The organism is Pelotomaculum schinkii (assembly GCF_004369205.1).
GTDB classification, from domain to species: domain Bacteria; phylum Bacillota; class Desulfotomaculia; order Desulfotomaculales; family Pelotomaculaceae; genus Pelotomaculum_C; species Pelotomaculum_C schinkii.
On sequence record NZ_QFGA01000003.1, the window covers coordinates 461,374 to 519,044 of the forward strand.

At 48.0% G+C, this 57,671-nt stretch carries 52 protein-coding genes and 1 riboswitch (2 of these 53 only partly in view); of the genes, 18 read left to right on the forward strand and 34 right to left on the reverse strand.

Features of this window, described 5'->3' with window-relative positions:
* Positions 1–80, forward strand: the 3' portion of a protein-coding gene (locus Psch_RS18500) for a hypothetical protein (protein ID WP_190259263.1). It extends 202 nt beyond the left edge of the window; 80 of the gene's 282 nt are visible here — the last part of the coding sequence; its start codon lies off the left edge, out of view; the stop codon is at positions 78–80.
* 14 nt (positions 81–94) lie between these two features.
* Here the strand turns inward: Psch_RS18500 and Psch_RS18505 are convergent, their stop codons facing one another.
* Positions 95–541: an MgtC/SapB family protein gene (locus tag Psch_RS18505; RefSeq protein WP_190259264.1), complete on the reverse strand. Its 447-nt coding sequence runs from the start codon at positions 539–541 to the stop codon at positions 95–97.
* Between the two features lie 103 nt (positions 542–644).
* Entirely contained in the window at positions 645–812 is a 168-nt protein-coding gene (locus Psch_RS18510; RefSeq protein WP_134218140.1) for an alpha/beta-type small acid-soluble spore protein, read from the reverse strand.
* A 396-nt stretch (positions 813–1,208) separates the two neighbouring features.
* Here Psch_RS18510 and Psch_RS21490 point away from each other — a divergent pair, with 396 nt between their 5' ends.
* From Psch_RS21490 to Psch_RS18550, 9 genes are all read left to right on the forward strand, one after another.
* Positions 1,209–1,337 carry a hypothetical protein gene (locus tag Psch_RS21490; protein ID WP_282432484.1) on the forward strand — a complete coding sequence of 43 codons (129 nt, stop codon included), beginning with the start codon at positions 1,209–1,211 and terminating at the stop codon, positions 1,335–1,337.
* A gap of 199 nt (positions 1,338–1,536) precedes the next feature.
* A complete protein-coding gene (locus Psch_RS18515; protein ID WP_190259265.1) occupies positions 1,537–3,420 on the forward strand; it encodes a PAS domain S-box protein in 1,884 nt (627 codons plus the stop codon).
* Positions 3,421–3,488: 68 nt separating this feature from the next.
* Positions 3,489–8,546 carry an AAA family ATPase gene (locus Psch_RS18520; RefSeq protein ID WP_190259266.1) on the forward strand — a complete coding sequence of 1,686 codons (5,058 nt, stop codon included), beginning with the start codon at positions 3,489–3,491 and terminating at the stop codon, positions 8,544–8,546.
* A gap of 16 nt (positions 8,547–8,562) precedes the next feature.
* Positions 8,563–9,873, forward strand: coding sequence for a response regulator (locus Psch_RS18525; protein ID WP_190259267.1), 1,311 nt, complete (start codon positions 8,563–8,565; stop codon positions 9,871–9,873).
* Positions 9,874–9,893: 20 nt separating this feature from the next.
* Positions 9,894–10,268, forward strand: coding sequence for an STAS domain-containing protein (locus Psch_RS18530; RefSeq protein ID WP_205079514.1), 375 nt, complete (start codon positions 9,894–9,896; stop codon positions 10,266–10,268).
* 2 nt (positions 10,269–10,270) lie between these two features.
* Positions 10,271–10,684, forward strand: a complete 414-nt coding sequence (locus tag Psch_RS18535; protein ID WP_134218143.1) for an anti-sigma regulatory factor — start codon at positions 10,271–10,273, stop codon at positions 10,682–10,684.
* Complete coding sequence (locus tag Psch_RS18540) at positions 10,684–11,736, forward strand: ATP-binding SpoIIE family protein phosphatase (protein ID WP_190259268.1); 1,053 nt, start codon at positions 10,684–10,686, stop codon at positions 11,734–11,736. Before Psch_RS18535 ends, Psch_RS18540 begins: the two co-directional genes overlap by 1 nt.
* Positions 11,729–12,625 carry a sensor histidine kinase gene (locus Psch_RS18545; RefSeq protein WP_190259269.1) on the forward strand — a complete coding sequence of 299 codons (897 nt, stop codon included), beginning with the start codon at positions 11,729–11,731 and terminating at the stop codon, positions 12,623–12,625. The genes Psch_RS18540 and Psch_RS18545 overlap by 8 nt, the downstream gene beginning before the upstream one ends.
* A 57-nt stretch (positions 12,626–12,682) precedes the next feature.
* Entirely contained in the window at positions 12,683–14,971 is a 2,289-nt protein-coding gene (locus Psch_RS18550; protein WP_190259270.1) for a PAS domain S-box protein, read from the forward strand.
* Positions 14,972–15,013: 42 nt separating this feature from the next.
* Here the strand turns inward: Psch_RS18550 and Psch_RS18555 are convergent, their stop codons facing one another.
* The 4 genes from Psch_RS18555 to Psch_RS18570 all read right to left on the reverse strand — a co-directional run bounded on the left by Psch_RS18555 (position 15,014) and on the right by Psch_RS18570 (position 19,682).
* Positions 15,014–15,889 (reverse strand): YitT family protein, encoded by an 876-nt coding sequence (locus tag Psch_RS18555; RefSeq protein ID WP_190259271.1) that lies wholly within the window; start codon positions 15,887–15,889, stop codon positions 15,014–15,016.
* 24 nt (positions 15,890–15,913) lie between these two features.
* Positions 15,914–16,231: a hypothetical protein gene (locus Psch_RS18560; protein WP_190259272.1), complete on the reverse strand. Its 318-nt coding sequence runs from the start codon at positions 16,229–16,231 to the stop codon at positions 15,914–15,916.
* A complete protein-coding gene (locus tag Psch_RS18565; protein WP_190259273.1) occupies positions 16,185–18,239 on the reverse strand; it encodes a glycoside hydrolase family 15 protein in 2,055 nt (684 codons plus the stop codon). The genes Psch_RS18560 and Psch_RS18565 overlap by 47 nt, the downstream gene beginning before the upstream one ends.
* A gap of 408 nt (positions 18,240–18,647) precedes the next feature.
* Positions 18,648–19,682: a glucosidase family protein gene (locus Psch_RS18570; protein ID WP_190259274.1), complete on the reverse strand. Its 1,035-nt coding sequence runs from the start codon at positions 19,680–19,682 to the stop codon at positions 18,648–18,650.
* Between the two features lie 125 nt (positions 19,683–19,807).
* Here Psch_RS18570 and Psch_RS18575 point away from each other — a divergent pair, with 125 nt between their 5' ends.
* From Psch_RS18575 to Psch_RS18585, 3 genes are all read left to right on the forward strand, one after another.
* Complete coding sequence (locus Psch_RS18575) at positions 19,808–21,184, forward strand: ATP-binding protein (RefSeq protein WP_190259275.1); 1,377 nt, start codon at positions 19,808–19,810, stop codon at positions 21,182–21,184.
* A 194-nt stretch (positions 21,185–21,378) separates the two neighbouring features.
* Positions 21,379–21,681: a hypothetical protein gene (locus Psch_RS18580; RefSeq protein ID WP_134218153.1), complete on the forward strand. Its 303-nt coding sequence runs from the start codon at positions 21,379–21,381 to the stop codon at positions 21,679–21,681.
* Between the two features lie 276 nt (positions 21,682–21,957).
* Complete coding sequence (locus Psch_RS18585; RefSeq protein ID WP_134218154.1) at positions 21,958–22,617, forward strand: spore coat protein; 660 nt, start codon at positions 21,958–21,960, stop codon at positions 22,615–22,617.
* A gap of 111 nt (positions 22,618–22,728) precedes the next feature.
* Here the strand turns inward: Psch_RS18585 and Psch_RS18590 are convergent, their stop codons facing one another.
* From Psch_RS18590 to Psch_RS18605, 4 genes are all read right to left on the reverse strand, one after another.
* The gene (locus tag Psch_RS18590) at positions 22,729–22,995 is read right to left on the reverse strand and encodes a hypothetical protein (RefSeq protein ID WP_190259276.1); all 267 of its coding nucleotides are present in this window, start codon (positions 22,993–22,995) and stop codon (positions 22,729–22,731) included.
* On the reverse strand, positions 22,985–23,284 hold the full coding sequence (locus Psch_RS18595; RefSeq protein ID WP_190259277.1) for a hypothetical protein: 300 nt from the start codon (positions 23,282–23,284) through the stop codon (positions 22,985–22,987). The genes Psch_RS18590 and Psch_RS18595 overlap by 11 nt, the downstream gene beginning before the upstream one ends.
* Positions 23,285–23,304: 20 nt before the next feature.
* Positions 23,305–23,499 (reverse strand): hypothetical protein, encoded by a 195-nt coding sequence (locus Psch_RS18600; RefSeq protein ID WP_190259278.1) that lies wholly within the window; start codon positions 23,497–23,499, stop codon positions 23,305–23,307.
* A 118-nt stretch (positions 23,500–23,617) separates the two neighbouring features.
* Complete coding sequence (locus Psch_RS18605; protein WP_190259279.1) at positions 23,618–25,969, reverse strand: dynamin family protein; 2,352 nt, start codon at positions 25,967–25,969, stop codon at positions 23,618–23,620.
* Between the two features lie 74 nt (positions 25,970–26,043).
* Between Psch_RS18605 and Psch_RS18610 the strand changes: the two genes are divergently transcribed.
* Entirely contained in the window at positions 26,044–26,988 is a 945-nt protein-coding gene (locus Psch_RS18610; RefSeq protein ID WP_190259280.1) for a helix-turn-helix domain-containing protein, read from the forward strand.
* A gap of 1 nt (position 26,989) precedes the next feature.
* On the opposite strand, the gene Psch_RS18615 is transcribed toward Psch_RS18610, so the two are convergent.
* From Psch_RS18615 to Psch_RS18730, 24 genes are all read right to left on the reverse strand, one after another.
* Positions 26,990–27,175: a hypothetical protein gene (locus tag Psch_RS18615; protein ID WP_190259281.1), complete on the reverse strand. Its 186-nt coding sequence runs from the start codon at positions 27,173–27,175 to the stop codon at positions 26,990–26,992.
* A 165-nt stretch (positions 27,176–27,340) separates the two neighbouring features.
* The gene (locus Psch_RS18620) at positions 27,341–28,306 is read right to left on the reverse strand and encodes a polyprenyl synthetase family protein (RefSeq protein ID WP_190259366.1); all 966 of its coding nucleotides are present in this window, start codon (positions 28,304–28,306) and stop codon (positions 27,341–27,343) included.
* 180 nt (positions 28,307–28,486) lie between these two features.
* Positions 28,487–29,272 (reverse strand): twin-arginine translocase subunit TatC, encoded by a 786-nt coding sequence (gene tatC / locus Psch_RS18625; RefSeq protein ID WP_190259282.1) that lies wholly within the window; start codon positions 29,270–29,272, stop codon positions 28,487–28,489.
* Positions 29,273–29,315: 43 nt separating this feature from the next.
* Positions 29,316–29,528, reverse strand: a complete 213-nt coding sequence (locus tag Psch_RS18630; RefSeq protein ID WP_134219626.1) for a twin-arginine translocase TatA/TatE family subunit — start codon at positions 29,526–29,528, stop codon at positions 29,316–29,318.
* Between the two features lie 207 nt (positions 29,529–29,735).
* Entirely contained in the window at positions 29,736–30,905 is a 1,170-nt protein-coding gene (gene nrfD / locus Psch_RS18635) for an NrfD/PsrC family molybdoenzyme membrane anchor subunit (protein ID WP_134219627.1), read from the reverse strand.
* 27 nt (positions 30,906–30,932) lie between these two features.
* Entirely contained in the window at positions 30,933–31,748 is an 816-nt protein-coding gene (locus Psch_RS18640; RefSeq protein WP_134219628.1) for a 4Fe-4S dicluster domain-containing protein, read from the reverse strand.
* A gap of 41 nt (positions 31,749–31,789) precedes the next feature.
* Positions 31,790–33,235 (reverse strand): nickel-dependent hydrogenase large subunit, encoded by a 1,446-nt coding sequence (locus tag Psch_RS18645; RefSeq protein WP_134219629.1) that lies wholly within the window; start codon positions 33,233–33,235, stop codon positions 31,790–31,792.
* 14 nt (positions 33,236–33,249) lie between these two features.
* Entirely contained in the window at positions 33,250–34,254 is a 1,005-nt protein-coding gene (locus Psch_RS18650) for a hydrogenase small subunit (RefSeq protein ID WP_134219630.1), read from the reverse strand.
* Positions 34,255–34,692: 438 nt separating this feature from the next.
* On the reverse strand, positions 34,693–35,184 hold the full coding sequence (gene coaD, locus Psch_RS18655) for a pantetheine-phosphate adenylyltransferase (RefSeq protein ID WP_190259283.1): 492 nt from the start codon (positions 35,182–35,184) through the stop codon (positions 34,693–34,695).
* Positions 35,185–35,550: 366 nt separating this feature from the next.
* Positions 35,551–36,501, reverse strand: coding sequence for a DUF7973 family transport facilitator (locus Psch_RS18660; RefSeq protein WP_190259284.1), 951 nt, complete (start codon positions 36,499–36,501; stop codon positions 35,551–35,553).
* Between the two features lie 163 nt (positions 36,502–36,664).
* Positions 36,665–37,822 (reverse strand): iron-containing alcohol dehydrogenase, encoded by a 1,158-nt coding sequence (locus Psch_RS18665; protein WP_190259285.1) that lies wholly within the window; start codon positions 37,820–37,822, stop codon positions 36,665–36,667.
* A gap of 118 nt (positions 37,823–37,940) precedes the next feature.
* Positions 37,941–38,183: a MoaD/ThiS family protein gene (locus Psch_RS18670; RefSeq protein ID WP_190259286.1), complete on the reverse strand. Its 243-nt coding sequence runs from the start codon at positions 38,181–38,183 to the stop codon at positions 37,941–37,943.
* 15 nt (positions 38,184–38,198) lie between these two features.
* Entirely contained in the window at positions 38,199–40,055 is a 1,857-nt protein-coding gene (locus Psch_RS18675; protein ID WP_190259287.1) for an aldehyde ferredoxin oxidoreductase family protein, read from the reverse strand.
* A 526-nt stretch (positions 40,056–40,581) separates the two neighbouring features.
* A complete protein-coding gene (locus Psch_RS18680) occupies positions 40,582–41,031 on the reverse strand; it encodes a NifB/NifX family molybdenum-iron cluster-binding protein (RefSeq protein WP_190259288.1) in 450 nt (149 codons plus the stop codon).
* A gap of 53 nt (positions 41,032–41,084) precedes the next feature.
* Positions 41,085–41,333: an XdhC family protein gene (locus tag Psch_RS18685; protein ID WP_345789105.1), complete on the reverse strand. Its 249-nt coding sequence runs from the start codon at positions 41,331–41,333 to the stop codon at positions 41,085–41,087.
* Between the two features lie 117 nt (positions 41,334–41,450).
* Positions 41,451–42,221, reverse strand: a complete 771-nt coding sequence (locus Psch_RS18690; RefSeq protein ID WP_190259290.1) for a phenylacetate--CoA ligase family protein — start codon at positions 42,219–42,221, stop codon at positions 41,451–41,453.
* Positions 42,187–42,591, reverse strand: a complete 405-nt coding sequence (locus Psch_RS18695; protein WP_190259291.1) for a C-GCAxxG-C-C family protein — start codon at positions 42,589–42,591, stop codon at positions 42,187–42,189. Before Psch_RS18695 ends, Psch_RS18690 begins: the two co-directional genes overlap by 35 nt.
* A 408-nt stretch (positions 42,592–42,999) precedes the next feature.
* A complete protein-coding gene (locus Psch_RS18700) occupies positions 43,000–43,416 on the reverse strand; it encodes a hypothetical protein (RefSeq protein WP_190259292.1) in 417 nt (138 codons plus the stop codon).
* Positions 43,417–43,655: 239 nt separating this feature from the next.
* Positions 43,656–44,201, reverse strand: coding sequence for a radical SAM protein (locus Psch_RS18705; protein ID WP_190259293.1), 546 nt, complete (start codon positions 44,199–44,201; stop codon positions 43,656–43,658).
* Complete coding sequence (locus Psch_RS18710) at positions 44,201–44,386, reverse strand: DVU_1557 family redox protein (RefSeq protein WP_190259294.1); 186 nt, start codon at positions 44,384–44,386, stop codon at positions 44,201–44,203. The genes Psch_RS18705 and Psch_RS18710 overlap by 1 nt, the downstream gene beginning before the upstream one ends.
* Before the next feature lie 52 nt (positions 44,387–44,438).
* A complete protein-coding gene (locus Psch_RS18715) occupies positions 44,439–46,703 on the reverse strand; it encodes a pyridine nucleotide-disulfide oxidoreductase/dicluster-binding protein (protein ID WP_190259295.1) in 2,265 nt (754 codons plus the stop codon).
* Between the two features lie 93 nt (positions 46,704–46,796).
* Positions 46,797–49,637: a molybdopterin-dependent oxidoreductase gene (locus Psch_RS18720; protein ID WP_190259296.1), complete on the reverse strand. Its 2,841-nt coding sequence runs from the start codon at positions 49,635–49,637 to the stop codon at positions 46,797–46,799.
* Positions 49,638–49,749: 112 nt separating this feature from the next.
* Positions 49,750–49,870: riboswitch (molybdenum cofactor riboswitch) on the reverse strand.
* A gap of 692 nt (positions 49,871–50,562) precedes the next feature.
* Entirely contained in the window at positions 50,563–50,835 is a 273-nt protein-coding gene (locus Psch_RS18725; protein ID WP_190259297.1) for an aldehyde dehydrogenase family protein, read from the reverse strand.
* Positions 50,836–50,858: 23 nt separating this feature from the next.
* Complete coding sequence (locus Psch_RS18730; RefSeq protein WP_190259298.1) at positions 50,859–52,415, reverse strand: acyl CoA:acetate/3-ketoacid CoA transferase; 1,557 nt, start codon at positions 52,413–52,415, stop codon at positions 50,859–50,861.
* 492 nt (positions 52,416–52,907) lie between these two features.
* Between Psch_RS18730 and Psch_RS18735 the strand changes: the two genes are divergently transcribed.
* From Psch_RS18735 to Psch_RS18750, 4 genes are all read left to right on the forward strand, one after another.
* Positions 52,908–54,047: an acyl-CoA dehydrogenase gene (locus tag Psch_RS18735; protein WP_190259299.1), complete on the forward strand. Its 1,140-nt coding sequence runs from the start codon at positions 52,908–52,910 to the stop codon at positions 54,045–54,047.
* Between the two features lie 358 nt (positions 54,048–54,405).
* Positions 54,406–55,944, forward strand: coding sequence for an IS21 family transposase (gene istA / locus Psch_RS18740; protein WP_190259300.1), 1,539 nt, complete (start codon positions 54,406–54,408; stop codon positions 55,942–55,944).
* Positions 55,938–56,684 carry an IS21-like element helper ATPase IstB gene (gene istB / locus Psch_RS18745; protein WP_134220419.1) on the forward strand — a complete coding sequence of 249 codons (747 nt, stop codon included), beginning with the start codon at positions 55,938–55,940 and terminating at the stop codon, positions 56,682–56,684. The genes istA and istB overlap by 7 nt, the downstream gene beginning before the upstream one ends.
* 362 nt (positions 56,685–57,046) lie before the next feature.
* Positions 57,047–57,671, forward strand: the 5' portion of a protein-coding gene (locus tag Psch_RS18750; protein ID WP_190259301.1) for an electron transfer flavoprotein subunit beta/FixA family protein. 143 nt of this gene lie beyond the right edge of the window; 625 of the gene's 768 nt are visible here — the first part of the coding sequence; it begins with the start codon at positions 57,047–57,049; its stop codon lies off the right edge, out of view.

A 57,671-nucleotide genomic window follows, 5' to 3' on the forward strand; every position in this document is an offset into this window, starting at 1 on the left:
ACAGAATAGGTGGAGTGAAAGTTGAATCGCTGTGCCTCATCGATGACGCCGATGAACTAAATACCTGCGAAACCAGGTAGTACTCCAACCGCTTTTAGTTGGATTCTTCACCACCTAGGGACTTCAGATTCAACCGCAGGCCGATAAATCCGAGTACGGCTGCAACTAGAGCTGTCACAAACATCCCCATCCCAAGGGCGGTGCCCAAGCCTGCGGTCAGCCAGACACTGGCTGCCGTGGTTAGACCCTGGACCTTGTTTTCTTCTTTAAAAATGAGACCGCCGCCGATAAAACCAACCCCCACCACAATTTGGGCGGCAATTCTGGCGGGATCCATGTTAGTCCGGTAGTAAGGCGCTCCGCTGAATTCAAAAAAACCATAAACCCCAATGATGGTAAAGAGGGCGGCCCCCAGCCCTACCAGGGCGTGTGTTCGCAATCCGGCAGGCTTGTGCCGGATTTTTCTTTCTGCGCCGATTACGGCGCCCACCAGGAAGGCCAGGACCAGTCTCAACGCAATTTGTTTTTCATCGATAGGCATACCCATCTCTCCCGTTTTGACGATTTTTATGATTCTTCTACATGTATTTATTTTTAATTAAAAGGATGCCCCGGCGGGGCATCCTAATTTTGGCTATCGTTCCCTAAAAAGCTCGCTCGGCACGTTCGATGGCAAGCCGGACCAGGTTGCCACAGTTTCTGGAAGAAACTTCACCAAAGCCCTGCCTGCGCGCCACGTCGCCAACACCGAGTTCGTCGGCTAACTCGAACTTCAGCCTTTCAGACATAACTCCTCCACGCCTTCTGCTCATTTAGCCCAACCCCCTTATTCAGTTAGAACGACAGCCGTTATTATTATTTCTATTTCAATAAGGTTTAGACCTGGGAAATTTACTTATTGTATTAATAAATACATATTGTCAATACCTGAATTTGCTTAAAATAGGCTAATTTCCAGAAATATTATGGTGTATCGATAAAAAACTCCTTATAATAGAGATTATAGTAAGCAACTCTGATCCCTAACTAAGGAGAATAGACATGAATCAGGATACCGTATAGTCCATATTTAATCAAGTCGCATACAGCTTCCCTCCGACGATTTGGTGATAATATGTTGCAAGACTTAAAACTTTATGGTTACAAGAGCCTTTGGTTTTTATGCAACACTAGTGTAGTATGAGCATAAAAAGTGGAGCCTTCTAAAGATGTCAAATTTTGTGACCGGTAATGAAATAATTTTGCTTTCGACAAGCAATGACTTTTTCTCCAAAGGGGATCTGATTGTGTTTGTCAAATGCATGATTAGTTGGAAGAACAACCTGGACCTGACATAGTTATAGGCAGCAATCTAGCCAGTCTTATCTAGTTCTTCTATTGAATTAATATTAGGATATAAACCGTAAACGGATCATTGTTAACAATACTGTAAGCTTAACATTGTAAAAAGGCGCATGTCCTGTCGGGGGCAAGATTAGGGCTCAGTGATAAAACACTCCCTTTGACTGGATAAAAAAATGAAGGAGATTGGGCAGCATGCAAAACGATGAATCGAAGACCAAAGAGGAAATTTTCCAAGAATTAAAAGAATATCGCTCTATCTTTGAAATCTGCGGCTCCGGCATTGCCATAGCAGAAGAAGATGCCACTATAATTCGTGTTAATACGGAGTTTGTGACGCTCTTTGGCTATTCCAAAGAGGAAATAGAAGGCAAAAAAAAGTTGGCTGAACTTTGCGCAGCGGAAGATAGAGACAAGGTCAATAATTATCACCGGCTGAGAAGAATTGATCCTGCCAGCGTACCTCGTGATTATGAGGTGCGCTTTGTCCACAAAGACGGCAGTTTTGTCGATACCTATGTTGCCACTGATCTGATTCCGGGTACCAAAAAATCCGTTCTGGCCGCTGTTGATGTCAGCGAGCACAAGAAGGCTGCGGAGGTATTACGCAGGTCGCATGAAGAACTGGAGTTAAGAGTCAAGGAGCGGACAGCCGAACTGGAAAAACTCAACCGGGTACTGCTGGCGGAAATTGAAGAGCGCAAACGGGCCGAGGCGTCAGTAGTAAACGAACGGAAGCGGTTCAATGATGTCCTGGAGCTGTTGCCTGCTTACCTTGTACTGTTAACTCCGGATTATCATGTGCCTTTTGCCAACCGCTTCTTCCGGGAGCGCTTCGGCGAGTCTCACGGCCGGCGCTGTTTTGAGTATCTGTTTGGACGCAGCGAACCCTGCGAGATCTGCGAAACCTATGAAGTCCTGAAGACCATGACGCCGCATGAGTGGGAGTGGACCGGCCCGGATGGCCGCAATTACCATATTTTCGACTATCCTTTCACTGATGCTGACGGTTCCACTCTCATCATGGAGATGGGCATTGACATCACCGGGCACAAGAAGGCGGAAGAGGCGCTGCAAAGGGCATATGATGTCCTTGAAGCCAGAGTCGCGGAGCGGACTACCGAATTAAATATAGAACTCACGCAACGCAAGCAGGCTGAGGAAGCATTCCGGGAGGCGAACGCTTACCTGGAAAACCTGCTCAACTATGCCAACGCCCCGATTATCGTGTGGGATCCGGATTATAAAATAATTCGTTTCAACCAGGCCTTCGAACGCTTGACCGGGTACAGCGCTGATGAGGTTTTGGGCAAATCTTTGGAGATCCTCTTCCCCGCCGCACAAAAAGATGAATCGATGGCCCTGATCCGCCGCACAACGTCCGGCGAGCGCTGGGAGGTCGTGGAGATCGCCATCGCCCGTGTTGACGGAACGGTGCGGACGGTGCTCTGGAATTCGGCCACCCTGTTTGCGGAGGACGGCACGACAGTAGTCGCCACCATCGCCCAGGGGCAGGATATCACCAGGCGCAAACAGGCGGAGGAAGCCTTGCGAAAGTCGCATGAAGAACTGGATGCAAGAGTAAAAGAGCGGACAGCAGAGCTGGAGAAACTCAACCAGGCGCTGCGGGTGGAAATTGAAGAGCGCAAGCGGGCCGAGGAGATTATCTCCCGCCAGGCCCAGGAAATCCTCGAGGTTTCTACTCCAGTCATACAGATATGGGAAGGCATTGTGTCCGTACCCCTGATCGGCACCCTGGACAGTATGCGGGCGCAGCAACTGATGGAGCAGTTGCTGCAGAAGATCGTGCAAACGAGTTCATCTGTCGCCCTGCTTGATGTTACCGGCGTTCCCGCCATCGATTCGAAAACTGCCCGGCACCTGCTCGAAACCATCAGCGCGGTGCGCCTGCTGGGGGCGGAGGTGGTATTGACCGGAATCCGCCCGGCGATTGCCCGGACACTCGCCCAATTAGGCGTCGATCTGTCCAACGTGAACACCCGCTCCTCCTTTGCCGCAGGTCTGCTCTTTGCCATGACTCTATTGAAGCTGAAGGTGGTCAATCAGGCTTCCAGCTGATTACTGCATTGTCAATAGTGAATAGGCAGTAATTAAGCGCGGGGATATGAAAGGTGATATGAAGTAATATGATTATCCCGAATTATGAGATTATAGAAAAGATCGTCGAAAGCAAAGAGGCTGTTATTTACAAAGCATATCAGAAAAAAAATGCGGAACGGCTGCTGGCGCTCAAGGTTTTGAAAACGGTCTTTTTATCCGAATATAAAATATCGCAATTCAGCCGCAGAATCGAACACCTCAGGATCTTAAACGATCCCCTTGTTATCACGCCCACAGCAATTAACGTAAATGACGGAATCTGCTTTATAACACGGGACTTTTTCGATGGGGTCCCTCTCGATAACCTGACTGCAGCGCATTCCAGGGTTTCTTTAAACAGTTTTTTCACCATAGCCTGCCAGCTGGCTGAAGCTCTGAATAAAATTCACGAAGCAGGTATTGTCCACGGAGGAGTGAAGCCGCACAATATACTTGTCAACCTCAGCACCCTCGATATCAGGTTGATAGACTTCATAGGCACAGTTGATGTAAGAGATGTAAGCCATTTTATTTACGACCGTTCCTTTGTAAAGGACATCCTGTCTTATACCTCACCCGAACAAACCGGCCGCATCAACCATAGAGTGGTTTTTTCTTCGGATCTCTATTCTCTCGGGATCGTATTCTACGAGATGCTGACCGGTAGTCTGCCTTTCTCTTCTGATGATCCCCTTGAATTAATCCATTCACATCTTGCCGAAGAAGCTCCTTTCGTCCATGAATTAAATCCGGATGTCCCAATCGCCTTAAGTAACATAATCGCCAAATTGATGCTTAAAGCGCCCGAGAAACGCTACCAGAGCGCAAACGGGCTCCTTGCCGACCTGGTAAGATGCAGGGATGAATATGCCGCCACCGGTATGATACGCGAGTTCCCTCTGGAAAGCTGCGCTTATACCCACAGAGTTACCTTTATCTCCAAGTTGGTCGGCCGCGAGCATGAAGCTGAGATTATTCTTGAAGAATACGAACAGGTTACCAGGGGCGCATTTCGCTCACTATTCATTTCCGGGCTGTCCGGGATCGGGAAGACACGCCTGATCCAGGAACTGCAAAAGCCGATTGTAAAACACAGAGGTTATTTCACATCGGGAAAATTTGACGTGTACCAAAGGAACATCCCTTACAGCTCTCTAATCCAGGCGCTCAGAAATTTGATGCGGACTTTTCTGACGGAAAGCGACGAAAGGGTTGCGCTCTGGAAAAAAAGCATATTGAAAGCCGTGGGACAAAATGGAAAGATCCTGACAGATGTCATCCCGGAACTGGAGATCCTGATTGGCCTGCAACCCGAGGTCCAACAGCTTCCCCCGGTTGAATCGCTAAACAGGTTCAATGATCTCTTCGACCGGTTTCTGAAGTGTCTGGCGAGCGAGCAGAATCCCCTGACTCTGTTCATAGATGACCTGCAGTGGTGTGACGCGGCATCCTTTGAATTCCTGACAAATATATTCGCTAATTATAAGGACCACCCCTATCTTTTCTTTTTGGGTGCGTACCGCCATAACGAGGTGGAATCAAGCCATCCCTTAACCAAGCTCATCGGGAGCGCCAAAGAGAGCAGCCAGCCATTGCAGGAAATCCGGCTGGGGCCCTTGCAGCCGCAACATTGCCATGAAATGGTCTCATACATTCTTGACGCACCGCTTGTGCAAACAGAGACGTTATCTGATTTTATAAGCATGCTAAGCGAAGGGAACCCGCTGTTCGTCAGTGAGAGCCTGTCATATCTTCACAATGAAAACCTTCTTTACCTTGACGGTGAGGGGCAATGGCGATGGGATATGGAAAAGATCCGTCAGTCCCGCATGCCGAATACCGTAGTCGCTCTTTTTGGCTCAAAGATTCAGAAGCTTCCACCTGACCTGGTAAACCTCCTCGAATTTTGCTCCTGTATGGGAAATACTTTTTCACCTGCCGATATGGCAGCGCTCAAGGAAACAACTCTGGTAGAGATCTTTGAGTTGTTGAAACCTGCTCTTGGACAAGGACTGCTGATGGAAAACAAGGACAAGTTGCAGTTTGTCCATGACAAGGTCCAGGAAGCGACGTTGTCCGCTATTTCGACGGAAAGACGCCGCCGGATTCACTGGCAAATCGGAAATCACCTCCTCGGTACTATGCCGGAGGGCGTTCAAGACATCGAAAAACAAGAGAACTTGTTTGCAATTGTTTCCCACCTCAACATAGGCAGGGAAAGTAATCCGGATGCAAAGACGGCTTATCTTTTATCAGACCTCAACTACCATGCCGGCAACAAGGCACTGGCTTCCCTTGCCGTGGAAGCGGCAAATGAGTATTTCAAACTCAGCAGACAACTATTGCCGGTTGACTGCTGGGGGGATGATCACTACGACCGTACCTTCAGGATATTCCAGAAAGCGGCAAAGACAGAGCTTATGTGCGGTAATTATGATAATTTTGAATTTCTACTCAACCAATTGCTTGATCATGCCAAAACCGATTTGGATAAGGCCGAATGTCTGGCGGAACAAACGACTTCGCTGTCATCCGTCGGTAATTTTATCAAGGCTATTGAAACAGCCAACCGGGGCCTTGCCTATTTTGACAAGGCCATCCCGTTAAGTCCGGATGAAGCGGACAGGCGACGGTATGAGATAATGTCTGAGATTTCCGCAAAGGATATCGATGTCTGGGAAGCCATTCTGAACATGCCTTTCGCCACGGACAGAAAAAGCAAAATTGAGCTTGCGTTTTACAGCGAGCTTATTCCTGACCTGTATATGTCCGGTCTGGTGCCGCAGCTTTATCTCTCGGCTGCGCAATCAACGCAGCATTGCCTGTCTGGCGGCATGGATGAATCCGTGATTTATTCTTTCAGTATCATGGGACTTCAGTTTGGAGAAGAGGAAGACTTTGCACAGGCATTCAAATACGAAGACCTGGCGCGGGACCTGTCTGCAAAATACCCGAACACATTCGGCGCTACCCGCGGGATGAACGGGATCGTCTGGTGCAACATGCATTCAAGGAGTCACCCCAAAGAGATCGTTGATTATTGCCTGAAGTCGATCCAGTGCGGGAAAAACTGCGGTGACCTGTATAACGCCGGACTTTCCTACGGCCCCCTGATGTGGAACCTGCAGGTCCAGGGGGCGGATCTGTCTGCTATCGAAGCCTACGCCAAGGAATGCCTGCAGTTCTCTAACAGATATCATCTGTCTTTTTCCATAGGCCTGGCCGAAGCGGTGCTGGCCGGCTGGAGTGAACCCATGCGGAAAGGCTATTCCCTTATACCCATGGAAGAAAAACTGAGGCAATGGGAGCGGGACAACCATATCGCTGCAGCAGGCAGTTATTACGTCCACATGGCCCTATCGCAGTATTACCTGGGAGAGCATGAAGAGGCCGAGGTATACCTTGCCGGAGTCAGGAAGTATCTGTCGGGTCTTACCGATAACGTGCTGAAGAGACAGTGGCATGTCTTCCGGGTGTTGAACTCGCTTAAGCTGTATGAAAAGGGTATAGGTTTTGCAACTGAACATGAATTAATGGCAGAAATTCAGCCGCTTATCAAGAAGACCGAAACATGGGCCGGTTTAGGGCCTTTGTTGAAGCCATACCTTGCCTTTCTTTATGCCGAACTGGAAAGAGTCACCAGTGGGTTTGAAAAGGCCAGGAGCCTTTACCTCGATGCGATAGACATTGCACATGAACAAAAGTATACGTTTCTGGAAGGCCATCTCAATGAATGCCTCGGTGAACTTCTCCTGCAGGCGGGTCATTGTTCCAAAAGGGTATTTTTTGTCGAGGCGGCACGTTTGTATAAGAAATGCCGTGCAGAGCAAAAAGAAATCAGTCTTATCGAAAAATATCCTGAGTATTTTGAGGAAGAAAAGACCTGCTACGCACATTTAGAAGTGGAATCTTCCTCCTCCCATACCCTTCCTAACCTTGACGTCAATTATCTGATGAAATCATCCATCGCTATTTCTGCCGAGATTGAGCAGGACGCCCTGCTGAAAAAGATTATGAACGTGGTCATCGAAAGTTCGGGGGCGCAGCATGGTTATCTGCTGATTGAGGAAGATGGCGCCTTGTTTATCCGTGCGGAAAGCCATGTCGCCGACAAAGAGGTTGTAAAGACATTTCATATAGAACTTGAAGAAGCCGGCGGCATCTGCAAAGCGATTGTCCGTTATGTGTATCGAACCGGAGAGAGGATGATCCTTGACAGCGCTTTTCAGGAAGGCATGTTCAAAGACAACCCGGAGGTCCAGCAGCTGCAGCTGCGCTCAGTCCTCTGTCTTCCGGTAATCAAGCAATCAAAGATGATCGGGATCCTCTATCTGGAAAACCGTCTTTCCAATGCGGTATTTACCTCCGGCAAGACGCAAATGACGGAACTGTTGACGTCACAGGCGGCCATTTCACTTGAGAATTCCCGGTTGGTGGGGGATATGAAAAAGGCGGAGGAAGAGGTCAAAAAATCGCTAAGAGAAAAAGAGGCGCTTTTAAAGGAAGTACACCACCGTGTTAAAAACAACCTTCAGATCATTTATAGCATGCTAAATCTTCAACTGGCTAAGATCAAAGACGAGCAGGCCATCGCATCGTTCAAAGAGAGCCAGAACCGGGTTTACTCAATGGCCCTTATCCATGAAAAACTATACCAGTCCGATTCGTTGGCAAAAATCGACCTTTCCGAATACATCCGAAGCCTCACAACCAACTTGTTCCTCTCTTACGGAGTGACCAAGAGGGCCATAAAACCGAAGATACTTGTTGAAAACGTTACGCTCGGCGTTGATACGGTCGTTCCCTGCGCTTTGATCATTAATGAGCTCGTCTCCAATTCGTTGAAACATGCCTTTCCCAAACTTTCTGGACCGGCTGGAGAGACAGGTGAAATATGTGTTGACCTGCGCCATGGCGCCGGCAATAAGTTCATATTAAGCGTCAGTGACAATGGTGTCGGTTTGCCGGAAGATTTCGAGATACTGAACTGTGAATCACTGGGACTAAAATTAGTAAGCGCGCTGGTAAAACAGCTGAAGGGCGCCATGCATATCAATAAAAGCAACAGAACCGAATTTGTAATTAAGTTTAAAGCTTTAAAATGAGAAAGGAGCCCGCACAATGGACAATGCCAGGATACTTATTGTTGAGGACGAAGGTATTGAAGCCCTTGACTTACAAAATAGGCTGATTGGTCAGGGATACACCGCACCTGATATTGCAGCTACCGGTGAAGAGGCTGTCAAAAAAACAGAGGAAACAGCTCCTGATCTGGTGCTGATGGACATAATGCTGCATGGAGAAATCGACGGTGTGACGGCCGCCGAGCAGATCCAGGCCCGTTTTGATATTCCGGTAATATATATCACCGCCTTTGCGGATGAAGATACACTGCAGCGCGCCAAGATAACAGAGCCGTACGGCTATTTAGTCAAGCCTTTCAGGGAGAGAGAGCTGTACGTAACTATCGATATGGCCTTGTATAAGCATAAAATGGAAAAGAAGTTAAGAGAGCGCGAAAAATGGTTTGCCACAACGCTTAGGAGTATTGGAGACGCTGTAATTGCCACTGATAATAACGGTCTGGTAACATTTATGAATCCGATGGCTGAGAAACTAACCGGCTGGAAGCTGGAAGAAAGCCAGAATAAAAAATTGACGGAAATATTTAATATAATAAACATGTACTCGCGTAAACCCGCCGAGAACCCGGTAACAAAGGTACTAGTTGAAGGCCTTACCGTAGATCTGGCAAACCATACCATATTGATAGCCAGAGATGGAACAGAAATAGCGATAGATGACAGCGCCGCACCCATCAAAGATGACAAGGGGAACATTACCGGCGTGGTCCTGGCATTCCGCGATATCACCGAGCGCGAACAGGCTGAGGAAGCCTTGCGAAAATCATATGAAGAACTGGATGCAAGAGTAAAAGAGCGGACAGCAGAGCTGGAGAAACTCAACCAGGCACTGCGGGTGGAAATTGAAGAGCGCAAGCAGGCCGAGGAGATCATCTCACGACAGACACAGGAGATTATCGAAGTTTCTACGCCGGTCATACAGATATGGGAAGGCATTGTGTCCGTACCCCTGATCGGCACCCTGGACAGTATGCGGGCGCAGCAACTGATGGAGCAGTTGCTGGAGAAGATCGTGGAAACGGGGTCATCTGTCGCTTTGCTTGACGTTACCGGTGTTCCCGCCATCGATTCGAAAACAGCCCGGCACCTCCTCGAAACCATCAGCGCGGTGCGCCTGCTGGGGGCGGAGGTGGTATTGACCGGAATCCGCCCGGCGATTGCCCGGACACTCGCTCAATTAGGCGTCGATCTGTCCAATGTGAACACCCGCTCCTCCTTCTCCGCAGGGCTGCTCCATGCCTTGACCCTATTGAAGCTGCGGGTGGTTAACCAAGCTTGTGCAGACTAATATCTATTGGGGGGTGTAAGATGATGACCAGCGAAAGCATCTCTGTGATAAGGATACACGACGTGTTGTTGGTAACGATGCCGCCCGATCCTGATGATACTTCTGTCACCATTCTCCAGGAAAAGGTTTTAAACGCCATGGAGCGGTATCGAGTCAAAGGCCTGGTATTGGACATTTCCGCTGTGCAGACAATGGACTCTTTTTTTGCCCGGGTGGTAGCTGAAACTGCCCAAATGGTAGTCCTGATGGGTGGAAAGACGGTTATCGCCGGAATGCAGCCGAGCGTTGCTATTACAGCCACGCAGCTGGGTTTGACGCTGGGAGGCGCCTTGACGGCTTTGAATGCCGACCTTGCTTTAGATATGATTAGCGACATATTTCAACGGGGGCGATAAACATGAGCGGTGATGCTCATGGAGAAATAACTATTGATAAGGAGATCGACATTATCGTTGTACGTAAGACAGTCCGTGATGCAGCAGCTAAGTTGAACTTCGGTATCACGGACGTTACGCGTATCGTTACTGCGGCGTCTGAACTTGCACGCAACGTTTTTTTATACGCCGGCTCGGGTGTTATGAAGTGGCGTGCCCTCAATTCAAGCGTAGCGGTGGGAATGGAGTTGACCTTCATAGATCACGGCCCTGGTATCGCCGACCTGGAACAGGTGATGCATGAGGGCTATTCCACCAGCGGCGGCCTTGGACTGGGCCTCCCGGGTTCCCGCAGGCTGATGGATGAACTGGAGATCACATCCCAGGTAGGTAAAGGCACCACCGTTATCATCAAGAAGTGGCGAAGGAGATACTAATGATGCCGCTTCCATCTTGTTGTAGAGTTTCGGTCTCCCACTTGAGCGATGCGAACGAGGCGCGACGGCTGGTAAAGGCCATGGCAAGCAAGCTGGGCTTCGGTATGCGGGAAAGCGAGGAGTTTGCCATTGTCGTGAGCGAGCTGGCATCCAATCTGGTCAAGCACGCAACAAGCGGTCAGCTGACGCTGACTCCGCTTGAGGAAGGCGGTCGCTTCGGGATTAAAATAGAATCGCAAGATAACGGACCCGGGATTGCCGACGTTGAGCGGGCAATTACCGATGGCTTCTCGACTACAGGCAGTCTGGGCTATGGTTTGGGCTCGGTCAACCGGCTGATGGACGAATTCGAAATCCAGCCTGGCCCTGACGGTAAAACCGGTACCCAAATCACATGCCTACGGTGGAGGCGTGAACATGCCCGGAAAACGGAGGAATGCCCCCTCGCTTTCGGGGTCGCAACCCGTGCTTACCGCAATACGGAATTAAATGGAGACACCTTTGTCGTTAGACGATCGAATAAATTTGCCCTGGTTGCCTTGATTGACGGATTAGGACACGGACAGTATGCCAAAATTGCGGCCCAGGCCGCCAGGGAATATATAGAAAACCACTACGATCAGCCGCTGGAGGCGCTTTTTCGCGGGGCGGGACGAGCCTGCCGCGCCACCCGGGGAGTGGTGATGGCCCTCGCCAGGTTTGATTGGAAAGCGGAGACTATTTCATTAACCTTCGCCAGCGTTGGCAATATTGAGGCGAGGGTGTTTGGCAGCCCGGCCCCGATGAATTTCATCGTGCAGCGTGGGGTGGTGGGGCTTAATGCTCCCGATCCGGTTATAACTGGTAACATATGGGACTCAGACTATATTCTGGTATTACATACTGATGGCGTCCGGACGAAGTGGTGTTGGAATGACTTTCCGGAGCTGGCTGATTTGCCCGCTTCCCCTGCCGCCCGGCGCCTGCTGCAGGCTCTGGCTAAAGATAATGATGACGCCACTGTCATCGTGGTTAGAAAAAGCTTCACAAATCGGGTGATACCATATGACTGAGATAAAAGTAGAGACAATTTCTTTAAGGAACCAATTGGAAGAAACGCTGCAGCGAAACCGGCTGCTCCAGGAGGAACTGGATGCAACAAACATCGGCCTGCTTGCTTTGACCATGGAGCTCGAGGAGAAGAACGAGGAAGTCCAGTCTATAACCCAACAACTCTGGCAAGTGGCTAGAATGGTAACGATGGGCGAACTGGCGGCGAGCATCGCTCACGAACTGAATAACCCGCTGGCGACCGTAAGCCTGCGGGTAGAGTCCCTGGCTAACAAGCTCCCCCCTGAGGACCCAAAGCAGAAAGCTTTGCAAATTATCTCTCAGGAAGTCGAACGTATGGGCGCTCTTGTTAAAAAACTGCTCAATTTCAGCCGCCGCGGCCAGCGAAAGGTTACCACGGTTGATGTCTGCCGGGAGATAGAGCATGCCCTCGAGCTTATTTATTATCAGCTGCGCAAAAACAGGATCACCGTCAGGCGGGATTATCAGGCCGAGTTGCCGCTGATTCATGCCGACAGCCAGGAGTTGCTGCAACTTTTCCTGAACCTTTTCACCAATGCCAGCGATGCCATGCCGCAGGGTGGAACGCTGACGATTCGGGTATACGAGGGACATACGGATACTGATTGTGTTGCCATTGAGATTGCCGATACCGGTATGGGAATTCAGCCCGATGACCTGGCAAAAGTGATGGACCCCTTTTTTACTACCAAGCCAGTGGGTAAAGGCACTGGCTTGGGCTTATCTATTTGCCGGCACATTGTACGGGAACACCAAGGTTTAATTACCATTGCCAGCGAGGTCGGTAAAGGCGCCACTGTATTTATAAAGCTGCCCATGATTAAGGAAAGCGGACACACTTCTTCGCAAGGGGTGTCCCCGCTAAAATAGCAAATATGCTTACTGTATTAAGGTTTCTATTTTATAGTCGCTTGGAGGTGAATTGTAATGGGCATGACAAAATTAGGCCGGGTTTTGGTTGTTGATGATGAAGTAGAACTGATGACTGTCCTTTGTGAAACTCTTAATGAAAGAGAATACGAGGCATTTGGATTTACATCCGGCGCGGATGCCTTAAAAGCTTTACAAGAACAGGATTTCGATCTCATCTTAACCGATCTGATGATGCCCGGTATGAATGGAATTGAGCTATATAGGGAAGCGCTTAAAATTGATCCCAATATGGTTGGGATTATGATGACTGGTCAGGGAACAGTCCAAACAGCAGTGGAGGCGATGAAGGTAGGGGCTTTTGATTTTGTACTAAAACCCTTTAAATTAAACACACTGTTGGCCGTGCTGCTTCGTGCCATGGAAATGAGGCGGCTGAGGAATGAAAACCTGCAGTTATGCGATTCGATGGCGATTTATGATCTTGCCATGGCTGTTTCCTCTTCCCTGGACATTAATGTAATTCTTAATAAGATTGCTGACGCTGTACTTGATCAATGTGAAGCGGATGAGATATCGATCATGCTGCCCACAAGCACAGGGGAAGAACTTTATGTGGCTGTTGCCCGGGGTGATCAGATGGAAATAAAATTGGGGCAGCGTATCCCCATCCATAAAGGGATTGCCGGATGGGTGGCATCCAATCACGAGACCCTGATCATGCAGGGAGCTATCCGCGATCCCCGTTTTGCTCCGATCAAACCCCGCCCGGAGATTAAGTCGTCTATTTCAACACCCTTGCTTGTTGGTGGAAAGTGCGTTGGGGTGTTGAACGTTAATTCAAAAAAAAGAAAATCGTATCTCTTTGGCAAGGTCAAGGCATTGAAAATTTTGGCCGGCACTGCTGCCAGCGCCCTGGAAAACGCCAGGCTTTATGGAGAATTGCAAAGGGCTGAGCAGAAGTACCGCTCCATTTTTGAAAACACCACCGAGGGGATCTTTCAGGTTGCCCCTGATGGGCGTTATCTATTCGTTAATCCATCGATGGCGCGTATCCTGGGATATAATCAACCTGAAGAGATGCTCTCGCTTAAGTCAGGTCTGAATTACGAAAGTTTTTTGGGAAGCGAATCAGAAAGGCAAGGCATAGAGCGCCAAATACGCCGCCAGGATGGCGCCGTGATTTGGGTCTCAGAAAATGTCCGGGTTGTGCGTGATGATCAGGGCGATATGCTATACTTTGAAGGCACTATGGAAGACATTACCAAACGCAAAGAGGCCGAAGAAGCGCTGCGGGAGAGCGAGGCGCGATATCGCCGGATCGTAGAAACAGCCGCTGAAGGAATTTGGGTTATAGATAGGAACTGCAGGACGACTTTTATCAACAAAAAGATGGCAGAGATGCTGGGCTGCGCTGTCGAGGAAATGGTTGGAAAGTCTCTGTATGATTTCATCGACAATGAATGGGCTGCAAAAGTCGAGAGTAATATAAAGTTACACCAACAAGGAATTTCAAAGCAATATGAATTCAAGTTCCGCCGAACAGACGGAAAGGAATTATGGGCAATTATATCAATCAATCCCTTTTTTGAACTAAACGGACAATACTCCGGGGCACTGGCAATGGTTACCGATATCACTGAACGCAAGCAGCTTGAAAAAGAAATGGCGCGACTCGACCGGCTGGACCTGATAGGTGAAATGGCGGCCGGGATAGGCCACGAAATCAGGAACCCGATGACTGCTGTCCGTGGTTTTTTGCAGTTGCTGAAAGGGAAAAAGGAGTTTGTCAAACACGGGGAGTACTTCAACCTGATGATCTCAGAGCTTGACAGGGCTAATACTATAATAACCGAGTTTCTATCTTTAGCAAAAAACAAGGCTGTACAATTGAAACCGTCAATTCTAAACACCATCCTTGAATCCATGCTTCCCTTAATCGAGGCGGACGCCTTAGTGACTGACAAATATATCAATTTGGAAACACAGGAACTGCCGGAACTATTGCTGGATGAGAAAGAGATTCGCCAGCTTATTTTGAACCTTGCCCGGAATGGGCTGGAGTCCATGTCCCCCGGTGGGAAGATGAATTTAAGGACATTTGTGGAAGGCGAAGAGGTAGTTTTATCCGTGCAAGATCAGGGGAAAGGTATTGAACCCGGCATCATCGAAAAGATTGGCACTCCTTTTTATACGACCAAAGAAAATGGCACAGGATTAGGGCTGGCGGTATGTTATAAGGTTGCTGACAGGCACAACGCCAAGATAGATTTTGAAACAGGTCAAGCAGGCACTACATTTTTTGTCCGTTTTAAAACAAGCAAAAAACGGACTATTAACCACTAAGCCCGAAGATCATCTAGTGTTGAAACTGGAGGATTAGCCGGATTATTTTTTGCTCGTGAAACCCCGCCCCATGACTTCACTGGCGTCGGATATATAAACAAAGGCGTTGGGGTCGGATTCCGCCACAATTTTTTTCAACTTGGCCAACTCGAACCTGTTGACCACACAGTTGACAATGGTCTTTTCCTCCCGGGTAAAGGCCCCTTTACCGGAAAAATAGGTGACTCCGCGGTGCATCTCGTTAATTATTCTGCTGCCGATTTGCATGGAATGGTTGGACACAATTATTACCGACTTGCTGGTGTTGAGTCCGGAGATAACGGCATCAGTCACCTTTGACGCTACAAACATGGAAATAATGGTGTAAAGCCCGATGTTGAGAGGGAAAAAAACTAATGACACTGCAATTACCAGCAAGTTGGCCAAAAAACCAACTTCGCCGATCCCCATGTTTTTTCTTTTACGCAGAATGACAGCAATGATGTCGGTTCCTCCGGTGCTGCCGTGGCCCCGGAGCACCAATCCCAACCCGGCGCCGCTCAGCGACCCGCCAAAAATCGCAGCTAAAATCAGGTCAATCTGCGGGGGCCGCGCCAGAGCCTGGGTTGCCGGCTGGAAGAAGGCCAGTGCCAGAGTGCCGGTAAGGCTGTATAGCAGGAATTGCCGGTTAATTTCTTTAAAGCCCCACCAAAAAATGGGAATGTTTAATATGATGATGGTGAGGTAAACCGGTATTTTCAACAGGTAAAAGAACACCAGCGCCAGCCCCGTCACGCCCCCCGCCAGGAAGCTGTTGGGGATTAAAAAGAAGTTGAGGCTCAGCGCTGTCAGCAGGGTTCCGGTAATGATTAACAGCAGATCAAGCAGATCTTCCCTGGCTTTGCGCGATTGCAAATATGCTTTGAGTTTACGGCGCATATTGTTGCTCCAAATTTATCAGTATTATTTTTCAGGCTGGCGCCTTTGGTTGATGTATTGTATTGCCGCCTGAGCAATTTCCCTCTTGATGTTTTTCAGTATTTCCTCCGGGAGCGGACTGCCGTCTGTCTTTTTAATCCAACCGGGTATGGCAATATCGTTATGACTGGCTTCTCTATGGTACTGGACTACTCCATCACCAATGAAACTGCCGTCTTCAAAAAGCTGGTAACGTACGATGTAGCTTGGGTCAAGAGACAGTTTCCGGTCTACTTCTGTTTTCACCTCGATACTATCAGGATTCACCCGCTGATCCAGCCGATGGTTCTTCATGCTGTTCAAGCCTGTACATCCCCTTTTTGGTTATACTTAGTTTCCCCTGCAGCGCCAAATGAGCCAGTATAAACATGGCGTGCGACCAGCTCAAAGGCATTACCCAGGCTGGTCCGCCCTGGTTTTTATCAACCTGCTCCGGGAGCAGCTGGTGCTGGTTAGCATGTTTATAGGCCCATTCGTAGAGGGCTCCGGCGTGTTTGATGTTCCCGGTCATACAGTGGTAGATGGCCAACCAGAGGGTGGTGAGCAGCCAGGGATTGCTGTCCCGGTAACCGTCCCATTCATAGCGGTGCAGACCGCCCACGTGATGGTTCCAAAGCAGCTCTTCCAGCGAGCGGGCTGTCGCTTGCATCCTCTCATCAAGCGGGTCCAGCACCGCAAAGGGAAAAGCCAAACCCAGGAGAGCCGCGTCGGCGCGACCGTCTTCCCCGACCCAAAAAGTCTCGTACAGGCCGGTGGAATCCTTGCCGCTGAAGGCGCGGCCGCCTTTGCGCCGGGCGTCCTCGAAGGACCCCCGGTCTGTCCTGCGGTTTATCCCCCGTATGAAGCGATTGTAATGGGGGGACCACAGGCGCTTGAGGATGCCCTCCTTGACCTTGGCCGCGGCTTGCCCCCAGCGCTCCATTTCTACCAGCTGGTTTTTAATTCCGGCCAGCTCCGAAGCGGCTCTCAACCCTGCATAAACTGACGCGGCCGAATATGTGGCCTGGGCGTGCAGGTCCTCCCAGAGATCATAGCTGGGCGCCGGCAGGCCGTTTTCCTCCAGGTTGCCGGACAGATAAGCCGCCCCGGCAGTCAATGAGGGCCATACCTCTTCGAGAAAGCAGCCGTCGCGGGTCAGCCCGTAGTGGTGCCGGTAACCCCACAAAACGGACCCCACCTGGTCGATTTGTTTGCCCCAGGTAGGAGCCGCACTGCCGTCTGTGAAATAACGCTGCTGCCAGCTGCCGTCTTTTTCCTGCACAGAAGAGGCGAAGTGATAAAACTGTCCCGCCAGATCGTGATATCCCGCCTCGTCCATGGCCGCCGCGATATAAACCGAATCCCTCGGCCAGCAGTAGCCGTAGCCGCCGCTGGCCAGGTAGTAGGGGTCGAATTCCGGGGCAGCGATGGAAGCGCCGGTCTCTTTCGAGGTCAGCAGCTTGATCGCCAGCAGCGACCTTTTATAGGTAGGGTAGCCGGCATAGATCCCGCAGGGCTGCATCCTCGGGCCCAACCAACCCTGCCAGTAGCTTACGGTATTATCCAACCACTCGTTGCCTGGTTTCGCAGTTGCCATTGCCAGGTGCTCCATGACTGAGTCTTTGCCGTGTCCTGCCGCCAGGTAAAGGGAAAAGGTTTTGGACTGTCCTTGCTGCAAGTCCCCCAAATCCCAGGCCAGACTTCCCGAACTTTCCCGGATATTATCGCTATTCCCCCATAGCAATCCCCTGGAGGCGTCCTGGTAAGGATCCGAGCCTGTGCCTCGCCTGCCCAGGTGGTATCCGGCCAGGGGATAACCGGAGCCGGCTAATGCCATGTATATATTTCTCCGGTAAAATATCAAGGAGTTATTAGAAGGTTCAAAGTAAGCGCTGTCATAAAGAGGCGACTCCTCTATTTCAAAATTGCAGTAGAGGAGAAATGACACCTTCTCAGATTTTTCCCCATCATTTCTGATTTCATAAAATCTGACCAGGATATCGCGGTCGGGCAAGACGAAATCCCGCTGGATAACTTTAATATAATGGGATACGCTGGACAGGGTTGTTTCCAGAACGTTAGTGTTTTCCAGGTAGCGTTGTGTGGTATCCCATACGTTTAAATGAAACCACCTGGTAAAACTCTCCCCTTCCGTTGCGGCCATCCTCAGGCCTGGCCAAAAGCGGCCCAGATGCTGGGCATATTCGATGTGGGGCCAGAAAAGCTTGAAGATCTCCCCGTTTTTACGTACGGAGGCCAGCATGCTTGAATTACCTATGATAGCCTCAGGCATTTCAGGCTGGAACCTGGTTGAAATATTTTCCACCACCATTTTCACTGTACTCTTAAAAAGAACTGCCTCAAAAAATGTAGGTGCGAATTCATTCGTACAAATGCAACATTGGCTGCCACAAGTTCGGCGCTAGTGCGCCGTGTGCGATTGAAATGGCGCCTACATCGGCTGGTATTTTTATGATACGTCGCGCCGCTGGCGGCATGTGAAACTATCCAGAATATAGCGTCCAGCTTACAGAGCAATTCCCCAACAAATGTGGCCGCGAATTTATTCGCACCTTTAGTATGCGCTTTTGAACGAGCTTAAATTTATAGGATTTTCTTGCCGATCTGCGAGATTTGGCGGGTACCCGATTATGATAGCGACTGTAGTATTTTCATTATAGTAACATATTTCCCATCAGAAATTTTACCAACAGACTGAAATGATTTATCGGTCAAAAACCTAGCTGCCTGCAAACAGCCACTCGCCGCTTCTTTGCAGCAGCCTGGCGCAGGTTAGCACAAAAAAGGCGGCTTCAGCGCAGAACCAGTTGCCGGATTTGGTGGCGATATACTCCTCACGGACATAGCGAAGTTTTTCGTAAGCCCTTTTATAGTCTCCGTGCAGGGAGGCGCAGTAGCCCAGGATTGCCCAGGGATAATCAGGAGGCTTGATTGTTAACCATTCCGGGTGGTTGCTGTTGAACAGTTCGTACAAATTGGCCGCCCGCTCCGAACCCGGTTCAATTAACCCGTACAGCGCCGGAAAGAGCTGGCAGGTGGCGTCAGGGTAGAATTTTTTTAAATTAACCCCCGGCCGCAGCCACCAGCTGGTTTTACTAGGATAGTAGCAGGTCCTCCGTGCATCCCACAAAGACTTTTCGATACCTGTGGCGACAGCTTTAGCCCTGGCATTAAAAACAGAGGCTTCCTGGTCGCCGAGGTAGTCCAAAAGCCCGGCGAAATCAGCCAACCCCCTGTACACCTCGCAGTTGTCCATCAGGTATTTGACCCGGTACTTGGCCAGAGCAAAGGTCAGGCCGTCCCGGTCAGTCAGGTTGACGATGCAGTTGGCCACTTTTTTCAGGGCCGGTAGGTTTTTTCTCACCCAATTGGTCTTACGGGTACGTTCGTGGTAAGCCGCCACCAGGGAGAGATAGGAGCCGGCGTAAGCGTCCTCGGAATCCGGGCTGGCCTTTTTGGCATTTAAATTTTCGTCATAGTGGTAGTCCTTGATCGTACCGTCATCTTCCAGGTTGGCCAGGTACCAGTTGAGGTAGCGTTCTACCAGTAGGTGGGCGTTAACGTCCTCCAGCAGGGCCATAGCTGCAAAATTGGCAAAATAGGGCATCACCCAACCCTGGTCCGGGTACCTGCCGATAGCTCCGTCGGCGCTGCTGCCGGGGCTCAAAATCTGGCAGCTTTTCAGCCAAGCTACCTGGGACGCCATGTTGTTTTTGAGCGCCCGGATAATTTCCGACATATTACTGTAAGACATCTTTAGACACTCCATGAAGTAATTTTATTACATAGTATGGGTTGGATAATATTTTAGTTTCGGCAACGCGAAGGAAAGTGAGAAATGGTTGCAGAATATTCTTCCCCGGAGGGAAAAATAAAGATATGTTGAATAGACAAATACTCACTCAATTTTCGCATGCCCTGCATGCGGCAAAAGGCCTGACTCTATACCGGGGTATTATGGAAGACCCGGTCTGCCGGGCCATGGTAGTTTTCCTTGAAAAGGTGACCGGCCAGGCCCCGATGGAACAAATCCTGGACTCTTACGGCGAGATATTTCGCCTGCTGTCTGCAAAAGCCGTCTTAGCGGGGGAGAAGCCTGTCGGAGATGCCTGGCAGGACCACTTGCTTAACCTGATCTTGTACCAGGACAACCCTTTTAGTGAAGCAGCGGCCTCAGTTCCTTACGGGCAACTGGGCCATTCCCTCAAACAGGCCGCAATGTGGGATCTCAACAAGCTGCAGGTTTTACACAGGGTTGAAGCCGGAGCTGCTCTAGCGTCACTATTAAAGATGGAGGACGAATCCTTAGCCGGCCAATTGCCGGTGTGGGATGCCCTCCATATCCCTTTTGTCAGCGAAACAGGCAGGGACGGCAGGCCAAAAGCAAGGGAATTGAAAGAACTGCTTAGCGGAAGGGGTGACTGGAGCGCTTGTCTCGAGGCTCTGTCGGACTATTACATTTGCGCAGGGTCAGGTATTTTCGGCAGGTATGGGGCATTTCGTTGGGTAAGCCGGTATGAACACCTGGAAGGTATTGATGAGCCCGATCCGGTGCGTCTGGAGAAACTGATTGGGTACCGGTCTCAACGTCAGGAAGTGGTGGATAACACCGAAAAATTTCTTGCAGGACTTCCGGCGAATAATATTTTACTTTACGGCGATCGTGGTACCGGTAAATCTTCCACGGTAAAGGCTTTGCTGAACCGTTACCAGGCAAGGGGCCTTCGTCTCATTGAGGTTCCCAAAAGCGCCCTGGGCGATTACCCGTTAATCATAAGAAAACTTAGAGGGAAGCCCCAGCGCTTCATCCTTTTCGTTGACGACCTTTCTTTTGAGGATTCAGAGGTCGAGTACAAGGAGCTTAAAGCGGTTTTGGAGGGCGGGCTGGAGGTACGCCCGGCCAACGTACTGATTTACGCTACCTCCAACAGAAGACACCTGGTCAGGGAACATTTTTCCGACCGTGGACCAGCCGGTGACGGGGATGGAGATCTCCGAACAGGGGATACTGTGCAGGAGAAACTTTCCCTGGCAGACAGGTTTGGCATCACGGTCCTTTTTGTCATGCCCGACCGCTCGCTCTACCTCGATATTGTACGGGGATTGGCTGAACAAAGGGGTATTGATATACCCGGCTCTGAACTCGAGAAAAAAGCGCTGCTCTGGGAGACCTGGCACAACGGGCGTTCCGGTCGTACCGCCAGGCAGTTCATCGATGATCTCAGCGGTGAGCTTGGTAGACAAAAAAAACAATAAGTTTTTCATAAATACATCAATAAGTCTTTTCTAAGAAAAGGGAATTGGTATCATGCTGCTGAATAAGATTAAACAGTACAAGTAATACTAAAAGGTCTCCAAGCAATACACTTATACCAGCAATCTGCCAGAGATGGCGCCTGTCGCCGGAGCGGCAAGCCCATGTAAAAATATCATACAAGGGGGGAATTCTAATGAACAGTCCTCGCTTTCTGTTAATCCTGTTTGCATTGGCCTTTCTTGCCATGCAGACCATAAGCTTCATGTCGACTTTGACCAAACATGAGGACAGGGTGGTTAAACTTGAAAAGCAGGCCGTTCAGTTTGAAACCAAGGGCACTTACATCGACCTGAAGATGAACCCGGCTGTGGAATTAAAGAAGGAAGAAGACAGGTTTAAAGCTGAAACTGTGAATTATGTCATCAAAGTGCTTGTTATTTCAGGGGCAACGGTTTTTGTCCTTGTCTTGATGAAACGGGTGCAAGAAAGCGGCTGATTTCAACCTTACAGAATTATAGATGACTCTAAGATTGAATGCTGAAAGCAGAAATTCACTCGCACAAAGGCGCCAGAGGAAATGCAGTATGTTCCTGCGTCCTACGCCTGACGGCTTACGACCACTTGCAGGGATAGACGTACTATAGGCGCCAATAAAATTCACACCAATATAACCCTTCGAGACAGGGGTTATTTTTATTATTTTAGGTATAAATTTCTTAGGTCAATGCAGAATAATAACCATGATCTAAATTATTTTTAAGGGAGGTTCGACATGAAATTCGGAACACATGAAGCTATGGAGGTCCATGAGGTATTAAGCGAGAATACCTGTATGATTGACCATTACGCCATGTACCTGAACCAGTGCCAGGATCCCGAATTACGGAGGGTCTTGGAACGCCAGCAACGCCACATGGTTGATACGTATAATACCATGGTAAACGTAATGCAGGGACAGGGTATTGATGTATCCGGGGCTCCCCGCATTACCATGGGTTCAACAACCAGAATGGCAGGGGAAAACCAGCCTGATTATGGTATGCAGCAGGCTGCGCCGGTAATGCCCAAGCCGGAAGCCAAAACCCTGAGTGACCGTGCCATCTCCATGGGCGCCCTGGTATTTCACAAATGCGGAGCTATACGCAGCACCAGCGCCGCCCTGGAGTGCGCCAACCCGAACCTGCGCAACATGCTCGCTACAGCGGCCCGCTCCTGTATGGAGATGTCCTATGAAATCTTCCAGTACATGAATCAAAAAGGTTGGTACCCGGTGCCTGCGATGCCGGAGAGTGTGATGAACCAGATGCAGCAGACCTACCAGCCAACTATGGTGGGGCAGGGAGGACAGACCGGTTACGGGGTGCAGATGAGTCCTGGGGGGCAGACAGGAAAGGCCGGCCAAATGGGTCAGATCAATCCATACGGGCACTGATATCGAGTCCTGCATGAAATAGGCCCCACTTTCTGTGGGGCCGCACCTTTTTCTGCTGGTTTTATTTTAGTTCCACATGCCGCTAGCGCGGCGCTGGCAGAGAATGAAAACTTAGCGATGCCACATCCACATTTGTTGGGCCAAAAACATTAGCGCTGCCGCCACCAGGGAAACACAAGCGAGTAATCTGGTGCGGCCATGTTTTGCAGCCAGCAGGGCAACCTTTTCTTCCAGATCAGTTACCCGTGCGCTTAAGTCCCTAAGTTCACAGTTAACGAGTTCCACCCGGTCCTCGGCCGGTTCCACTAATTTCTTCTGGATGGATGAGGCCAGGGATTCTACAAGTTCCAGGTGGTTTTGCCGTTTTTCATTGGGCATCTTTGTTCCCTCCGCCGGCCTGATTAATCGCGTCTCTAAGCGCTGCCAGGATTACCAGAGGTACCTGCTGTATTTTATTCTCCAGGACCTCCAACCGCTGCAGCAATTCCGTGATTGCCGCCCGGTCCTCTTCGCGGAACTGTTCCAGGCTGGAAGCCAGTTTTCTGTTTTCCTCCAAAACGGGCTGGACCATCTTTTTCCTCAACCCGGTCATGATATCTTTAAGCATTTGCTGAAATAATTCGTCACCGTTGTGGCCGCCTTTGACTTCATCCAGCTTTAATTCCATACCTGTTTCCCCCAGTCCTTTTACATTTTTTCAATAGCCTTTTTCAAAAGTTCGAGCAGCCGGTTGGTTTCCTTGCGGGCATGCTCTTCGATGGCTGTTTGGAAACATTCACCCAAATCGCCGAGCAGGTCCTTTTTGATTTCGCTTCCGGTGCGCCCGCTGATCTCGCTGATTATTTTACGCAGCCGCTCGTCCAAAATCCTGGCGTTTTCCACTTATTTAATACCTCCCGGGTTTTCATGAAAAAACCATGCCTGTACCCGCCAGGGAAATGCATCCAGGGTGTTCCGCACCGCCTTCGGTAACCCCGGGCCCGCAATTCAAACCACACTTTTAAGGAGGTTTGGCCGGGGAGACTGAGCTGCGAATTTCTTTAAGCTTACTCCTGTAGTCACGCAAGGTTTCCTGCACTTTTCGCAGTTTAACCTTCACGCTTCCCGAAGCGTTCCGTTCAAGGTAGGCTTTGGCCGCCCGAAGTGACGCCTCATCCAGAATTCCTAAAAGCGCGGCTATTTTATCCAGGTAAAAGTCTGTGGCCCGGTATTTAAAGATGCCTTCCTCCAGCGCTTTTAATAAAGAGCCCATACTGTGGGCATCCTCCCCGGACAGTGCTTTGAGAGCCGATATCAGAAAAATATTGGGGGCGCCTGAGGCAGGAGCATACTTACCGTTAGGGGGGCCGAGGTTTCTTCGCATAAAATTGCAGACAGCTTCCCGTTCAGCCAAACCCAAGGCATCGGCAAAATTAATGATGAAGAAATATTTCCCCCTCTCGCGTGCTGTCAAGGTCTGAAAACTGGCGTCTGACTGTGGAAGGAACAGAGTCTGAAAGTTTTGCCGGTCCATCTGATTCAGTATATGCTTGCCGTTAAAAAAGACGAGGTACGCGTCACTTTGCCGGATCAGGCCGGAGGTCTTTGGGTAATGGTATTTTTGAATCCAGTCGAGACCCGGCGTGTCAAGGAAATCTGCAAGCCTCAAAAACTCCGAGGGGTGCTCAACCACCACCTGCTCAATACGAAAGGCGTTCTCCGGGCCCAAGACCTTCCTGAACTGCTCCCGGCCGGATTGTTCGGAAAGATTGAACTCAGAAGACCAGGCGTCCTTAAAGGTGACCCTGACCTGGTCCAGGAAGGGGTTTCGCTTATTTGCCTTCTGGGAAATCAACCTGAATACGCCCGGTATCCTGCTGCTGTTGGCTGCCGTCCTGGCGAAAGCCCCGGCCGCAAAATGTGCTTTCACCCGCTGTATCCGCTTAAGGACCTCCTGCCTGTCAAGGAGCCGGAAGAAGCCTCCGTCGGCGCACTCGACTGAAGCTACAGCGTCGTTGCCGGGAGCAAGCCATCTCTCCAGCGCCTGTAGCTGTTCCCTGTAGATCCCGACCTTCTCACCCACCTGTTCGCAAGTATTCAGGGTGATTTGCAGAGGAAAGTGGACGGTGGCTTTTTTTTCAGGGCCGTAAGTTATCCTGGTAACTGCTGTGGTTGTAGGCCCGTCGGCAGCGGGAAGGATGTCTTCCTTCAGCAGGGCGTTAAAAAAGGTTGTTTTCCCGGTGGAAAAACCGCCCCAGGCCGCCGCCGAAAAACGCTCCGACTGGATTTCACGGGCTATTATTTCAACCGCAGGCAGGTCTATTAACCCTTCAGTAGTTTTTTCAGCCAGTAAATCAGCAGTCAAGGCCAGCAGCCTTTTTTTGTTTTCCTTCATACTGGTTGTTTTGGGGCGGTAGATGTGTCCTTCGGGTCTTTTGTGCCCGGCGCCCAGGTTCGCGAGATTGGCGGTTCTCAAGGTATGCTCAAGCTCACCTGCAACTGCGGGGAGAGACTGCAGCAGTTTTCCGGTTTCAAGGATAACCCGTGAGGTTTCCTGAACTCTCCAGAATTCTGAGAGAAAAGCTGTCTCTTCCTTAATCCTGACGACTTTTGAAATACGCCCCGGCAGTTCATGATCCAGCTTCTTCAGGCGTCCGTATGCCCGCCGGCAGGTATCCCGGGCCAGCTCCACCTGTAAAAACAGGTTGACGGCCTCAACACTGGCGGGGTCATGCGTGTTGATGGTGTAACATCTGACCGGGCTCAGAAAAATCTCCCGCAGTATGGTCCGGGTTGTCTCTAAAGACGAACCGTCGCATAAGCCGTGGTTGCAGTTCAACCAGAAGGAGAGCTTGTTTATGTCCTTCTTTTTCCAAATATCAGCCAGCTTGTACAAGAACAGGCGGTTAAAATCCTCCATACCGCGCTGGTGAAAAAGGTAGATAACCTGGTCGGCCTCTATCGCCGCCTGTTCAGCGAGAAGCCCGGCGTCACGTGCTCCGTCAATGCCGGGAGTATCAAGCAGACGGCATTTTTTTAAAAGCGGAGAGATATGCTCTATGGAAACCCTGCCTGCGGGAGTTTTTAACCCGCTCCCCAGGAAAGAGCGAAGCTGGTCCATATTTTGAAAAGGCAAGTTTTGCTTGACCCCGGTATAACTTGCCCTAAAGATATGACCGTAGTCAAAGGCTACCAGACAATTGGTGGTCGGGACAACTCCCACCGGGCTGACCTCCGCTCCCAGCAGGCCGTTAACAAGGGTGGATTTGCCGGAATTGAATGACCCGAGGACTGCGACGCAAGGCTTTGCAGTCTGGTCCAGCAGCTCATATATATCCTCCACCCCCTGGATAAACCGGTTCACCTGACCCATGAACGACCAACCTCCCCTGTCAAAGCCAGGTATTTATTGCTTATGTTTCTATATATTAACGTTGCAGGGCTTTTATGCCCGGCATAATTACTTATAATTACGCTCTTGCGAGTGATAAAATAAACGTAGCAGGGGTTGTCAAAGAAAAAAGGGGTATGACTATAATGGAGCCTGGCTCAGAAAATTATTTAACTACAGCGCAGGCGGCTGATCTCCTAAACATAACGCCAGCTGCGGTGCGCCGTCTGGTCCGCGAGGGGCTTCTCGAAGTCAAACATACGAAGCGCTATAAGTTTGGGGTGGACCAGTCTTTCGACCGCGCAGCGGTGGAAAAGCTGCTGCCCAGGCTCCCTGAATTTAAGAGAAAGTGGCATGCTGAGGAGGACTTTCGCCTGGGCGCCAAAAAGGCTGCCTTCAAACGCCTGGAAGACCAGAAAAAAACCCGCGCCTACCAGGGTTTCAAGGAACGTTTTTTGCTTTCACTGGAAGACTACCCGGAAAGAGTGGCTTTGCTGCTCAGGACCTCGTTCTTTTTGTACCACCTGAACCACTATGCCAAGGGTGGAGAAGAATACCTGTATGACTTAAAAGAAGAGACCCTGAAGAAGATGAGCGAGAAATTCACCTCCCTGGAGGGTCTGGAGGTTATCCTGGTGGAGGGCGGGGAAAAAATATATTTATGTGAAACGTGCCGGTTGAAGGCCCGGTCTATGGGGCTGGACTATGTCAAGTATAAAAGTGTGCAGGGCGGGTGCCCCCGTTGCAGAAAAGAAAGCGATTATTACAGCCTGTTTGAGTTCAGGGTAAAGTACGGAGACCATTTTTTCTGTTTTCACACGCCATATCAGGTTGCCAAGAGCTGGTTGAAAAATCCTCTTGAACTGCCGTGTAAGACGCATGTGCCCGGCAGAGAGGAAGCCCGTGCTTTTGGTCGCCCCATCACTGAGGCCGAAGCTCTGGCGGTAAGTCTGGAGGAGGTCATCAGGGAGTTGGAAGTATTCACGGGAGAGCCTGTATAAATCATATCACATCAACAGGCTGAACAACTTTTGGGATAGTGCAGCCCCGGCCATCAGCCTGACCGAACGACTTTATTTTGAGGTAGTGGTAATCAACCCCAACCGGCACGTTTGCAAACGTTACCGGCAAATTTTGGGGGAAAGTTGCAAAATCCCCTGTACTGATTTCACCAGTGATATCTTTCAAGAATATTTAGCAACGTAACCCATTAGTTGAGTCTGAACCAGGGGTCAGCTTTCAATTGAATTAAATTTTTTCAAACTGCATGGATACAGCTTCACCCATTTTTTTGCCAGGGTTGAAAAATACTTATCTATCCTGTGTTCATAAGATGAAACATCATTCTCTGTATTAGTATTTTCTTATTACCACATAATCTGCCGCAAGGCTTAAGTTTAATCTGGTAGGTCTGTCAGGGAGCTCTTTTAATGCCTGCTTGGCCTTATGGATATATTTCTCAACAAGTTCGAGAGATTGCTCGATAGCCCCACTGCTGGTAATTATGCTGATAGCTTCCTGTAACTCGCCATCGTCTTTTTCAGGTTTTGCCACCAGTTCTTTAAGCCGCTCTCTTTGTCTGGATGTATCCAGGGCATAAATTACCGGCAGAGTGATAATTCCCTGTCGCAAGTCACTGCCGATAGGCTTGCCCATCTCACGCTGGTCGGCAACCATATCCAGGATGTCATCGGTAATCTGAAAAGCCATGCCCACTGCGTGACCGTACCGGTATAGCGGCAAGTAAATGCTTTTAGACGCACCGCAGGCTACTGCACCCAGCTGCGTGCTCGCTGCAATCAGCATGGCGGTCTTTCGTTTAATCCGGTATAGGTAGTTCCTCAGATTCTGTTTGACATCAAAGGATGCGGCTATCTGTTGGATTTCACCCTCACACATGTTGACGCTGGTATCAGCCAGGACTTTAGAAATAAGTGGGGTATATTCATAACGGGCTATCAACATGAGGGATTTAGCAAAAAGATAGGAGCCAATGTGGGTGGCGATACTGTTTCCCCACATGGCCTTGACAGTGGGCTTACCCCTGCGGGTTAGCGAAGCATCAACGACATCATCATGTACCAGTGTAGCCATGTGGATCAGTTCCAAAGCAGCAGCCAGCGGCAGGATCCTCTGCAGGTCGAAGTTATAGAATTTTGCGCCAAGGAGGCAGAGCGCAGGTCTCAGTCTCTTGCCACCCGCATTAAGGAGATGCGTAGAGGTCTCGGTTAGAAGCGGGTTTGGCGTTTTCACCACATCACTTAACTCTTTTTCCACCATCTGCAGTTCTTTTGCGATGTCTTTGAAAAACTCTAATATCTTTACCGCTTCCTTTACCTGAAATAAACAAAGAAAATATTTAGTATCCATTGTAGTACGCACGTAAAAAAAGACTACCGACAGCCACATTGTCGGCAGTATGATGCCATTTTTGGTACTGATGTTGTAATAAGCCATTATAATTCTAGAGCAGTCCATGTTTTTCACGGATGGGCATGACTATTTAACTGTGGCTGCTGATTGTACTTCAGTCATGTCGACCAGGCGCTCACGCTCTTTTTTGCGGGCAAGCTTGCGTTCAACGATGCGTACTACCAGCGCGCTTAGTTCAAAAAGCAAATACATGGGACCGCTGATGATAAGGCAGGTAACTACATCCGGCGTGGGGGTGATTATGGCCGCCAGGGCTACAACAGCCAACATGGCGTAACGGCGGTTTCTAGCAAAAAAGGCATGTGTCACAAGTTCCATTTTGGCCAGGAAAAAGCTTATTAAAGGAAATTCGAACACTATACCAAAAGGAAGGAGAAAGGAAATCGTGAAAGAAATATACTTGTCGATTGTAAGTAATGGTGTTAGTGTTGGTCCGGCAAATTGGAGTAAAAACATTACACCCATTCGATAGACACAAAAAAAACCGAAAGCAATACCGCCTAAAAAACTGACAAAGGATATCAAAACAAAAATAGAAAAGTAGATCCTTTCATTTTTTTTTAAGGCAGGAACAATAAAACCCCATACCTGCCATAAAATTACCGGCAGCGCCGCCAGGAAACCGGCAAAGAAAGATATCTTGATTTTAACAAAGATCGCCTCTGTGATACCGGTGAAAAATATCTTCTGCCCCAGCTTGGTAATTGGTTCCAGCATTGATGCCAAGATCCTATCGCTGAAAAAATACGCTCCCACAGCAAATATGGCAGTGGTAATAATTGAAACAATTAAAACATGACGCAGTTCTTCTAGGTGCTCAATAATGTTCATTTCTCCGTTAGTTTTAGCCATCGTTTTCCCCCACTATTATTACAGGCAGTTGGGAATAGGGGCTTTAATTCTTGGCTGCCTTAATCAACTGCATTTGGTTATCTTTTTTCTCATCTGCAACCGCTTCCACCTCGTTCATTATTTCGGAGGAAGAACGACGAAACTCTCTGATTGTTTTACCAACCGCCTTGCCAAGTTCCGGTAATTTGCCGGGTCCAAAGATAATTAAAGCCAGTGTCAAAACAAGGATTAATTCAGGTACGCCAATGTGCGGCATAATGTTACACACCTTTCAAATTTTAATTTTTAAACACAAGGAATCAAAGTTGGCACAAAAAATCCTCTCAACCAACTGACGATGATATGACTATATTTAGGGCGATGAAAGTCATCTATCACCTCCTCTTGTTAACTGCTTTACAAAACCGGAGCCTATTCGTGCATAATAGGTCTCCGGTATTGTATTTTGGTGATGATTATTCTGTTAAGCAGGGAAGTGGGTACCATAGGTAGCTGTACTGTTACTGTGTGCATGCCCTTCCTTGGGCAGAATTGCGAAGTTTTCCACAATAAACAGGTAAGCCAACGCCAGGAAGCTCCACATGCCGAGGGTAATCAGAAATTCCCAGGCGCTGGGGAAGTAGCTGCCGCCCACGCTCCTGGCCATTCCGGTGAAGACCACATTCATGCGGTTGAATACAACTCCTACCACCACCAGGACGGAGGCGGTTACAACCCCCCAAAGCTTGTTGCGGATGGAGGGGATGGCGTACATGAAAATCGGCAACAGGACAAAGACAATCATCTCGATCAAGAACATGTTGCTCTCGTGCGAACCGTTGAAAGCCATCCCGAAAACGCCCCGATAGTTGAGATCAATCATCTTGATGATAAAGTAAATGATCATCATCCAGGTGGTTATTCTGGTCATGCTTTGAAATACAGGCAGCTCCGGATCTCGTCCATAAGCTCTTGACGCTATGGTCCCTTCGATGGTAACCATGGCCGGCCCCAGGAAGAAGGCGGACCAAACGAAGAAGAACGGGAGCAACATGGACCACCACAGGGGATAGAGTTTATCAACAGCAACGATAAAGAGTGAGCCCAGCGACGATTGGTGCAGGGTGGGCAGGACGATGCCCAGGATCAATAATGGTGTTATCATGTACCCCAGAATCTTTTTCAATGACGGGCACTTAACCTTCTCGAAGAAGATGTCTCCAAATTCCAGGACCTGGATTGTTGTATAAATAGAAATGCACCAGAACACTTCAAACAATACCGAGTGGAAACCCCAATAGAAGAATGGCCTCCAGAAGTTAAACCATCTCCCGATATCCAACAAGAGGCTGGCCAGGGATATAATGTAGCCAAGCAAGGAAGTTAACAGTGCGGCGCGGGCGATGGGGAGGTATTTGTCCCGGTGCAGGACGTGGACTACCAGCGCAGTACTGAAGCCGCCGCCTGCCAGGGCGATGCCGCACAAGAGGTCAAAGCCAATCCACAGGCCCCAGGGCCACTGGTCGTTTAAGTTGGTTACAGCTCCCAGGCCGTAGATGAAGCGGTACAGGGAAGCAGCAGCCGCAATCAGCACAGATATGATTAACAGTATTCTGAACCAGGTAATTCTAAAGCTCCAATTTCTTCCGTACATATTCTCACCACCACTATAAACAAAGATTTATTCCTTGGGATCGACGGGAGCGTACATTTCGGCTTCATTATGTCCTTCCTCTTTAGGTTTTGTAAAGAATCTCATTGCTGTAAGCATGGCCCCCCAACCGGCAAAGATGTAGGGAGTCCACTTGAGCGCCTGCCAGGTATAAGATGGTATTGATTTTTCCGAAACACTGGTTTTGAAGCCGAGCTGTTCAAAGGGGACATCAGAAATGTACATCCAGGATGTGCCGCCATACTCTTTTTCCCCGTATATGTGTTTGACGTAGTTTGAGTTGCTGTTAATCCTCTGCCTGGCTTCGGCAAGAAGCGTCTGTCTGTCGCCGTATTTCAACGCGCCGGTAGGGCAGGCGGTGATACACGCGGGCCGTTCGTTCTCCAGCAGACGGTCGTAGCAAAAACGGCATTTTTGGACGTACGGGAATGTTTTTTCGTACTGAAACTTAGGTACGTTGAAGGGACACGCAATCATGCAGTAGCGGCAACCCACGCAGTAATCCTTGTTCAACTCTGTGGGTTTGTAGATGACCGGGCCTTCTTCTGTTTTAAGAAAGGAATGGGTAAAGCAGGCGGACTCGCAGGCAGGCTCATTGCAGTGCATGCACTGCCTTTTGACAAACCTCCACCTGCGCTCATTGCCCTCCCCGGCCAGATAGCAGCTGACCCTGGTCCAGGTATCCGCGTCCAGTTCTACCGGGACGTCCCATTGGTTTGTATTTTGAGACGTTTTGACGGGCAGGTCATTCCAAGTCCTGCAGGCTGTCTGACAGCTCCGGCAGCCGATGCATTTGCTGATGTCTACCAAAACGCCATTGGACATCTTTGCACCTCCTATTTCCGCTTGGATTTAATTTACTTTGATCAGACTATAAAGCTCTTGGGCTCCTTGGAAACACCCTTGATTTCAAGCACGTGAACCGCGCAGGCAATACAAGGATCAAAAGCACGGACGATACGCACCAGTTCAATGGGGTTGTTGGGGTCTTTGACCTGTGCTCCTACCAGAGCTTCCTCAACCGGACCACGCTGACCCTTGTCATCCCGCGGGCTGCAGTTCCAGGTTGTTGGTACCACAGCCTGGTAGTTTTCGATTTTGTAATCTTTGATGGTAATCCAGTGTCCCAGGGCGCCGCGGGAGGCTTCGTGTAAACCTATACCCGACCCTTCCTTAGGGATGTCGAAAGGGGCATAGCAGGGTTGACCGGGCACCAGCTGGTTAAGCCATTCCAACATAGCACCTGCTACTTGAGCTGTTTCCACTGCACGTGCAAAGTGCCTGCCTAAAACTGAAAATGCTTTACCCCCTAACGCCAAAACATCCTTCTGTTTGTTCACTACCTGTCGCGACAGCGGGCCTACTTCATAGGGCAAACCGTCATAGCGCGGTGCTTTAAGCCAGGAATATGCGTCTTTTTTGCCCGGTGTGGGTACAGTCGCGCCGTCACCGGGGTGCCTGCCGGTCAACTTATCATCGTACCAGGAATATTTGACTTGCTCAGAAATCTTTTTATGGTCCATGGGCGCGTACTGTCCTTTGGCGTAGGTACCGCGTATGAAGAGCTGTTGTTGCCCGTCCGGGTCTAATTGGTCAGTTAGCCGGAAAGCGCCGTAAGCCAGCAGGTTTTTGTAGCCTGTCCCAATGTTGAACCAATCATCGTACGCTCCTGCTACTGCCAGGACGTCCGGGATATATACGTTGTTGATAAAGGAGGTAATTTCCAGTAGGTAAGTCTTAAACTGGGCGATTTTCTCAGAAGTTACGTGCTCAGTTATTCCACCAGCCGTGTAGGTCGTAACGTGGGGCATTTTGGCCCCGAATACAGCGCCCATTTCATGAGCCTTTTTGCGGATACTCAGAGCCTGGATGTAATGCTCAACGGCTTTATCGTTAATTTCCTTGGGCAGGCGGTAGTCACCCTCATAACGGGGGATGAAAGGCGAGGTGTCCGGTCCCTTCACGTAATCCAGGGCGGTCAGGTGGTAAAAGTGCAGGATATGTGACTGCAGGTAATTTGCTCCCTGGATTAAGTTGCGTAAAATCCTGCCGTTTGCAGGTGGTGTGACTTTAAAGGCATCGTCCAGGCATAAGATGGAGGCAGTGCCGTGAGCAATGGGGCAGACGCCGCAGATACGCTGGGTAATGTGACAGGTGTCGCGAGGATCTCGCCCTTTAAGAATTATTTCTAGCCCGCGGAATAGAGTACCGCTAGACCTGGCGTCAATTACCCGGCCGTTTTCAATTTCTGCTTCTATTTTCAGGTGCCCTTCAATCCGGGTTACCGGATCAATAACTATTTTTTGTGCCACTGCTATATTTCACCTCACTGAGCTAGTTTTCTGCTGACCCTTATCTTTTCTAAAATCTCTGTCTTCTGGGGCTCAATCTGGGCCGAAGCGGCCGCTGTTTTATTAGTTAATGGATAAACGCCGTAAAATGGTGATGACGAATCGGGGAAGGTCGGTTCCGAGCAGGCGTAACAGGGAGCGCCGGCATTGACGCACCAGTTGACGTTGTTATTCCAGCCGCGGGTGGGACAGTCGGACATGGCCACAAAGCCCTTGCAGCCAAGCATGGCCAGGCAGCCCTCATCTCCAATGAAGTGAGCGAACTTGCCGGCGTCAAAATATTCACGTCTTATACAGCTTTCATGGATTGGTTTCGGGAAAAACATCCTGGGCCGTCCATATCTGTCAAGTTCCGGGAGCTGGCCGTATTTCAAGACATATACAACAGTTCCGAGGAAGTGATCAGGCTGCATCGGGCACAGGGAAAGATTGATCACCTTTTTTGCGTCAACGATCTTATTGACTCCCACAACTCCGGTGGGATTGGGGGCCGCGCCGGGGATGCCTCCGTAGGATGCGCACTGGCCGGCGGCAATCACGGCCTTGGCCGCATTGCCCAGGATATTTACCGCGTGCAGCATGGTTATTTCTTTGCCTTCTTTTTCACAAATCGTACAGTAAACACCTTCGTTTTTTATAGGGATGGCGCCTTCAACAACCAATATAAATTGGTCCTTGTATTTAATTGCGGCTTCGTCCAGGATCTCCGCGATAAGGTGTCCGGAACCGGCAGAAATATTAGGGTGATATTTCAAGCTGATAACATCGAGAAGCACCTTTTCAATAGCGGGGTCAACACTGTTTAATAAGGATATGGAGCATCCGGTACAGCTGGCGCCCTGCAGCCAAATTACCGGCGGTTTGCCCTCGGCGGCTAAAGCTAGTGTTTCTCCGAGCTCCGGTCCGAGTACCGTAATCAGGCTTGCGCCGACCGCAGAGCTCATGCAGAGTTTAATAAATTCACGTCTGGTTAAACCCAAGTCTTTATTCCCTCCTTGTAAATAAATCTCCAAAATTTCCGGCCGGTTTTTACATTTCACCTTATTTCCAAGTGTCAACTAGATCATCTTGCTCCGATTTCTGCTGTTTAGCGAAATTCCAGCATGAAGATATCTATCCTTAAACTGAGAATTTTATATAAGAGGAATTATTCCAGGAAACCGGAATTCCAAATAATGGAACATATACTGATTTCTTTAAAATATTCATAAGGAAAACCCTTGAAAAACGCCATTATACTTCTCCAACCGGAATCTCAACAAAGATAACGGGATCCTATTCACTACAAATCATAATTCTTTCATAAACAATCCAACCGCCATAGGAATTTAGTTTGCAACAAATATGCCAGCGGTGAAGTTGCGTTGGTATCCATCATGCAACTTCACCGCTGGCGTATCACTTTCTTATTGTGCGGGTTAACCCTCACGGTAACGTTTGAACTTTTCTTTTATTCTCTCCTCCACAAGCGGTGGTACCAGGCTCCGCAAGGAACCGCCAAAGGAGGCTACCTCCTTCACTGTAGTGGAACTGATATAAGAAAACTCCGCCTTGGTCATCAAAAAGACTGTTTCGATATGGCAGGCCAGCTTTTGATTTGTCAGGGCCATCCGGAACTCGTTCTCAAAATCCGAAATCACCCGTAAGCCCCGTACAATAGCTTTTGCGTTGCACTCAAGGGCCACATCAACAATAAGGCCTGTAAATGCCTTCACTTCTATATTAGGATAGTTGGAGAGAACACTTTGCAGCAGTTCAACTCGCTCTTTAATCGTAAACAGCTGATTCTTTGCCGGGTTGCAGGAAACTACGACGATCAACTTGTCAAAGATCATAGCAGCTCTACTGATAATATCCAGGTGACCGTAGGTTACCGGATCAAAACTTCCCGGGCAAATTGCGGTTCGCATGCTAATCACCCCAGTGCTTCATTTGCTAGCCAGAAGAAGCGTCAAGGAAAGGAGCCTCCTCAAACATCCTGTAGGGTTGATGTTTGGAAATTCCTTTCCCGCGCTTCAGATTTGTGATGGATTTGCGTAACCACCAGGATAATCCCGGCCAAATTAAGAATGTATGCTCCGATCGCTTTTATTGCCAGGCCTAATGGCTTGACCGCTTACGCATTATGAAAATCATTAATACAGCGGTAGATGATGTGAGCAGATGTGAAAGCCAGTAAAATGATGAATGAAAAAAGACCATTATTCATGTTTAAAAATTAGCAGCCCCACGAGGCAGTGAAGAACCATACTTTTATGAATATTCTTTTACAGGTATTAAGGTAAGGGAATTGCAGTAAACAAGCCTAGAGCAGCACAAGCCACGCTAATGGTTGTCACGCTCCAAATTGCAGCTGCCGGCGGGTCTATATAGGTGTCGGCATGTATCGTAAATAGACACGCCCAAAATTGACCTGCGAAAGCCGATAGAACCCCAAAAATGAGACCCCATATGAGACTGTGACTAGCTAAGGCAGCGACGGCTGCATTAACTGATATGTGGTGGGTGACAGGCATTTTGGTGCCGAACTGCAAAAATACAAGACTCAGACCGGAAATACCAAATCCAATAATTGCGCCACCATGGTCCGCTCCTAAAAGCATCGCAAAGTAACTTGATAACAGACCAACCCCTGCACCGATAACAAAAAGCTCTTTCCACGACATCTGCCATGGCAACCAAAGGGTGCTTTTTTCAGTGGGGTTGAAGCGGCTTTCTCCCTCAGCTACCTGACCAAAGAAACCTTTCTTCATGTCAAACAATAGGCGTCCGATAAGATGCATAACAAAGATGGTTATAGCGACTCCATCAGTCCAGAGCATACCGCCCCATTTCATTGGCAGCGCAGTTATGAAAAGCCAGTTCAGGATAACGCTGAGAGAGCCAAAAAGTCCGCCAATCAGCAGGACATCCATGCTTTTAGTGCCCATCAGTCCTGCTGTAATATCTCTTCCCGGTGACAGACCTTTCTTATGCGCGTACATATGAGCAACAACTGCCGCTCCAAAGCATACCTGGGGCCCAAATGTAAACCCAAAGCCAAAGGTGTTCAGAAAATCCGGTCCTGCTCCGGCAATCATTAAAACCGCGCCAATGAATACGAAGAAACCGCATAAAATGAATGCCGGCAGCGCTCCGACGGCAGCTCCGAATATTCCACCCACAAAAGCTATGCAAAGGTGAAGAAAACTAATACCACCTATTGGCAGCAAAAGAGAGCTTGTCATAATATTACCCCCTCCTAATTTTGAAAATTCCGTTAATTAGTTAAAAAAGAAAAAAATAACAGGGAGTAACTCTTTAAGTCACCCCCTGTTTCCGGCAAGACCACACTATGGGGCGAGCGTGTACTACACGGTATTTATTTGAGAGGTGATAGCCGGGATTAAGTTACATAGCAGCCGCAAAGAGGTTAACGATGTCTTTATGAGTTCCGACAATCGGGTTGCATCCGGCGTTACCATCTTCCAGAGCCGTCTTAGCCATTTTATCAAAGTCTTCTTCCTTAACACCCATTTCAGCCAAACCGGACGGAATTCCAACATCCTTGGAAAGAGCGACGATAGCGTCAATGGCTTTGTACGCAGCGTCTCTAACGGAGAGCCCTTCAATATTTTCGCCCATAAGTACGGCGATGTTAGCAAACTTCGGCAGGTTGCTGATGAGGTTGTATTTTTCAACGTGCGGCAGCAGGATAGCGTTCGCTACACCGTGCGCCATATCATAATAGCCGCCTAACTGGTGCGCCATAGCATGTACATAACCCAGGCCGGCGTTGTTGAATGCCATACCTGCCAGCACTGAGGCGTAAGCCATATTTGTCCTGGCTTCAACATTATCACCATATGCTACAGCCTGACGCAGGTTGTTGGCGGTAAGCTTAATTGCTTGCTCGCACAACGTGTCGGTCACAGGGTTGGCGGCCAGGGTAACATAGCATTCTACAGCGTGGGTTAAAGCATCCATACCGGTGGCTGCAGTTAATCCTTTTGGCTTTTTCAGCATAAGCAGCGGGTCGTTGATGGAAACCAGCGGGAGGTTTCTCCAGCTTACGATAACAAACTTAATTTTAGTTGAAGTGTTTGTAATAACGCAGTGGCGGGTAACTTCACTGCCGGTTCCTGCTGTAGTGTTAACGGAAACTATTGGCGGCAGAGGATTGGTAAGTTTCTCAATCCCGGCATAATCCTTATACAAATCTCCGGGGTGAGTAGCTGCAATGCCGATACCTTTTCCACAGTCATGAGCGCTTCCTCCACCGACGGTGATAATCATGTCACATTTTTCTTCTTTGAATAACTTAAGACCGGCGAAAATATTTTTGTCTTTAGGGTTGGGTTCTACGCCGTCAAAGACGACAGTTTTTAATCCGGCTTCCTGAACATATCCTATTGTTTGCGCTACAGGGCCGCCTTCCATTTTAGCCAAAAACGGGTCAGAAACTACTAAAGCTTTTTTCCCACCTAAAATTTTACACCTTTCGCCAACTACCGAAACACAGCCCGGCCCGAAGAAGTTAACACTCGGATTTAAAAAGTCGTAATACATGAATACATCCCCCTTTAATTAATTTGTTCTTGGTTTAAGTGCGCATTGTGCATACGGCCGTACACAACAAAATTTGCAATTTAGAAATCCTTCAATACAGAAGTTAGAAATATAAAGCTTACCCGCCAGCAACTACGGGACTTACTGTAATGATGTCTCCCTCGCTCAATGCTGTATTTTTGTCAACATTTTTACCGTTTTTTAAGATGACATGGATTTGCTCGGGAGAAACATTTAATTTGTTTAGGACATCCGCAATTTTGGCGCCTTTATCGACTTGCAGCCGGTGTTCTTTTCCTCTGTCTTTTGGACACCACATTAAATAGCCTAATAAGTTGACTGTGATATTGAGCTTTTCCATTAAACCCACCATGCTTTATAGTGTATCCAACCCTAGCTCTTGCTTCTTCTCTTCGGTAATAATTCCCTCGGCGTTCCACTTGCGATAGTCATACAAATCTTTCATGATCCTGCTGTAATAAGGAAGACTGCCAGCTGCCGCGCCTGTCTGGCGATCATGCAGCAGCATCCTTTGCGGAAGCACATCATCTTTACGGCTTAAGCCCAGCCTGTTGTTGTACATGCGCTTGATATTAAACAACCTGTCTCCTGCAAGCTCAACATCTTTACCCGTCAAGTTCCATCCTGTGGCTGCATTAATCCATTGACTAGCCATTTCCGGAGTAATTTGACCCAGCATGATAAATTTACACAAGCCCAAAGAATTGAATACAGTCATGAAATTCATCAACCTAACCGCATATTCAGCCTTGTTTTCATAGCCATGTGGCTCAGACGGTTTGGTGAAGTCTACACATTTGGCAGGATAAGCTCCGCCTTCAGAGAAGTAACCTAAACATTCAAGGTGGCAACCGCCTCTGTTGCAGGTTGCATAGTCAACTACCATGGTGGTGTAAGCGCGGGGATCGTGCATAGCAAAGGCCTGCCCCTTGGATTGGATGGCAAATTCGGGGGCGATACCGCCGATTTCTTCTGACGCTCTTTTTACGCCTTGCGCAAGCAATCTGCCTAACCCAACTTTGTTGTTGGCCATTTTTTCCAGAACTTCTAACAATTCTTCCTTCATGCCCCACTTGAATTCAATACCTTCAGTGTCTCTTTTAGTTAACAAGCCGTTTTCATATGCTTCGATGGCCATGGCGATAGTGCTTCCTGCTTCAATCGTGTCCATGCCGTATCTGTTGCAGAGGTCGTTGCAGGCAGCGATAATATTAAGGTCATCATTTAAGATGTTGGAACCAAAAGCAGCGCCCGTTTCATATTCAGGAGCGTGACCTATAGCTCCTTTATAGGGGCCTAATGGAACTTTCGCTTCCTTACCGCACCTGATAGTACAGGCATGGCATGCATGATGACCGGTTTGGATGGTCTCCGCCAGCATTTGACCGCTGGTTTTATAAGCTCCTTCTTCCCAAGAGCCGAGAGTCCAGTTCTTGATAGGCAGATCGCCTTCAGATTCAACGCCCTGTATGGTTCCCAAGGTACCAAAGTCATGAAGGATCGCCGCATTTGTCTTCAGAACCTGAGCGAATTCCTTTGTGAACGCCTGTAATTTCGCTTTATCGTGGAGTTCCACTTTTTTGGTGCCTTTAACAGCAACGGCCTTTACCTTTTTATATCCCATTAAGGCGCCGAAGCCGCAGCGGCCGGCTGTCCTTGTTACAGGGGCGTCCATCATTATAGAGGCCATTTTTATTTGATTTTCGCCGGCTATACCGATACATGCAATTCTCGCTTTTTCATCAGTTTTACTTCTCATCAAATCAGAAGCCTCAAAGACATCCTTGCCCCATAAATCCTGCGCATCAATAAACTGGACTTTATTATCATTTATATAAATGGCTACAGGCTTATCTGATACTCCTTTTAAAATAAAACCGTCATAACCGGTCTTTTTAACTTCGGCGCCCCAATGACCACCAACATTGGCCTCGCCCCAGATCTCTGTCAACGGGGATTTGCCAACAACACTTGACCTTGCAGATGACGGCGCCAATGTCCCGTTCAATAAACCCGTCATAAATATTAATGGATTCTCTTCGGACAGAGCCGGTTTTGTGTAGTCATAATTGTTATATAACAAATATGCGGCTACACCGCTGCCACCCAAGAACTTCTTGTAAACTTCATTTTTTATGGGAACCTCTTTAGTTGTTTGGGATTTTAGATCTATTTCAAGTACTTTACCCCAATATCCAAAAGCCGTCCACATCCATAAACACTCCTTTATTAGTCAAAAATCCACAACCTTGAAACCGGCTTCCTGAGTGCAACCTCTACTTCGTCTACGAGCCCGACTTTTTATACCGTAACTTTAACAGTTCACTGCAAAAATCAATAAAATACAGTATGTTCCATGTTTAATTTGAAGGTCGTCATTTTTGTCCCCCCTTTGTCAGAGCATTTTTATGATTTTAAATAGAGCAAATATCATGCCATTTTATTTTGGGCTGATTTGTTGTTCTGTTTCCGGGTTGCCGGAAAAGGAAACAAGATACCGTTTGATATCTCATGCATTCTCATGCATTTTGTCAGATTACGAAAAACAAGAAAAATTCCAGACTAATGGAAGCACAGAGAAAAGTTTCATATCAATGCAAAAACCCTAACTTTTTGCTAACTAAAACCGCATAAACACTGCCGTTTAATGTGAAATATGGTATAATAGTAAGTAAATAGAAGTTATCAAGCATGTTAATACCATAAGCACTCTGCTGTCTCTTCACAATACCTGCTCATCAGGAGCATGTATTCCCATCACATGTATCACATGTATTCCCTTCACATGTATTCCCTTCACATGTACCCCTGTCATGTTTATGTCTTTCTTCCCTTGTTTCCGGGTCTGCGCCATTTTCATCGGTGATAAAATCGAGATTGTATTCATCCATGAGCCGGATAGCTTCTTGGACTCTGTAACCTTTGCCACAGAACCTGGTTACTCCGGCTAATGCAACCATTTCGAATGCCGGTCTTTCTATGGTACCGGTAATCAGGACTTCGCAGTCAGCGTTAATGATGTTTTCTGCCATTTTCAAGTCATCTGTACCATGTTGAGGGTCGTTATTCTTATATGAATCGATACTCATATCGTCAGTTTCAATTATCAGCAGATAGGGACTATTCTCGAATGATTCCCCTACAATGCTTTTCAGATCCGGTCCATTTGCAGAAACAGCTATTTTCATAGTATTCATTCTCCTTTTAAAAGAAAATTAGTGCTATTGTCAAAAATCCAAGATCAATTTCCGCTCGCTTCTATCAGCAGTTCTATAATGCCACCGCAAGCCATGCCTTCCTCTTCGGCGATGTCCCCTGTCATATCGACACAGTGTATCAGATATCCTCCGCTTTTTATCACATCGCGCGCAAGAAGGGTGACCCTGCCTTCACTGCATCCCCCACCGATGCTTCCCAATGTCCTTCCGTCAGGCCATACCAACATTTTGGCTCCTTCTTTCCGCGGGGCGGAACCTTTTGAAGATACAATTGATCTTCAAGTGTTGCGATCCCCGCCTTTATAGATGAGAACATTCCCTTGTCGTATTCGGGATTACCGACTATTCCTGTTCCGAGCCTTTCAAGTACCGGTATCAGTAAATGAACATTATAGCCTACTATTACACGGGTATCCTGTATGCGGCACATAGTCGGTGGATAAAAGCACACTCTTCATCTGAGTCAACAACGGGTGCCTGAATTCTGAATACCTCACCAACGAAAGCACCTGGACCGGTATACCGACAAGTACATTTATCCTTTCCTTTTCAATTACTGAAAGTGTTGATTCCGGGTCTGTCACAAGTCCATGTTTGACAGCGACAGCATTCATCCTGCCAAGAGCCTTATAAAGCAGATCACCTATACTGCCCGGACGCTCACCCGGAAGCAGGATCAATATCCTGTCGCCTTCTCCGGACAAATTACTCATGCCGTGGTGGAAAAAATCCATCGTCTCTTCCTGGTCACCGTCAGTCAGGAACAACCTTTTTGGATTGCCTGTAGTTCCTGATGTTGTTACTGTTTTTATGCGTGATATCTGCTGTTGCGGGACACAGATGAAAGACAAAGGATCCTCAGTCAGATTTTTGCTGGTTGTAAACGGAAACAGCCGGAATTCATCCAGCGAAGTAATATCAGTCGATTTGATTTTGGCAAGATGATTGCGGTAAAAACTGCTGCGGTCTTTAGCATATCGAATGAGATCATTTAATTTTTTTACCTGATATTGTTCGATCTGCTCTCTTGTAAGCGGATTATTAGTACTGCCGTTAATTTTACGGTTTATCCATGCATCGAGCGGTGTCTTTTTTATCTGCCTGTCCACTGCGTCAGCAAATGTGTTAGCTATATCTGTTCCCCTCCAAAAGCAATTCACTGTCTTCCAAAAGCTGCAAAGTGTACTCGATAGTTTCAGTCATCATTTTCATACAAAAGTAAGGATTCGACTTGTTCCATTCAAGTAAGTCTGAACAATTCAAGCTACCATACTGTTTTTTGAACCAATCTACAAGTTGAGGCGCCAAAACAATTACATAATCTACCATGTGCAGTGACAGCACACACGCAGCTGCACTTAGGATCCCGCACAGATTCTGGCAATACAGTCCCTTGCAGAGTCCTTTCATTGACTTTACAAGATCCTCATTCTCTTTTTGCAGGACTTCCAGCCCTATTGTCATAACGATTTGTGAGCAGCAATATTTTTCATCTGCAAGTTCTGATACGCGTTCTGCAATATCGATCATATATTCTATTCACTTCCTTTTTTTTCCTTACGGCACGTCTTTTGTGGCCTTACCGCCTTCCTCCGGTGCAATTTTCGCCCTATGATCCTTCAAAAGATAAATCAGGAATTGCCGGGAATATTCTTAAATGCCATCCTCACAGCATGGGCTAGAGGGGTTAAATAACTACGCCTTTGCCAAAACCGCAATCAGGATACCGGCAGTCTTTACATGCCAGACATAACCCTCCGATATCAGCGAGATGTGCTCCGCTTGGGAATTGACAATACTCTACTGCATACCTCGTCAGTTCAAAACCCCCGGGGTGGAACAGCGGACCGCGGCACTTTGTATAATAGTCCATTTTTCACCTCAGAATATAGCGCAGGCAAAACGGCATTATTTTGCCTTCTTTATCGATATGCAGGCTCAATTGCGCAACCGCTCTATATCTACGTTATATGCATCCTGAAACGCCATTGCCGTGATCGTCAGGCCATGGGTCCTGAGACGGCTTAAAAAACCATCGAGCGATGTGACATCATCATTTTGACAGTTGTCGTCGCGGCGCAGCCACCTTCTTGCCACAAAATTGCGGTTCTTCTCCACTGCCGAAGCCGAGCCGGGCGTTTTGTCCATTTGTGACGAACAACAACAGGTGTTCTGTTTGGGCTGTTCCTTCGTCAGAGACATCAGTCCGTCCGGCATAACAACAAAATCTCCATGGAAACCACACATCGGATGGTCGCAGTGAGAGAACTTAAAGCAATCAGGTCCTACCCCGGCCTGTTTTTCTATCTCTCGGATAAGCTCCGGCAGCGTTATTCGCATTTCATCGGACGGCACTTTCGGATATCTCCCAAAATAGCTGACCGGCTGAAAATGCACACCGCGCACAGCAGGTGAATTCCTCACAGCGAATCTATTATGCCGCCTATGTTATCGACGTTTATGCCGGGTACCAGCGTGGGCACAAGTGCCACACCCAAATTATGCCTTGAGCAGTTTTCTATCGCTTCAAGTTTTTTTCCCAATAGCGGTACTCCGCACATCCTAACATAAATATCGTCACGAGTACCGTCAAATTACATAAAAACAAAGGAAAGCCCGGCTTCTGCCAGCTTATTTACGAACGGCGGGTCTTCGCAAAGGCGTATCCCGTTGGAATTTAGCTGGATGTATTGGCAGCCTGCGCGCACCGCAGCATCTACAATGTCCGGCAGATCGTCCCTCATTGTCGGTTCGCCGCCTGAAAGGTGCAAAAACGTCATACCCTTTGAAACAAATTTTTGGAACAGATCGTACAATTCACTGACGGATGGCTCTTTGGCAAGTCCATCTTCAAAGCAGTATGCACAACTGAGGTTGCACCTTGATGTTACCTCAATCTCTATGCAGCAGGTGCTTTGCAGGTGTGAGGCACATAGCCCGCATCGGTCAGGGCAGCTGCCGGTATCTTCATGCCAGGGCGGGAATCTTAGCCAGTGTTCCAAGTCACCGCGCCATACAACTGTAGAAAAAACCCCATGTACATGGCAGTTTTTTTTAAGGTATACATCGTTTCCTTCTATGTCGTAATGAGCCGGCACCTTCTTCAGGCATATGGGGCACAGGCTGGCAGTATCTCTCATTATTTGTCCTCCACAGTGGTTTCGACCTTCGCTATCTTTTCAAGGACCATTTTCTCTGACAGATACACCTGCCCGCACACCGGACATCTGGGAACTTCAGCGTCAAAAACCAGGCCCAGGTATCCAAACTTCGCCTTTTTGCTTTCCAAAGGCACATTGCATTTTGAGCATATTATCTCTTTCATAGACTGTCTCCCATGGTTTAAAGCATCTTTGCCGGTTCTCCGGATAGCCTGTCTATAATCTGTTTTCCTCAAGTATTTCCATACGGTGCGAATAAGAGTTTAAGAGTATATATTTGTCTTCGTTCTTCCCATACTCTACCCAATACGTTATGATACCCATTTTAAAATGACCGATATAGCAATTTTTTTCGGGGTCGTAAAGCTTGCAGCCAGTCGACTCACAATGCTCTATAGCTGCTGCAACTTCTTCTTCAAGTATCAATGAACTGTTCAGTTTTTTTACCATATGAGGTGATATTACAATTTTCATCGAGAATCCATCTTCTTTTATTTCCTCTGATGTTTCGCCAAAGACATGCTCTAAAAGCATGTTTCTGGCAATCAACCTGTTTTTTCTGCGGGTCCCCAGTGATGGCGGAGCAAAACCGCCTCCGTTCAGTCCGAACACTATGTCCAATATATGCACACACTCTTTGCCCTCCCGTACAAACGTGTCACGGCAGTTTGTGCAATAGGTTATATACGGGTTTTCGCTTGCATTTATCCTGTTTTGGACTATGCGTTCCTCTAAATTCCGGTTAGCTTTGGCTATATGCCCGCCCCAGCCGCAGCACTGCGCTTTTTCTCCGTGAAACTGCAGTTCCTCAATATTAGCACCAGACATGTATGCCATACGGCGCACACTTCTTTGCATAGATACATTATTTCTGCTTGCGCAGGGGTCGAAGACACACATGCTTTTCCTGCCCGGCTCTGTTTTTCCCCCGGGTAATCCTTTTTCGGCCATCACCTCGTAAAGAGAAATACCGTTTGCCTCGTGAAGGAATTTTTGCAGCTGCAGTTGGCATGTCGGGCAGGAAAATATGATTGCCGGTCGTCCGAAAGAATCCCATTTTTCTTTTATGCCAGCTATGACACTATCGTTCAACTCCCTGTCCGCACCCCAATCGGCTGGCGCGCCGCAACAACCAATCATTATTGCCGTATCCGGAAATATTTCGAGCAGATACTCGTAGGATCGTGTCACATATCGGGGGTCGCTCGCTCCAAGCTGACAACCCGGGAAGAACATATATCGGGCAGCCGTATGTCCTGGAGCAAGCCTGAAAACTGCCGCTGCACTGTTTGAAAACAGCATGTCCCGAATAAAAAAGTCGTGGAATGCAGGCGGGTAAACTTTGTCCTCGAACTTGAAATGCCTGAAATCAAAAAAGAAAGAACCCATATCTATGCCCTGCGGACATACTTTGCCGCACAGCCCGCAAAGATTGCACGAAGACATGGTACGGGTGGAGTGCTGGCGCGTAAGCCCGCTCTTTGAAGACAACGTAGTTATGGCCTCCGCTACCATCAATTGCGGCGGTTTACTGAAATAGCTGAAAAGCTCGCAGCCTTCCTTGCATTCCGTACAGTTACAGCGCAGGCAGCGCTTTGCTTCAGCAACGGCCTCATCGCGGTCATATGCGGCACCTTGATGCGGCTTTACTGCAGCCTCGGGTGAAACATTCGACAGATCTTTTTTCAACTTGGTCTCTGTGATCATGAACGACTCGGGCATGCCGTCCATCCTGCCTATCTTTACATACTTTTCTATAGAGTGCGCCACTACTGAGGCCTGCGCGATATCCTCGACTGGAGCCGCGCCAAGCACACCGCCTCCAATAAACACACCAGGGCGTACTGTGCCAAACGATTTTTCGTCGATACCATCCAGAAGGCCAAAATGCTCTCCGCCTTTTCCAGTAGCTATATATGCGGCATCGAACTCTATATCTTCCAAGCTGTTTATTTCCCTGTTCAATTCAATATTGCAGCGCACATATTGCATCTGCCGTTCAATCTCGGGCAAAAACACCCCGGGGTCCAGCATGTCCCACAAACGGCCGCCTACTCTGCCGCTTCGCTCGTACAGTGTCACGTCGTAGCACCTTGCGCCCAATCGCAGAGCACAGGTGAGCCCTGCAAGCCCACCGCCTATGACGGCAATGCGCTTGTTCTTTTTGGGCAGGTTGAACCGCAACGGTTCATCTGAATCGGTAAACCGCACGCTGGCCAGTTCCAACATTCTGAGAGATATAGCCTCATCATGCCCTCCACGCACACAACGGGATCTGCACAGCTGCGAACATACCCTGCACACTATCGCCGGAAAAACGACCTTATTCCTCAATATTTTATATGCAGCAGTAAAATTGCCCGCCTGAAGCTGTTCGGCAAATGCACGCACGTCAAGGTTCAATGGACATGCCGCACTGCAAGGAGGCAGTTTTCCATGAAGGCAATCCTTGGCAAAGTTTTCATAGTCAAATTTTGTCATATCATCCCTCATAAATATTGCGCGGACTACACCTGTAACAGGTGTAGCCCGGCAAATTTATTTCTGTGAACGGTCATGCTGGTGTCATTGTGCTTAGAAGTTCTCTTCGTCCGGCACAGGATGTGCGTCAAGATACTCTAACTCATCGTACAGGTCCAACCCAAGGTAATATTTTTCGGGTTTGAGCTCCTTGCCTGTAGCTTTTGCTTCCATGGCTGCCTTGACCTTCTCCGGCGTGGCCGGGAGTTCGTAAATGCGCACACCGACAGCATTATTGATGGCATTAATGATAGCTACATGGAAGGAAGACTGGAAGTTCTCCGAACAGCCGCCAGAACCGAAAGGCCCCCATTTCCTGACGCTGTCATGCCAAATGAGCTCGATCTCATCCGGCATTTCTTCGCATTCGAGTATTCCGGCACCTCTAAGAGTAGAGTGCTTCTTGGGATCGCTGAAATCTTCCTTGAGCGCAAAGCCGACACAATGTGACATCCCGCCATATGCCTGGCCCTCAACACCCTGCAGGTTACCTATCTTGCCTATGTCAGCCACACATGTCGCCTTTAACACCTTCGTCTTGCCGGTGACAGAGTCAATTTCCACTTCTGCCATGTATATGCTGTAGAGCTTCTCGTGGTAGGCAAATCCCTGACCAGTGTTCGCATCGAGGAACTTGGTGACTCCCTGGGGTGAAGATGCATAACCTTCTACCATTGTTGGTAAGCCTTCGGCCACCATCTCGTCATAAGTACGGTATGTGCCGTCTTTCTTGCGCATAAGATCCATCAGTTTGTTCGCTGCGTCAATTGTGGCAGCTCCGGCATAGTAATGCATGCGGCTGCCGCCTGACAAACCTGTGTCAGGAGAATATTTGGTGTCGTTCGCTTCGAGCCTGATCTTTTCCAAAGGAACATTCAAAGGCCTGAGAGCTTCATATGTGAGCATCAGGCAACTGCCTTCAGCATGTTGGCCCACGTCCTGCCAGGTGTTGTGGTTGACGAAACTGCCGTCCTTGCATAATTCAAGGGCCACACTGGCATGGTCGGTAGGATCTCCGAGGATATATGCGCCAATCGATATGCCTACGCCGCGCTTCTTCGCAAGAGTGCTCTCAGCCTTCGCTCTTTTCTTAGCCTCTTCGTATTTAGGCCGCAGCATATCCATCATTTCATGATAATAATATTCATTATACTCATGGCCAGTCGATGAGGTCTCACCAGGACGTGCAATATTCTTATAGCGGAAATCAAACGGATCTATGCCCAGCTTCTCAGCCATCATGTCAATGATAGATTCGGAAGCAGTAAACGCTTGTACAAATGAAAACGCCCTGTATGTTGTACAATAGCTAAAATTCGAGAATGCCGCCATCGACACGCCGCGGATATTCGGGATATAGTAGGGGAAGCCCATGCACACCAGGGATTTTAGCAGCAGTATCTGCGTATATTCGACATAAGCGCCTGTCTCATAGCAAAGCTTGTATTCTAAAGCCTTTATCTTGCCGTCTTTGTCGCATGCAAGGCGCACATTGGAATTTGACGCCGAACGTTTGCCCGTCACTATCTGGTGTTCAGGATAAGTCAGTACGATCGATACCGGCCTGCCCAGCGCCAGAGCACAAACCGCTGCATATGCCGGCGTTACAGGTGAAACGGAATATCCGAATGATCCACCTGTTTCATTTTGTATAATCCTGATATTTTCGGCCGGTACACCGATGCCGGCAGCGATCATGTTTATATTTCCATAAAGGAACTGGCTCTTGTACTGTATTGTCAGCATGCCGTCATCACCTATATATGCCTGCGCACAGTCAGGCTCCAGCGCCAGGTGAGGTTCTCTCTGCGTATAGAAGCTGCCTTCGACGACATTTTCGGCTTTCTCTACTATTTCCTTTGTATCTGCGCCCTTTTTGAGCGGCCACTTGAGGTAGATGTTGTTCGCACCCTCATGAATCTGCACAGAATCGGGCATTATCGCTTCAAGCTGATTCAGATACTGCGGCAGTTGTTCGTAATCCACTTTGACTGCCTTTGCTGCAGCGCGTGCGTGATCGCGTGTGTCTGCAGCAACTACTGCAACAACATCACCGATCTTAAATATTTTTTCATCGCAGATTATAGGGCGTTCAAGGCCGGTGCATTCAGCCCGCGGATGTCCTATCGGAAATGCTATGCGGTTGGTGCCTTTTACGTCCTTAGCCGTGACCACGCCCGCTACTCCTGTCATCTTGAGAGCTTCAGAATAGTCCACGCTCTTGATCTTGGCATGTGCCACATCAGGGATGACCAATGCAAGATGCAGCGTATCTTCAGGCATTTGCAGAGACATGTCATCACCATAGTTGGCAAGACCGGTTACCCTGGCTATACCGCTTTCGCGTCTTGGGAAACGCGTACCGTATATTTTTCCGTCGGCCGGAACCTTATAAGTTATATCATCCATCGTTGCTTCACCGCGCATTACCTTTGCAGCTGCCATCGTTGCATCTACCAGAGGCTTGTAACCTGTGCAGCGGCAGATGTTCCTGTTCTTCGTGAACCATGCACGTACTTCTTGCCTTGTTGGGTTGGGGTTCTTGTCCAATAGCGCTTTTGCAGAAACGATGAATCCCGGTGTGCAGAAACCGCACTGTATTCCGCCATATGTTATCCACGCTTGCTGGAGCGGATCAAGATTGTTAGGTGTACCTATACCCTCAATTGTAGTGATTTTAGAGCGATCAGCGATGGTCTTCATTTGCTTGACGCATGATCTGGCAAGTTCGCCATTGAGTATAACTGAACATGTTCCACACTGGCCGGCATCGCAGCCCACCTTGACGCCAGTCAGTCCCTGCCGTCTGAGTACTCTTGCAAGAGACTCCTCAGTGTCGCAAACGACCATTCTGTCAGCACCATTGATTTTGAGCCACAGCTTCTGTAAACCCATTGATTAACCACCTTTCGTTTTTTAAAAAATAAAAACGGACTAAAACAAGGCCTTAGTCCGTTAATACGCAAAGAAACACAGTTTGCATTAGTAAACAATTGTATCTATGTAGATACACTGTTAACCCAGCCCTTTCCAAACACGGGAGGCAAAAAAGTTTCCCTTTTCACCCAATGGTTAACTCGGCATTAACTCTCGTTGACAGCCTTGTAAACTCGGACTTATGATATTAAGTTATACGTTTTATATGTCTATAGACGAACCTCTTTAGTTGTTTGGGATTTTAGATCTATTTCAAGTACTTTACCCCAATATCCAAAAGCCGTTGACATCCATAACACTCCTTTATTAGTCAAAAATCCACAACCTTGAAACTGGCTTCCTGAGTGCAACCTCTACTTCGTCTACGAGCCCGACTTTTATACCGTTACTTTAACAGTTCACTGCAAAAATCAATAAAATACAGTATGTTCCATGTTTAATTTGAAGGTTGTCATTTTTGTCCCCCCTTTGTCAGAGCATTTTTATGATTTTAAATAGAGCAAATATCATGCCATTTTATTTTGGGCTGATTTGTTGTTCTGTTTCCGGGTTGCCGGAAAAGGAAACAAGATATGGTTTGATATCTCATGCATTTTGTTAGATTACGAAAAACAAGAAAAATTCCAGACTAATGGAAGCACGGAGAAAAGTTTACGTAAAGGAAATTTTTTCATAAGAACTACTAGCGCTGGAGCAATAATAAGGGCAAAAAAACCCACGCCTAAATCAGATTAAAAATTTTGGCGCAGGTTTATGATAATAGGGCAGCTTATTTAGATTAGTTGTCTTTTAATGCTATTGCCAAAAATAAGCTTTATTTGATTATATCTTATGGAAAATCAGAGATGGGAACGGATATGCACACATTAACCGCCCCAATATTTCAGACTCCCCAATGATATACCCGGCTTGGTTTGGTCAAAGATTGTTTTATAACTTCAATGGCCTTAAGAGTGTCTCCGCCGGCTTCTTCAAGATTTTTCCCCAGTTCTTCTGCCAAGAGTAAGGTCAATTCTTCCAAATAGTTGTCCAGGATAGCCTTAAATTTAAATATTAACTCTTTCCCTGAGGGTGTAGTTAACCATACAGGGAAGACAGTCTTTGCAACCTTGTTCGCCTCATTGACCTCGCCAGCGGTAACAGGCACGGTGGGCATGATTTTACTCCTTAATCTTCGGATTATTGATTATGTTTTATTCCCATGGGGGCAATAAGGAAGATTCTATTATCCATGGTTCGTAATGAGGGCGAAATTAATGGTTTAAAGGCCATTTGCTGTAGCACATCACGCTCAAGATCAATCCCCGGCGCTATTTCAGTAAGCATGACACCTTCCGCTGTCAACTCAAAGGTTGCCCTTTCGGTTACATAAAGCACCTTTTGACCAGTCTGGCGGGCGTAGGAACCGCTAAAAGTAATCTGTTCAACTTTTGGCACCAGTTTCATTACTTTACCTTCGTTAATAATATTTAGCTTACCCCCGTCAAAACCAACTTTTAACTTCCCAGCTTTAAACGTACCGCAAAATACCACTTTTTTGGCATTCTGAGTGATGTTGATAAAGCCGCCGCAACCTGTAATACGTGGCCCAAATTTACTGACATTGATATTACCCTCGCTGTCCATCTCCGCCATGCCCAGGAAGGCAATATCTACACCGCCTCCATCGTAAAAATCAAATTGATAAGGTTGGTCTAAAATGCAATAGGGGTTGGTGGTTGCGCCAAAATTAGAACCCCCGGCAGGGACCCCGCCTACAGGTCCAGCCTCTACGGTTAGGGTCATAAAATCAGCTATTCCTTCTTCAGCGGCTACAGAAGCAATTACTTCAGGGATACCGATCCCAAGGTTGACAATAGAATCAGGATGAAGTTCAAAGGCTGACCGCCTCGCGATTACTTTACGTTCATCGAGGGGTGATTGAGGTAATTGGGTTAAAGGTATATGGATTTCGCCATTGTAGGAGGGATTATATATTGCACCAAAGGTCTGATGGTGGTTTTGGGGTTGAGCGGTAACAACAACATCGACTAAAATGCCGGGTACTTTTACCAGACGGGGATCAATACTTCCGGCCGCCGCGATTCGTTCCACCTGGGCGATAACAATGCCCCCGCTATTGCGAGCTGCTTGAGCTATAGACAGGATTTCTAATGTAGTAGCTTCCTTTTCAAGGCTTAGATTACCTAATTCGTCGGAACTGGTGGCACGAATTAAAGCCATATTAATAGGTAGCGAGGGGTAGAAAAGTTTCTCTTTACCTCCAACCGTAATAACTTCAACAAGGTCTTCTTTGGTAATCTCATTCAGCTTGCCACCCTCTACTCGTGGGTCGACAAAAGTTCCCAACCCGACGTGAGTGATGACGCCCGGCCTCCCGGCTGCTATTTCCCGGAATAGTTGAGCTAAAGTACCTTGAGGCAGGTTATAGGCTTCGATTTTATTTTCAATAGCCAATTTCCCCATCTTGGGCTGCAGGTTCCAATGGCCGCCTATGACCCGTTTTACCAGACCTTCATGAGCCAGGTGGTTAAGCCCGCGGTCTTTGCCATCGCCTTGGGCCGCCGCATAAAGGAGCGTTAAATCTTGAGGTGTGCTGGTATTTAAAAAACGATTTTCCAATGCGATAACCAATTCTTCCGGGAACAAACTTCCCAAAAAACCGACGCTAGCAACTGTATCCCCCGTTTTGATTAAATTTACTGCTTCCTCTGCAGTCATAAACTTGGGTGCCATTTTGTCCTCACCTTCTTGAATAAATTATTTGATTGTTATTGGTTTTGTAGGCTGGCCAACCCTGTACTCTGCACCAATACCAAAGTCGCTAGTTTTGAACGCAAAAAATATGCCATTCTCCGCAATGAACCTGAAGAGCAAACTAAAAAAATAAATCCTGGAATTGCCGTCATGGGGTATATAAACCTTTAAAACTAACGGCTTTAGCTTAAAATAGAAAAATTTTTATATTGCATTCGGTCTAATCAGGTATAAGTTTTGCGATAGTAAAGAACTAGTCTACCTGCTTAAAGTGACCGGGAAAACAAAATTATTGGTGTGTATTAGCTTGAGTAAATAATTCTAAAGGGAGGTGATGCGGAAATTTCCAGACTTTCGGACAGAAATATTCCGAATTGCCGGAATACGCACTTTAGGGCAATGAACAAATGCAGGTAGACCAGTCCCACAAAAGATTTCATATCCAAGATAATCATGAAGGGAGAGATATTTATGAACTTTCAACTAACAGAGGAACAGCAACTCATACGCGCCAGTGTGAGGGAATTTTGTGAAAAGTATGTGGAGCCCATTGCTGAAAAGGTTGACGCGGAAGGGTATTTCCCGATGGAGAACGTTAAAAGACTGGCGGAGCAGGAATGGACAGGCATCCCTTATCCCGAGGAGTACGGTGGGGCCGGGTCTGATTATCTGACCTTTATCATGGTAGTCGAAGAGCTATCCCGTGCTTGCGCCACTACCGGGTTTACACTTGAGTGCCACACTTCCCTGGCAAGTTATCCTATATTTAAGTTTGGTACCGAAGAACAAAAACAAAAATACCTGGTACCCCTTTGTAAGGGAGAAGTCTTGGGGTCGTTTGCTTTGACCGAGCCCGGGGCAGGGACCGATGCTGGCGGGGCAAGTACAACTGCTGTTTTGGATGGCGACGAGTACGTTTTGAATGGTACAAAGATGTTTATTTCCAATTCTCCGGTAGCAGGCGTCTTTGTCATCTTTGCTATGACCGACAAATCAAAAGGAACAAAAGGACTTAGCGCGTTTATCGTGCCTGGAAATGCACCCGGGCTCAAAGTGGGAGAGCATTTAGACAAAATGGGCATCCGTGGTTCCGCGACAGCAGAAGTTGTTATGAAAGATTGCCGTATCCCCAAGGAGAACTTGCTGGGGAAAGAAGGTCAGGGCTTTAAAATTGCCATGATGACCTTAGACGGCGGCAGGATTGGTATAGCTGCTCAAGCGCTGGGTATTGCCCAGGCTGCTTTGGACGAATCGATTCAATATTCCAAGGAAAGAGTTCAGTTCGGCAAGCCGATCAGTTCATTCCAGGCGATCCAGTGGATGCTGGCCGATATGGCAACTGATGTACAGGCTGCCAGGTTCCTGACTTATCACGCGGCCTGGTGTTACGACCAGGGCTTGCCTTACAACAAGGAAGCAGCCATGGCTAAACTATTTGCGTCCGAAACAGCAGCCCGCCATACGAACAGAGCCATACAAATTCATGGCGGCATTGGTTTCATCAAGGGACATAAAGTTGAAAGACTGTATCGTGACGCCAAAATCACTGAGATATATGAAGGTACCAGTGAAGTTATGAAAATGGTTGTTTCCAGCAACGTGTTGCGCTAAAGAATCTTGGAGTAAGCTCCCAGGATACCCTAACCATACTGTTTAAGTTATGTTCTTTGAGGGTAGGACTGGTTGAAAGCCAGGATTGTTCTTGTTATTTAAAGAGATCTGTGAGTAAGCTAAATCCTATCCCTCGGAACATATTTTAAAGAGCTAAAAAACACTAAGATAAATAAGCCAACAACCGTTTCTTGAATATGCCGGGTCAAACTGAACAGTTTGACCGCTGAGATTGAACAGTGTCTCCGTTTGAAACTGGACACCCTTTCCGGCAAAGTTGAACACCGGATATGACCTTTCTGCTAAATTGAATTTATGCATCTGAAAGGTGCAAATAAATTCAAGGAGGGTCATAGAGATGACCAGTTACAAAGAGATTCTGCGGCTACATAGCCTCGGAATCAACAACAGCCGCATTGCGTCTGGATGCGGATGCTCTCGAACCACGGTTATTAACGTGCTTCAAAGAGCAAAGGATCAAGGGCTAAGTTGGCAGACAGTGGCCGAAATGTCCGACAAGGAGTTGTCACAGCGCCTTTTTTCTTCGGAGAGCGCTAAGCCCGCGTACAAAATGCCGAATTACGACTACATCCATCGTGAGATGGCGAAAAGCGGTGTGACCTTAACTCTGTTATGGCTTGAATACTGCGACCAGTGTCGCGAATCCGGGCAAGTACCGTACAAGTCGACCCAGTTCAACAAATATTACGCTGACTATGTGAAAAGCACCAAGGCAACCATGCACATTCACCGTAAGCCTGGGGAAATCATGGAGGTAGACTGGGCGGGACAAACCGCCAGGATCATCGACACAGACACGGGAGAGATTATCCAAGCCTATGTGTTTGTGGCTGCCCTGCCATACAGCGGCTATGCCTATGTGGAAGCCTTCCTTTCACAAAATCAGGAGAGCTGGATTACCGCCCATATCAACGCCTATCGCTTCTTCGGTGGAATCACTCGCATTATGGTACCGGACAACTTAAAAACCGGCGTGGAGAAGGTGACGAAAGGCGAAGCAGTTATTAACAAGACCTATCAGGAGATGGCTGAACATTATGGTACAGCGGTTATTCCATGCAGAGTTAGGGCTCCCAAAGATAAACCCACGGTAGAAGGATCGGTCGGCATCATCTCAACATGGATACTCGCTGCTCTGCGTAATCAGCAGTTTTTATCGTTACGAGAGCTGAATGCTGCCATTCGGGAAAAGCTAATGGTTTTTCTAGAGAAACCTTTTCAGAAGAAGAACGGGAGCAGAGCCACCTTGTTCGATGAGGAAAAACCCTTCTTGCTGCCGTTGCCCTTAAAGCCATTTGAATTGGCGACCTGGAAGATTGCCACTGTTCAATACAATTACCATATCAGTGTGGAGACCCAGAAGTATTCGGTGCCGTTTGAATACATCAAGCAGAAAGTTGATGTCAGGATTACCCGCAATGTGATTGAGGTCTTCTTCCAAGGCAATCGCATTTGTTCTCATCCCCGGCTCTATGGTAGGAGCAATCAATACAGCACCCTGGAAGCCCATATGCCACCAGATCATCAAAAATATGTGTCTTGGAACGGCGACCGCTTTAAATCCTGGGCAGCCAAAATCGGTGAGAATACAAGCGCTGTCATTAACCTGTTTTTAGGAAGTCACAAAGTCGAGCAGCAGGGCTACAAGGCTTGTATGGCTCTTTTGAAACTGGCCGACAAATATTCGGTGGAGCGCCTTGAATCGGCCTGCACCAAAGCATTGTCCTACACTGTACAGCCTAGCTTGAAGAGCGTTCAGGCCATCTTAAAATCCGGTCAGGACAAGCTGCCGAAAGAAACCCCGGGCCATTCCTCCTCTGAGTTTGGACTCACACGAGGAGCCGATTACTACAGCAGGAGGGATGGAAAATGCTAAACGATTCAACCGTAGCCAAGCTTCACGAAATGAAGCTTAGTGTCATGGCTGCAGCATTCCGGGAACAGCTCAAAAACGCAAACTTGTCTGACATGGCTTTTGAAGAACGCTTCGGTCTGCTGATCGATGCCGAATGGGCAGCCCGTAAAAACAATCGGCTGTCGCGCTTGATCAAAAACGCGGGTTTTGCCTTCAATGACGCTTGTATTGAGAACATTGAGTATCATGACGATCGCAAACTCGACAAAGCTCAAATCATCCGCTTGGCTAGCTGTAACTACATCCAAGAAGCCCATAACATCATAATCCTTGGAGCCACGGGTAGCGGAAAAACCTACCTCTCAAATGCTTTTGGCATGGCTGCCAGCCGAAACTTTTACACGGTTAAATATGTACGGCTTCCCGATCTGCTGGGTGAATTGGCCATTGCACGCGGTGAGGGGACATACCGCAAGGTCATCAAAGCTTACAAACAGGTAAAGCTGCTCATTTTGGATGAATGGCTTCTGTTTCCGCTCAAGGAAAGCGAAGCCCGCGATCTGCTTGAGATCGTAGAATCTCGTTACAAAAAAGCTTCTACCATATTCTGTTCCCAGTTTGAGATCGGCGGTTGGTATCATAAAATTGGCGAACCGACACTGGCCGATGCCATTTCAGATCGCATTGTGCATGATTCCTACACCATTTTTATCGACGGTAAAAACTCTATGCGGGAGCGCAAGGGTATTGCCAACAGATAATTCAAAACAGCCTTACGGCTATTGAGGGCTCTGCCCTCAAACTCCCGAGGTTTATCGCTTAGTTTTCCAAAGAGAGTGATGTTATGTTGCTTTTAACAAAAAAAGAGCGACGCTCACCGGCATCACTCTCCCCGCAAAACTCTTAAGCCGCTCGGGTCACTCCTCAGTGTTGCCCTATCCTGCTTAAAAGTAAAAGCAGTTTGAGTATACCATGTGATCCTTTAGTTATCAATGTACAGCCACTACGGAATGATTGTTCAATTTAAACGGTCTTAGTGTTCAACTTCGGCGGTCTAGGTGTTTTTTCTTAGCGGAATATACAGGTTCTAACATTAAAAGCATAGAGTTGGGAGAGTTAACGAATGAAGATAGTTACTTGCTTTAAATGGGTTAACGATGAAGCAGACATCAAGGTGGCGGCAAATTCCAATGAACTCGTCTTTGACCGGGTCGGTTATAAAATTAGCGATTACGACCGTAGTGCTATAGAAGAAGCAGTTTGCCTCAAGGAGAAGCATGGCGGCAGCGTTGTTGCTGTGACGGTAGGTGAGCCTACAGCCAAGCAAAGTCTAAAAGACGCCCTTTCCCGCGGTCCGGAAAAAGCTTGCTTTATTAATGACCCGTCCTTTATTAATCTTGAACCTTCACAGACAATGGCTATTCTAGCAGATACAATTGGCAAAATGGAATATGACCTGATCATCTGTGGAGAAGGGTCCAGTGACCTTTACGCCCAGCAAGTAGGTCCTGGTTTAGCTGAAAAGCTTGGTATTCCATGTGCAACCAATGTTAACAAGTTAACCTATGTTGAAGAAGACAAAACAATCATAGCCGAACGCAGACTTGAAGACGGTGTGGAAGTAGTAGCGATACCGTTGCCGGCTCTGGTTACGGTTCTGCCGGATATTAACACACCTAGAATACCCACATTGAAGCAGGTATTAGGGGCTGCCAAAAAGCCTGTGGAAAAAGTCACCTTAAACGAAC

Excerpts from the sequence above, each read along its gene's own strand:
- Psch_RS18505 (WP_190259264.1), bottom strand. The coding sequence starts at position 541 with ATGCCTATCGATGAAAAACAAATTGCGTTGAGACTGGTCCTGGCCTTC.
- Psch_RS18510 (WP_134218140.1), bottom strand. The coding sequence starts at position 812 with ATGAGCAGAAGGCGTGGAGGAGTTATGTCTGAAAGGCTGAAGTTCGAG.
- Psch_RS21490 (WP_282432484.1), top strand. The coding sequence starts at position 1,209 with ATGTCAAATTTTGTGACCGGTAATGAAATAATTTTGCTTTCGACAAGC.
- Psch_RS18515 (WP_190259265.1), top strand. The coding sequence starts at position 1,537 with ATGCAAAACGATGAATCGAAGACCAAAGAGGAAATTTTCCAAGAATTA.
- Psch_RS18520 (WP_190259266.1), top strand. The coding sequence starts at position 3,489 with ATGATTATCCCGAATTATGAGATTATAGAAAAGATCGTCGAAAGCAAA.
- Psch_RS18525 (WP_190259267.1), top strand. The coding sequence starts at position 8,563 with ATGGACAATGCCAGGATACTTATTGTTGAGGACGAAGGTATTGAAGCC.
- Psch_RS18530 (WP_205079514.1), top strand. The coding sequence starts at position 9,894 with ATGATGACCAGCGAAAGCATCTCTGTGATAAGGATACACGACGTGTTG.
- Psch_RS18535 (WP_134218143.1), top strand. The coding sequence starts at position 10,271 with ATGAGCGGTGATGCTCATGGAGAAATAACTATTGATAAGGAGATCGAC.
- Psch_RS18540 (WP_190259268.1), top strand. The coding sequence starts at position 10,684 with ATGATGCCGCTTCCATCTTGTTGTAGAGTTTCGGTCTCCCACTTGAGC.
- Psch_RS18545 (WP_190259269.1), top strand. The coding sequence starts at position 11,729 with ATGACTGAGATAAAAGTAGAGACAATTTCTTTAAGGAACCAATTGGAA.
- Psch_RS18550 (WP_190259270.1), top strand. The coding sequence starts at position 12,683 with ATGGGCATGACAAAATTAGGCCGGGTTTTGGTTGTTGATGATGAAGTA.
- Psch_RS18555 (WP_190259271.1), bottom strand. The coding sequence starts at position 15,889 with ATGCGCCGTAAACTCAAAGCATATTTGCAATCGCGCAAAGCCAGGGAA.
- Psch_RS18565 (WP_190259273.1), bottom strand. The coding sequence starts at position 18,239 with ATGGTGGTGGAAAATATTTCAACCAGGTTCCAGCCTGAAATGCCTGAG.
- Psch_RS18570 (WP_190259274.1), bottom strand. The coding sequence starts at position 19,682 with ATGTCTTACAGTAATATGTCGGAAATTATCCGGGCGCTCAAAAACAAC.
- Psch_RS18575 (WP_190259275.1), top strand. The coding sequence starts at position 19,808 with ATGTTGAATAGACAAATACTCACTCAATTTTCGCATGCCCTGCATGCG.
- Psch_RS18580 (WP_134218153.1), top strand. The coding sequence starts at position 21,379 with ATGAACAGTCCTCGCTTTCTGTTAATCCTGTTTGCATTGGCCTTTCTT.
- Psch_RS18585 (WP_134218154.1), top strand. The coding sequence starts at position 21,958 with ATGAAATTCGGAACACATGAAGCTATGGAGGTCCATGAGGTATTAAGC.
- Psch_RS18590 (WP_190259276.1), bottom strand. The coding sequence starts at position 22,995 with ATGCCCAATGAAAAACGGCAAAACCACCTGGAACTTGTAGAATCCCTG.
- Psch_RS18595 (WP_190259277.1), bottom strand. The coding sequence starts at position 23,284 with ATGGAATTAAAGCTGGATGAAGTCAAAGGCGGCCACAACGGTGACGAA.
- Psch_RS18605 (WP_190259279.1), bottom strand. The coding sequence starts at position 25,969 with ATGGGTCAGGTGAACCGGTTTATCCAGGGGGTGGAGGATATATATGAG.
- Psch_RS18610 (WP_190259280.1), top strand. The coding sequence starts at position 26,044 with ATGCCCGGCATAATTACTTATAATTACGCTCTTGCGAGTGATAAAATA.
- tatC (WP_190259282.1), bottom strand. The coding sequence starts at position 29,272 with ATGGCTAAAACTAACGGAGAAATGAACATTATTGAGCACCTAGAAGAA.
- Psch_RS18630 (WP_134219626.1), bottom strand. The coding sequence starts at position 29,528 with ATGCCGCACATTGGCGTACCTGAATTAATCCTTGTTTTGACACTGGCT.
- nrfD (WP_134219627.1), bottom strand. The coding sequence starts at position 30,905 with ATGTACGGAAGAAATTGGAGCTTTAGAATTACCTGGTTCAGAATACTG.
- Psch_RS18640 (WP_134219628.1), bottom strand. The coding sequence starts at position 31,748 with ATGTCCAATGGCGTTTTGGTAGACATCAGCAAATGCATCGGCTGCCGG.
- coaD (WP_190259283.1), bottom strand. The coding sequence starts at position 35,184 with ATGCGAACCGCAATTTGCCCGGGAAGTTTTGATCCGGTAACCTACGGT.
- Psch_RS18660 (WP_190259284.1), bottom strand. The coding sequence starts at position 36,501 with ATGACAAGCTCTCTTTTGCTGCCAATAGGTGGTATTAGTTTTCTTCAC.
- Psch_RS18665 (WP_190259285.1), bottom strand. The coding sequence starts at position 37,822 with ATGTATTACGACTTTTTAAATCCGAGTGTTAACTTCTTCGGGCCGGGC.
- Psch_RS18670 (WP_190259286.1), bottom strand. The coding sequence starts at position 38,183 with ATGGAAAAGCTCAATATCACAGTCAACTTATTAGGCTATTTAATGTGG.
- Psch_RS18675 (WP_190259287.1), bottom strand. The coding sequence starts at position 40,055 with ATGTGGACGGCTTTTGGATATTGGGGTAAAGTACTTGAAATAGATCTA.
- Psch_RS18680 (WP_190259288.1), bottom strand. The coding sequence starts at position 41,031 with ATGAAAATAGCTGTTTCTGCAAATGGACCGGATCTGAAAAGCATTGTA.
- Psch_RS18695 (WP_190259291.1), bottom strand. The coding sequence starts at position 42,591 with ATGATCGATATTGCAGAACGCGTATCAGAACTTGCAGATGAAAAATAT.
- Psch_RS18705 (WP_190259293.1), bottom strand. The coding sequence starts at position 44,201 with ATGAGAGATACTGCCAGCCTGTGCCCCATATGCCTGAAGAAGGTGCCG.
- Psch_RS18710 (WP_190259294.1), bottom strand. The coding sequence starts at position 44,386 with ATGAAAGAGATAATATGCTCAAAATGCAATGTGCCTTTGGAAAGCAAA.
- Psch_RS18715 (WP_190259295.1), bottom strand. The coding sequence starts at position 46,703 with ATGACAAAATTTGACTATGAAAACTTTGCCAAGGATTGCCTTCATGGA.
- Psch_RS18720 (WP_190259296.1), bottom strand. The coding sequence starts at position 49,637 with ATGGGTTTACAGAAGCTGTGGCTCAAAATCAATGGTGCTGACAGAATG.
- Psch_RS18725 (WP_190259297.1), bottom strand. The coding sequence starts at position 50,835 with ATGCCCACCGTGCCTGTTACCGCTGGCGAGGTCAATGAGGCGAACAAG.
- Psch_RS18730 (WP_190259298.1), bottom strand. The coding sequence starts at position 52,415 with ATGGCACCCAAGTTTATGACTGCAGAGGAAGCAGTAAATTTAATCAAA.
- Psch_RS18735 (WP_190259299.1), top strand. The coding sequence starts at position 52,908 with ATGAACTTTCAACTAACAGAGGAACAGCAACTCATACGCGCCAGTGTG.
- istA (WP_190259300.1), top strand. The coding sequence starts at position 54,406 with ATGACCAGTTACAAAGAGATTCTGCGGCTACATAGCCTCGGAATCAAC.
- istB (WP_134220419.1), top strand. The coding sequence starts at position 55,938 with ATGCTAAACGATTCAACCGTAGCCAAGCTTCACGAAATGAAGCTTAGT.